At 70.2% G+C, this 56657-nt stretch carries 51 protein-coding genes (2 of these 51 cut by a window edge); 22 read left to right on the top strand and 29 right to left on the bottom strand.

What is annotated here, in order from left to right; genetic code table 11:
- The 3 genes from AA23TX_RS18255 to AA23TX_RS18245 form a co-directional block, all read left to right on the top strand.
- Positions 1 to 6 carry the end of a hydroxymethylglutaryl-CoA lyase gene (locus AA23TX_RS18255; RefSeq protein ID WP_155543703.1) on the top strand. 894 nt of this gene lie to the left of the window's left edge, so the window shows 6 of its 900 coding nt (coding positions 895-900); the start codon falls outside the window, past its left edge; it ends in the stop codon at positions 4 to 6.
- A 601-nt stretch (positions 7 to 607) separates the two neighbouring features.
- Positions 608 to 2038, top strand: coding sequence for a DUF1996 domain-containing protein (locus tag AA23TX_RS18250; protein WP_155543702.1), 1431 nt, complete (start codon positions 608 to 610; stop codon positions 2036 to 2038).
- Positions 2039 to 2109: 71 nt separating this feature from the next.
- Positions 2110 to 2460: an MmcQ/YjbR family DNA-binding protein gene (locus tag AA23TX_RS18245; RefSeq protein WP_155543701.1), complete on the top strand. Its 351-nt coding sequence runs from the start codon at positions 2110 to 2112 to the stop codon at positions 2458 to 2460.
- Here the strand turns inward: AA23TX_RS18245 and AA23TX_RS18240 are convergent.
- Positions 2436 to 3644 carry an MFS transporter gene (locus AA23TX_RS18240; protein WP_230862556.1) on the bottom strand — a complete coding sequence of 403 codons (1209 nt, stop codon included), beginning with the start codon at positions 3642 to 3644 and terminating at the stop codon, positions 2436 to 2438. The two genes, AA23TX_RS18245 and AA23TX_RS18240, sit on opposite strands and share 25 nt — an antisense overlap.
- 75 nt (positions 3645 to 3719) lie before the next feature.
- On the opposite strand from AA23TX_RS18240, the gene AA23TX_RS18235 reads away from it, so the two are divergent.
- Positions 3720 to 4253, top strand: coding sequence for an ArsR/SmtB family transcription factor (locus tag AA23TX_RS18235; RefSeq protein WP_155543699.1), 534 nt, complete (start codon positions 3720 to 3722; stop codon positions 4251 to 4253).
- Positions 4254 to 4306: 53 nt separating this feature from the next.
- A complete protein-coding gene (locus AA23TX_RS18230) occupies positions 4307 to 4666 on the top strand; it encodes a hypothetical protein (RefSeq protein ID WP_155543698.1) in 360 nt (119 codons plus the stop codon).
- Positions 4667 to 4873: 207 nt separating this feature from the next.
- On the opposite strand, the gene AA23TX_RS18225 is transcribed toward AA23TX_RS18230, so the two are convergent.
- The 7 genes from AA23TX_RS18225 to AA23TX_RS18195 all read right to left on the bottom strand — a co-directional run bounded on the left by AA23TX_RS18225 (position 4874) and on the right by AA23TX_RS18195 (position 14395).
- On the bottom strand, positions 4874 to 5632 hold the full coding sequence (locus AA23TX_RS18225; RefSeq protein ID WP_155543697.1) for a hypothetical protein: 759 nt from the start codon (positions 5630 to 5632) through the stop codon (positions 4874 to 4876).
- A gap of 106 nt (positions 5633 to 5738) precedes the next feature.
- Complete coding sequence (locus AA23TX_RS18220; RefSeq protein WP_155543696.1) at positions 5739 to 8885, bottom strand: tetratricopeptide repeat protein; 3147 nt, start codon at positions 8883 to 8885, stop codon at positions 5739 to 5741.
- Between the two features lie 96 nt (positions 8886 to 8981).
- Positions 8982 to 10421, bottom strand: a complete 1440-nt coding sequence (locus AA23TX_RS18215; RefSeq protein ID WP_155543695.1) for a glycoside hydrolase family 3 protein — start codon at positions 10419 to 10421, stop codon at positions 8982 to 8984.
- A gap of 3 nt (positions 10422 to 10424) precedes the next feature.
- Positions 10425 to 11255: a carbohydrate ABC transporter permease gene (locus AA23TX_RS18210; RefSeq protein ID WP_155543694.1), complete on the bottom strand. Its 831-nt coding sequence runs from the start codon at positions 11253 to 11255 to the stop codon at positions 10425 to 10427.
- A complete protein-coding gene (locus tag AA23TX_RS18205; protein ID WP_155543693.1) occupies positions 11252 to 12238 on the bottom strand; it encodes a carbohydrate ABC transporter permease in 987 nt (328 codons plus the stop codon). Before AA23TX_RS18205 ends, AA23TX_RS18210 begins: the two co-directional genes overlap by 4 nt.
- Positions 12235 to 13539, bottom strand: a complete 1305-nt coding sequence (locus AA23TX_RS18200) for a sugar ABC transporter substrate-binding protein (RefSeq protein ID WP_155543692.1) — start codon at positions 13537 to 13539, stop codon at positions 12235 to 12237. Before AA23TX_RS18200 ends, AA23TX_RS18205 begins: the two co-directional genes overlap by 4 nt.
- 301 nt (positions 13540 to 13840) lie before the next feature.
- A complete protein-coding gene (locus AA23TX_RS18195) occupies positions 13841 to 14395 on the bottom strand; it encodes an FHA domain-containing protein (protein ID WP_155543691.1) in 555 nt (184 codons plus the stop codon).
- A gap of 155 nt (positions 14396 to 14550) precedes the next feature.
- Between AA23TX_RS18195 and AA23TX_RS18190 the strand changes: the two genes are divergently transcribed.
- Positions 14551 to 16056: a DUF8426 domain-containing protein gene (locus tag AA23TX_RS18190; protein ID WP_155543690.1), complete on the top strand. Its 1506-nt coding sequence runs from the start codon at positions 14551 to 14553 to the stop codon at positions 16054 to 16056.
- A 4-nt stretch (positions 16057 to 16060) separates the two neighbouring features.
- On the opposite strand, the gene AA23TX_RS18185 is transcribed toward AA23TX_RS18190, so the two are convergent.
- Complete coding sequence (locus AA23TX_RS18185) at positions 16061 to 18154, bottom strand: (Fe-S)-binding protein (protein ID WP_155543689.1); 2094 nt, start codon at positions 18152 to 18154, stop codon at positions 16061 to 16063.
- A gap of 30 nt (positions 18155 to 18184) precedes the next feature.
- Positions 18185 to 18604, bottom strand: a complete 420-nt coding sequence (locus tag AA23TX_RS18180) for a hypothetical protein (RefSeq protein ID WP_155543688.1) — start codon at positions 18602 to 18604, stop codon at positions 18185 to 18187.
- 219 nt (positions 18605 to 18823) lie between these two features.
- On the opposite strand from AA23TX_RS18180, the gene AA23TX_RS18175 reads away from it, so the two are divergent.
- Positions 18824 to 19486, top strand: a complete 663-nt coding sequence (locus tag AA23TX_RS18175) for a nitroreductase family protein (RefSeq protein ID WP_155543687.1) — start codon at positions 18824 to 18826, stop codon at positions 19484 to 19486.
- Positions 19487 to 19493: 7 nt separating this feature from the next.
- Here the strand turns inward: AA23TX_RS18175 and AA23TX_RS18170 are convergent, their stop codons facing one another.
- From AA23TX_RS18170 to AA23TX_RS18160, 3 genes are all read right to left on the bottom strand, one after another.
- A complete protein-coding gene (locus AA23TX_RS18170) occupies positions 19494 to 21596 on the bottom strand; it encodes a putative bifunctional diguanylate cyclase/phosphodiesterase (RefSeq protein WP_155543686.1) in 2103 nt (700 codons plus the stop codon).
- An 88-nt stretch (positions 21597 to 21684) separates the two neighbouring features.
- Positions 21685 to 22776 carry an alpha/beta hydrolase gene (locus AA23TX_RS18165; RefSeq protein WP_155543685.1) on the bottom strand — a complete coding sequence of 364 codons (1092 nt, stop codon included), beginning with the start codon at positions 22774 to 22776 and terminating at the stop codon, positions 21685 to 21687.
- Positions 22777 to 22848: 72 nt separating this feature from the next.
- Positions 22849 to 24177 (bottom strand): cytochrome P450, encoded by a 1329-nt coding sequence (locus AA23TX_RS18160; protein WP_155543684.1) that lies wholly within the window; start codon positions 24175 to 24177, stop codon positions 22849 to 22851.
- A gap of 114 nt (positions 24178 to 24291) precedes the next feature.
- Between AA23TX_RS18160 and AA23TX_RS18155 the strand changes: the two genes are divergently transcribed.
- Positions 24292 to 25107, top strand: coding sequence for an SAM-dependent methyltransferase (locus AA23TX_RS18155; protein ID WP_155543683.1), 816 nt, complete (start codon positions 24292 to 24294; stop codon positions 25105 to 25107).
- Here AA23TX_RS18155 and AA23TX_RS18150 read toward each other — a convergent pair whose 3' ends face one another.
- Complete coding sequence (locus AA23TX_RS18150; protein ID WP_155543682.1) at positions 25108 to 28026, bottom strand: glycoside hydrolase family 3 protein; 2919 nt, start codon at positions 28024 to 28026, stop codon at positions 25108 to 25110.
- A gap of 348 nt (positions 28027 to 28374) precedes the next feature.
- On the opposite strand from AA23TX_RS18150, the gene AA23TX_RS18145 reads away from it, so the two are divergent.
- The 5 genes from AA23TX_RS18145 to AA23TX_RS18125 are packed head-to-tail and all read left to right on the top strand — an operon-like array spanning position 28375 to position 34394.
- Positions 28375 to 29382: a LacI family DNA-binding transcriptional regulator gene (locus tag AA23TX_RS18145; protein WP_155543681.1), complete on the top strand. Its 1008-nt coding sequence runs from the start codon at positions 28375 to 28377 to the stop codon at positions 29380 to 29382.
- A 34-nt stretch (positions 29383 to 29416) separates the two neighbouring features.
- On the top strand, positions 29417 to 30646 hold the full coding sequence (locus AA23TX_RS18140; protein WP_155543680.1) for a sugar ABC transporter substrate-binding protein: 1230 nt from the start codon (positions 29417 to 29419) through the stop codon (positions 30644 to 30646).
- Entirely contained in the window at positions 30643 to 31581 is a 939-nt protein-coding gene (locus tag AA23TX_RS18135; protein WP_155543679.1) for a carbohydrate ABC transporter permease, read from the top strand. The genes AA23TX_RS18140 and AA23TX_RS18135 overlap by 4 nt, the downstream gene beginning before the upstream one ends.
- Positions 31578 to 32381: a carbohydrate ABC transporter permease gene (locus tag AA23TX_RS18130; RefSeq protein WP_155543678.1), complete on the top strand. Its 804-nt coding sequence runs from the start codon at positions 31578 to 31580 to the stop codon at positions 32379 to 32381. Before AA23TX_RS18135 ends, AA23TX_RS18130 begins: the two co-directional genes overlap by 4 nt.
- A 9-nt stretch (positions 32382 to 32390) precedes the next feature.
- Positions 32391 to 34394: a glycoside hydrolase family 31 protein gene (locus tag AA23TX_RS18125; protein ID WP_155543677.1), complete on the top strand. Its 2004-nt coding sequence runs from the start codon at positions 32391 to 32393 to the stop codon at positions 34392 to 34394.
- An 11-nt stretch (positions 34395 to 34405) separates the two neighbouring features.
- Here the strand turns inward: AA23TX_RS18125 and AA23TX_RS18120 are convergent, their stop codons facing one another.
- Positions 34406 to 35353, bottom strand: coding sequence for a pentapeptide repeat-containing protein (locus AA23TX_RS18120; protein WP_155543676.1), 948 nt, complete (start codon positions 35351 to 35353; stop codon positions 34406 to 34408).
- A 53-nt stretch (positions 35354 to 35406) separates the two neighbouring features.
- Between AA23TX_RS18120 and AA23TX_RS18115 the strand changes: the two genes are divergently transcribed.
- Complete coding sequence (locus AA23TX_RS18115; RefSeq protein ID WP_155543675.1) at positions 35407 to 36012, top strand: TetR/AcrR family transcriptional regulator; 606 nt, start codon at positions 35407 to 35409, stop codon at positions 36010 to 36012.
- Positions 36013 to 36033: 21 nt separating this feature from the next.
- Here AA23TX_RS18115 and AA23TX_RS18110 read toward each other — a convergent pair whose 3' ends face one another.
- On the bottom strand, positions 36034 to 36591 hold the full coding sequence (locus AA23TX_RS18110; protein WP_155543674.1) for a YceI family protein: 558 nt from the start codon (positions 36589 to 36591) through the stop codon (positions 36034 to 36036).
- 104 nt (positions 36592 to 36695) lie between these two features.
- Here AA23TX_RS18110 and AA23TX_RS18105 point away from each other — a divergent pair, with 104 nt between their 5' ends.
- The 3 genes from AA23TX_RS18105 to AA23TX_RS18095 are packed head-to-tail and all read left to right on the top strand — an operon-like array spanning position 36696 to position 38969.
- A complete protein-coding gene (locus AA23TX_RS18105) occupies positions 36696 to 37172 on the top strand; it encodes a MarR family winged helix-turn-helix transcriptional regulator (RefSeq protein WP_155543673.1) in 477 nt (158 codons plus the stop codon).
- Between the two features lie 8 nt (positions 37173 to 37180).
- On the top strand, positions 37181 to 38164 hold the full coding sequence (locus tag AA23TX_RS18100) for a glutathione S-transferase family protein (RefSeq protein ID WP_155543672.1): 984 nt from the start codon (positions 37181 to 37183) through the stop codon (positions 38162 to 38164).
- 22 nt (positions 38165 to 38186) lie between these two features.
- Complete coding sequence (locus AA23TX_RS18095; protein ID WP_155543671.1) at positions 38187 to 38969, top strand: SDR family NAD(P)-dependent oxidoreductase; 783 nt, start codon at positions 38187 to 38189, stop codon at positions 38967 to 38969.
- Here the strand turns inward: AA23TX_RS18095 and AA23TX_RS18090 are convergent.
- Positions 38966 to 39889, bottom strand: a complete 924-nt coding sequence (locus AA23TX_RS18090; protein ID WP_155543670.1) for a helix-turn-helix transcriptional regulator — start codon at positions 39887 to 39889, stop codon at positions 38966 to 38968. The genes AA23TX_RS18095 and AA23TX_RS18090 overlap by 4 nt on opposite strands.
- A 61-nt stretch (positions 39890 to 39950) precedes the next feature.
- Here AA23TX_RS18090 and AA23TX_RS18085 point away from each other — a divergent pair, with 61 nt between their 5' ends.
- On the top strand, positions 39951 to 41081 hold the full coding sequence (locus tag AA23TX_RS18085) for an epoxide hydrolase family protein (protein ID WP_155543669.1): 1131 nt from the start codon (positions 39951 to 39953) through the stop codon (positions 41079 to 41081).
- On the opposite strand, the gene AA23TX_RS18080 is transcribed toward AA23TX_RS18085, so the two are convergent.
- Together AA23TX_RS18080 and AA23TX_RS50205 are read right to left on the bottom strand one after the other, a co-directional pair.
- Entirely contained in the window at positions 41078 to 41587 is a 510-nt protein-coding gene (locus AA23TX_RS18080; protein WP_439328759.1) for a TetR/AcrR family transcriptional regulator, read from the bottom strand. The genes AA23TX_RS18085 and AA23TX_RS18080 overlap by 4 nt on opposite strands.
- Entirely contained in the window at positions 41520 to 42173 is a 654-nt protein-coding gene (locus tag AA23TX_RS50205) for a GNAT family N-acetyltransferase (RefSeq protein ID WP_230862555.1), read from the bottom strand. The genes AA23TX_RS18080 and AA23TX_RS50205 overlap by 68 nt, the downstream gene beginning before the upstream one ends.
- Before the next feature lie 256 nt (positions 42174 to 42429).
- Between AA23TX_RS50205 and rox the strand changes: the two genes are divergently transcribed.
- The 3 genes from rox (at position 42430) to AA23TX_RS18060 (ending at position 46715) form a co-directional block, all read left to right on the top strand.
- Positions 42430 to 43857, top strand: coding sequence for a rifampin monooxygenase (gene rox, locus AA23TX_RS18070; RefSeq protein WP_155543667.1), 1428 nt, complete (start codon positions 42430 to 42432; stop codon positions 43855 to 43857).
- A 30-nt stretch (positions 43858 to 43887) separates the two neighbouring features.
- A complete protein-coding gene (gene helR, locus AA23TX_RS18065) occupies positions 43888 to 46044 on the top strand; it encodes an RNA polymerase recycling motor ATPase HelR (protein ID WP_230862554.1) in 2157 nt (718 codons plus the stop codon).
- Positions 46045 to 46115: 71 nt separating this feature from the next.
- Entirely contained in the window at positions 46116 to 46715 is a 600-nt protein-coding gene (locus AA23TX_RS18060; protein ID WP_155543666.1) for a hypothetical protein, read from the top strand.
- Positions 46716 to 46717: 2 nt separating this feature from the next.
- Here AA23TX_RS18060 and AA23TX_RS18055 read toward each other — a convergent pair whose 3' ends face one another.
- The 10 genes from AA23TX_RS18055 to AA23TX_RS18010 all read right to left on the bottom strand — a co-directional run bounded on the left by AA23TX_RS18055 (position 46718) and on the right by AA23TX_RS18010 (position 56219).
- Positions 46718 to 46906, bottom strand: a complete 189-nt coding sequence (locus AA23TX_RS18055) for a hypothetical protein (protein WP_155543665.1) — start codon at positions 46904 to 46906, stop codon at positions 46718 to 46720.
- A 116-nt stretch (positions 46907 to 47022) separates the two neighbouring features.
- Complete coding sequence (gene groL, locus AA23TX_RS18050; protein ID WP_155543664.1) at positions 47023 to 48714, bottom strand: chaperonin GroEL; 1692 nt, start codon at positions 48712 to 48714, stop codon at positions 47023 to 47025.
- 11 nt (positions 48715 to 48725) lie between these two features.
- The gene (locus AA23TX_RS18045; protein ID WP_155543663.1) at positions 48726 to 49751 is read right to left on the bottom strand and encodes an NAD(P)-dependent alcohol dehydrogenase; all 1026 of its coding nucleotides are present in this window, start codon (positions 49749 to 49751) and stop codon (positions 48726 to 48728) included.
- The gene (locus tag AA23TX_RS18040; RefSeq protein WP_155543662.1) at positions 49748 to 50473 is read right to left on the bottom strand and encodes an iron-sulfur cluster assembly protein; all 726 of its coding nucleotides are present in this window, start codon (positions 50471 to 50473) and stop codon (positions 49748 to 49750) included. The genes AA23TX_RS18045 and AA23TX_RS18040 overlap by 4 nt, the downstream gene beginning before the upstream one ends.
- A complete protein-coding gene (locus AA23TX_RS18035) occupies positions 50470 to 51507 on the bottom strand; it encodes an amidohydrolase family protein (RefSeq protein WP_155543661.1) in 1038 nt (345 codons plus the stop codon). The genes AA23TX_RS18040 and AA23TX_RS18035 overlap by 4 nt, the downstream gene beginning before the upstream one ends.
- A 44-nt stretch (positions 51508 to 51551) precedes the next feature.
- Positions 51552 to 51923 (bottom strand): propane 2-monooxygenase effector subunit MimD, encoded by a 372-nt coding sequence (gene mimD, locus AA23TX_RS18030; RefSeq protein ID WP_155543660.1) that lies wholly within the window; start codon positions 51921 to 51923, stop codon positions 51552 to 51554.
- Positions 51920 to 53089: a ferritin family protein gene (locus tag AA23TX_RS18025; protein ID WP_155543659.1), complete on the bottom strand. Its 1170-nt coding sequence runs from the start codon at positions 53087 to 53089 to the stop codon at positions 51920 to 51922. The genes mimD and AA23TX_RS18025 overlap by 4 nt, the downstream gene beginning before the upstream one ends.
- Positions 53090 to 53094: 5 nt before the next feature.
- Positions 53095 to 54135 carry an NADH:ubiquinone reductase (Na(+)-transporting) subunit F gene (locus AA23TX_RS18020; protein ID WP_155543658.1) on the bottom strand — a complete coding sequence of 347 codons (1041 nt, stop codon included), beginning with the start codon at positions 54133 to 54135 and terminating at the stop codon, positions 53095 to 53097.
- A 77-nt stretch (positions 54136 to 54212) separates the two neighbouring features.
- Positions 54213 to 55865 carry a ferritin family protein gene (locus tag AA23TX_RS18015; protein ID WP_155543657.1) on the bottom strand — a complete coding sequence of 551 codons (1653 nt, stop codon included), beginning with the start codon at positions 55863 to 55865 and terminating at the stop codon, positions 54213 to 54215.
- A 105-nt stretch (positions 55866 to 55970) separates the two neighbouring features.
- Positions 55971 to 56219 (bottom strand): hypothetical protein, encoded by a 249-nt coding sequence (locus AA23TX_RS18010; protein ID WP_155543656.1) that lies wholly within the window; start codon positions 56217 to 56219, stop codon positions 55971 to 55973.
- Positions 56220 to 56399: 180 nt separating this feature from the next.
- On the opposite strand from AA23TX_RS18010, the gene AA23TX_RS18005 reads away from it, so the two are divergent.
- Positions 56400 to 56657, top strand: the start of a protein-coding gene (locus AA23TX_RS18005) for a sigma-54-dependent Fis family transcriptional regulator (RefSeq protein ID WP_439328769.1). 1539 nt of this gene lie beyond the right edge of the window; the window shows 258 of its 1797 coding nt (coding positions 1-258); its start codon is at positions 56400 to 56402; the stop codon falls past the right edge of the window.

Here is a 56657-nt window from a genome sequence, read left to right as displayed (position 1 = left end):
CGCTGACTCGATGCTGTGAATGGCAGGTTCCGGTCGCCGAACGGCAGGAATCAGCCATTCACGCCGGGTTCGGCGGTCATTCGCCGAGCAGGCATTCAGCAGGCCTCACCCAGGTATACGGATGCGGGTTCAGGTCGGTTCAAAGTTTTTCGCCACATCTCCGGAAGCTGGACAACGCCCCGGTCAGCGGCCCAGGATGACCGCACCCCCGAGTACGCCGGAGAGGGACACGCGCGGCAGCCCAGCGTGATCCAGGTGCGGTCCGTCGCGCCCGCGTTTTTCGCGTACCCCATTCTTCGTCGATTCCCGGCGCCTTTTCGCGATCACCCGCGACTACGCAAACGGAACCCCGGCCTGACGGTTCGTAATGGGCGTAAATCCCTTCTTGCCCCGTGTCAAACCCCGGTGTAGCTTCCATCACGGAACGATAACCAGCCGGTTGACGGCATGGCCACGGGCAGGTGGCCGCGCACCCATCGATGTCGGGTCGGTGGCCGGTCCGGGAATCGTTCCGTCCCCGCCGACGCACTACCTGGTGAGCACGAGCCTGGGCTCGTCCCGCCAGTGTCGCGCCTTCCCGCCAGCCCGACACCCGGAGGATCCATCCATGTCCCGCACCCAAGGGCGCCATCGCATTTCCCGCAGAACCAAGATCGCGACCGGCGGTATCGCCCTCGCGCTCGCGGTCGGCGGCATCGTCGTCGCGACGACCACCGGCAACACCGGTGAAGCGAGCGCCGACGAGGCGAACCCCGCCTTCTTCGTCGACATCCTCAAGGTGCAGCCGAACCAGTTCGACCCGCGCCCGGTCTACGGCGCGTCGACCGGCACCTTCACCGTCGACTGCGGCCGCAACGAGAACGGCCACTTCAACCCGGACAACTTCATCGCGCAGCCCGGTGTCCGCAACGGCGCCCAGCACCTGCACGACTACGTCGGCAACCTCTCGACGAACGCCGACTCGAACAACAAGAGCCTCGTCAAGGCCGGCACCACCTGCCGCAACGGCGACAAGTCCGCCTACTTCTGGCCGGTCGTGCGCATCGACACCGGCGAGGAGGAGAAGAACGAGCCCGCGAAGAAGCCCGACGGCGACCGCGCGCAGGCCGATCAGGAAGCCAAGACCGTCCAGGTCGCCTGCCCCGACGTCGCGAGCAAGCTCACCGACGTCCCCGACCAGGCCATGGCCGAGGTCGACAGCAACCTCGACCAGATCGACACGCAGACCGACGAGGCCAACCAGCGCATCGCGCAGACGCAGGGCCAGGGCGGCGCGAACTTCGTGCAGAACGCCATCCTGAACCCGCTGAAGGACCGGCGGGCCGCGATCCTCGAGCGGATCGCCACCATCATCGCCCGGTTCGCGCCGAAGCCGAAGGACCTCGGCGGGCTCGCGCCGTGCGCGCCGAAGCCGGGCAAGGACACCGGGACGCCCACTCCGCCGCCGAGCACCACGGCGGGCGGCGCGCTGCCGGGCCAGGACGAGAACAACGAGCTGCCGGGCAACGACGGGAAGATCCTGCGCCCGCAGAAGGTGCAGATCACCTTCCGCGGCAGCCCGGTGGGCAAGGTCGTGGCGATGCCGAAGTTCCTGCGCGTGCTCTACGGCGACGCGAAGGTCTCGACGAACGGGCCGGCCAACGCCCGCGCGAGCTGGACGTGCACCGGGTTCGAGAACCGCGTCACGGACAAGTACCCGATCTGCCCGCAGAACAGCAAGGTCAAGCGAATCCACACGTTCCCGAGCTGCTGGGACGGGAAGAACACGGACAGCACGAACCACCGCACGCACATCGTGTTCCCGGACCAGTTCGGCCAGTGCGCCAAGGGGTTCAAGGCCGTACCGCAGCTGCAGATCTCGCTGACCTACGACATCCCGCACGACATCCAGGTCAAGAAGCAGTACAAAGTGGACGCTTTCCCGCAGGAGAAGCACAACCCGGGTTCCGACCACGACGACTTCGCCAACGTGATGTCGCAGCGGATCATGAACGGCCTGGTCAACTGCGTCAACCGCGGCAAGACCTGCCGGGCCTGACCTTCCCGCTCGCGCAAAGCCGGCGGCGCAGCGTGCACTGCGCCGCCGGCTTGTGCGGTTGAATGACCGGTATGGTCACCGGTGACGAGGTCCGCGCGTTCGCCCTGACGCTCCCCCGCGCCTACGAGGCGTTCGTGCGTGACCGGGCCAAGTTCCGGGTCGGGCAGATCGTGTTCGCCGCGCTCTCCCGGGACGAGACCGAGCTGGGGTTCGGGTATCCCCGCGACCAGCGGGAAGCGCTGGTGACGGGCGAGCCGGACAAGTTCCTGATGCCCGAGCCTTCGGACCTGCGTTACCAGTGGGTCCGCTGCCGCCTGGCGGCGATCGACGCGGAAGAGATGCGCGAGCTGGTGCTGGACGCGTGGCGGATGTGCGTGCCCAAGAAGGTCTGGAACGCCTACGCGGAGACGCACCCGCTCTGATCGAGGGCTTCCTCGGTCACCACGCGGAGCCCGGCCACGACGGCGAACGCCAGCACGGCCATCACCACGAACACCGCCCGCAGCCCGAAGGCCTGGGCGATCACGCCGCCCGCCAGGGCACCGAGCGACTTCGTGCCCCACGCGACGAGCCGGTGGCTGCTGTTGAGCCGCCCGAGCAGGCAGTCGGGCGTGAGCTGCTGGCGCAGCGAGACCATCACGACGTTCGACACCAGGATTCCCACGCCGCCGAGGAAGAAGGCGGCGCCGGCCACGTACGGGTTCGCCGTCACGGCGAGCGCGCCGACGACGATGCCGCCGATCGGCCACGACACCCACAGCGCGCGGACGCGACCCAGCCGGCGTTCGACCGCCTCGGCGATCAGCGATCCGACCAGGCCACCGGCCGCGCTGGTCGCCATCAGCAGCCCGAAGGCGGGTTCGGACAGTCCCATCGCCGATCCCGGGCCCACCGCGTAAAGGACGAGGACCGCGAAGGTCGCTCCGGTGGCGAAGTTGAACGTGCCGGTCATGACGGAAAACGTCCGCAGCACCCGGTGGCGCAGCAGGAAACGCAGGCCCTCGGCGATGTCCGCGCGCAGGGTGGTGGGTTTCTCGCGCGGAACCCGGTACTCGCCGCGCACGAGCAGCAGGACCGCGACGGCCACCGCCCACAGCGCCACCGGCGTGACGAGCGCGGCGACGACCCCCGCCGCGGCCAGCACCCCGGCGAGCGGCGGGCCGGCGAACTCGTTGGCCGTCTGCTCGGCGGCGAACATCCGGCCGTTGGCGCGAGCCAGCTGCGCCCGCCCGACGACCTGCGGGACGATCGACTGCGCCGCGGTGTCGTAGATCGTCTCCGCGCAGCCGACACCGAGGGCGGCCACGTACAGCGCCCAGATCGATCCCCCGCCGAAGACGATCAGCAGCGCGACGCCGCCGAGAAGCCCGCCGCGCACGAAGTTGGCGGCGAGCATCGCGCGGCGGCGGTCGAGCCGGTCGACCAGCGCGCCGGCGGGCAGCGCGAACAGCAGCCACGGCAGGCTGAAGGCGAAGGCGAGCCCGGCGATGAGCGCCGGCTCGCGGGTGTAACCGACCGCGACCAGCGGCAACGCGACCTTGAGGACGCCGTCGGCGAGGCTGGACAGGCCGGCGGCGGACCACAGGCGCCAGAACACGGGGTTCATGAATGGAGGATCGCACATCGATGGGCTTTTCTCCATCGATGTGACCGGATCCCATCGATGGACTACGCTCCGTTCATGACCGAACCCCGCCGGCGGCGCCCGGCGACGCCGGCGGAGGCCAAGGCCCTCGGCCACCCGCTGCGGCTGCGCATCATGCGGATGTGCCTGCTCGAGGAGCTGACGAACAAACAGCTGGCCGACCGCCTCGACCGCGACCCCGGCACGGTCCTGCACCACGTGCGGCAGCTGGTGTCGGCGGGCCTGCTGAAGCCGGCCCCGGTCCGCACCGGCGCCAGTGGCGCGCTGGAGAAGCCGTACAAGGCCGACAACGAGACGTGGTGGCTGGACGGCCCCCTGGCCGGAGCCGACGCCGAGACGCGGTTCGCGCCGATCGAGATCTTCCAGGAGGAGATCCGGGCGGCGGGGCCGGAGTCGGTCGCGGTGCACGAGAAGTTCCTGCTGCACCTGTCCCCCGACGAGATCGAGGAGCTGGACCGCCGGATCCTCGCGGTGCTGGACGAGTACGTGGCGACCGACCACGAGCGCGCCGACCGGCCGGCGGTGGGCGGGATCTTCGTGCTGCACCTGGCCGACCCGAAACGTCGATGAATCTCGACACGGCACCATTTTCCGATTTCATTTGACGGCACCGGAATTGTGCATTGCGGGAATCGATCATCAGACGCTACGGCGGTCAGGTCGCGCGCAGTGTCGAGCTGCTGCGGCAGCACCCGGAGTCGGCGCAGTGCCGCGCGGCCGTCGCCCGGGAACTGCGCGACGCGGGCGCCGACCGCGATCCCCAGCTCGTCGCACTGGCCGAACGGCTGCGCGCGCTCGTCGAAGCGCCCGGCCGGGCCGTGCTCGCCGAAGACCCCGTCGAGCGGGTTGGGGATGATCCGGCAGATGCTGGACGGGCACATCACCCAGGTGCTCGGGGTCCGCGCCCGGCACAGTCCCTGCCGGTCGGCGCGTCCTGCGTGGGCCGGACCCCGAACGGCGACATCGGCGGCGTGGTCGACTGACACCGGGCGGCCCCTGCCCGGGAGAGGTGGGCAGGGGCCGGGCGGCTCGCTCGCCCCCGGCCGGGGATGGTCCCCCGGCCGGGGATGGTGGCCGGGGGTGCGGGGTGCAGCACGCGGATCTCGCCGACGGCAGGGCGACGACCCCGCGCGGTCCGGCGCGGGTCTCGCCACCCCCAGGGCCGGCGAGACCCGCTTCCGGTCACCGCCTCAGTGGTTCACCTTGAACCACGGCTGCGACCAGCCGAGGTAGGTCTGGCCCCACTTGCTCTTGATCTGCGCGATCGTCGTCTCGGTGTAGCTGCCGTAGCCGTTGATGTCGTTCGACAGGAACTTGCCGTCGCCGATCGAGATCATCGTGTGGCCCGCGCCGCTGCTCTTGAAGAACGCGAGCCCGCCGGCCGGGACCTGGTAGTCGCCCGGGTGCTTGTACGAAGCCGGGATCTGGGTCCAGTGGATGTAGGCCGTCTCCGAGCCGGAGGCGGTCCAGCCGTAGTTCTGCGCGTTGATCCGGTCGCACCAGCCCTCGTACGAGTCGAGGTCGTTCGTGTGGACGCGGGTCTTGGCGTAGGCCACGGCCTGCGCGCAGGTCTTCGGGTCGCCGGTGCCCGCGGTGGAGCAGGTCAGCGTCGAGCCCGCGCAGTCGGGCGCGACCCGGCCGTCGGAGCCGGTGTAGACGTAGGCGTCGCTGACGTAGCCGTCGCCGACCTTGTCCCAGATGTCCGACGTGCCGTACTTGCCGTCGACGGTCGACCCGTTGGTCTGGCAGCTGATGGTCACGGCGGTGCCGTCGGCGATGCTGCCGACCGAGCCCGCGGTCGCGCTCGGGCTGGACCGCACGGTCAGCGGCGCGCCCGAGTCGGTGTGCACCGTGCCCGAGGCCGCCAGGGCCGGGGTGGCGCCGGCGAGCACGATCGCCGCGGCGATGCCGGCCACGGCGGCCGCCCGCTTCCCGATCCGAATTCTCATTTGTCCGTCCCTCCGGGATTCGTTGTGGCGACAGCATGGCGAGCGCCGGTACAAGGCCCGTACAAATGCCGGGCCCGCGGTGTACCGGACACCCGGACAGAAGCGGCTATTCGTGCAGTTTCGCCCGCAGGGCGGCCTCGAACTCCGCAAGCTCGGGCACCGCCATGACGGAACCGAGGTCTTCAAGGTCTTCGAGCGCGTCGCGGAAGCGTCCGGCGTCAGGCGCCTTCGCCAATGCGGCCCCGAGCCGGGATCTCGCCTCCGTCACGTCGCCGAGCGCGAGGTGGTAGACCACGAAGTTGAGCAGCATGTTGCCCGTGGTCTCGCCGGCCGCGATCTCGGCAGCTTCGGCGAGCACGGCGGCTGCGAAAAGCTCCTTCGCCGCGTCCGGTCGTCCTTGGGCGTGTGCGAGAAGGCCCAGTTGGTAGTGGTCCCAGGCCCCGGCGCCGAGCTGCACCAACCGCTCGAGATCGGCCTGTGCTTCGACCAGTCGGCCGCATCTGCGGTGAATCTGCCCTCGTCGGTTGAGGGCCAGGGTCAAGGCCGGGGCAATGGCTATCGCCCGCGTGAAGTCGGCCAACGCCTCGTCGTACTGGTTCAAAGACTTCCGGCTCTCGCCCCGGCCGCAGAAGGCGTGAGCGAACGTCGGGTCGATTTCGGCGGCCCGAGTGAAATCGGCCAACGCTTCCTCGTGCCGCCCTGACATGTGCAGGACATTGCCCCGGTCCACCCACCACAGTGCCGCAGCCGGGTCCGTCTCGATTATTCGCGTGAGGTCCGCCAGCGCGTCCTCCGAGCGGTCGAGGTCACACAACACGAAAGCCCGCTGCCGGACCGCCCAGGAATAGTCCGGGGCTATTGCGATCAGCCGGTCGTAGTCGGCGAGCGCGTCGTCGAGCCGCCCGGCCCGATGGTAGGTTTCCGCGCGGTCACGAAGGATCCAGCTCGTTCCCGGGGCGATCTCTAGCGCCCGGGCGTAGTCCGCCAAGGCCTCCTCCCAGCGATGCATGTCCGCGTAGGTGTGCCCCCGCCCCGCGAACACCGCGGGATATTTCGCCTCGATCTCCACCGAGCGCGTGAAGTCCGCCAGCGCGTCCTCGTACCGCTTCATCCGACGATTCGTTTCGCCGCGGTCGGTCAGGGCCCAGGTCGCTTCCGGCTGCAGCTCCAGCACCCGGTTGAAGGCGTCCAGCGCCGCCTCGTAGGACTTCAGCTGGAGGTGAACGCGGCCACACCAAGAGAGAGCAAAGTTGTCGTTCGACCCCAGCTCCAGGACCCGGGTGAAATCGAGGAGGGCTTCCGGGTAGCGAGCCATCTCGTAGAGCGCCTCGCCTCGGGCGCCATGAACCTCCGCCTTGTCCGGCATGAGGTCCAGCGACCGGCTGAGGTCGGCCACGGCCTCTTCGTGTCTTTTCAGCGAGAGCAAAGTCTGTCCGCGGGCACCGATCGGCCAGCCGGCCGCCGGATCCAGCTCGACCGCACGGTCGAGGTCCGCGAGCGACGCCTCGAGCTTTCCCAGCACCTGGTAGAGGATGCCCCGGCTCGTCAGGGCGACGCCGTCTTCAGGCACGTGCTCGAGCGCCTTGGAGAACGCCGTCACGGCATCGGCGAAGTCGGGCTTCCGACGTCGAAGATGGTGGTGGGCGACCTGCAGGTAGGCGCTGTGCCGAGCCTTGACCGACAGGGTGGTCTCAGCGGTGAGGCAGTTCAGCAGAGCGAGCGAGTCCTCTGCCGCACTCAGTCGGGAACCCAGGGCGGCCACCTGTTCCGCGCCGGAGTCCACCCCGGCCTGGGCCACCATGGCGACCCACCGCCCGACCTGGTCGGCTCGCACCGCGATCGTCCTGACGAGCGCGGCCAACGCGTCCGCCGTCGCCGCCGTGGCGCAGATGCGGTGGTAATGCTCCTCCACCGCCAGCGCCTGCCAACCCTCGTCCTGCCAGCCGGACCGGTCGTCGAGGCCGAGTTGCTCCCGCCTGGCCCGGTAGTACTCCGCCAGGACGCCGTGGCGCTCACGCCACTCGACGGACGACCGGCGCCGCACCACGCGGATCATCGTGTCGCGGACCACGTCGTGGTACCGGTAGCCGCTCGCGCGCTCGGCCACGAACGGCAGGCGGCGCAGCCACGCGAAATCCTCGTCCGGCGTGGCCGCGTCGGCGGCCAGCGCGAACACGTCGCGGTCCAGCTGTCTGGGCAGCGCGCCCCGCAACGCCGCTTGTTTCCGCTTCTCGTCCTTCTCCCACTTCAGGAAGCGCTCGACCGCGTTGTCCCCCGGATCGGCCACGCTCGCGGCGCTGTCCGGGCGGGACTCCGCCAGCAGCGCCAGCAGCACCGGCAACCGTCCGGACAGCGCCAGAACGACCTCGACCACCTCGTCCGCCGTGATGCCCCGGGCCGCCAGGAACTCGCGGGCCTCCTCCTCGGTGAACAGCTGGAGCGGGCAGTCGGCGCGGACGCCCAGGTAGTCGCCCCACGCGTGGACGTCCAGTGGGTGCTGGCCCGCGAGCACCAGCACCAGGTTCGGCGGGAGGCTGCCGTAACGGCCGTCGAGCAAGTCCAGCAGCCAACGCTCGAGAAACACCCCGGTGCGTTCGAAGGTGTCGAAGAACAGCACCACCGGTCGTTTCGCCGCCACCTGCCGGAGTTCGGCCACGAAGATCGGGGTCAGCTCTTCGACCGGCGACATCAACAGGCGCACATCATGCTGGTTGCGCAGCTTCACACTGAGGAAAGCACGGAACTTCTCGACCTGGTTCGAGATGGCGTCGCGGTCGAGCTCCTTGGCGAACGACCCGACGACCGGGATGTCTTCCGCGGCGCGCAGGCTGATCCGCACGGCCGACCGGGTCAGCACCGAGGACAACCCTTCCGGAGTGGCCGGGTCCGCGTCGAGCTCGTGCCGCTTTTCGTGGTACAGCTCGGACTTCTTGGCAAACTCCTTGCACGGATCACCCTGCCGGGCGAACGACCGGACGATGCCCGACAGCGCCGACGGGATGTCGAAGACCGACTCGTCGACGTACGCGACGGCGCATCCCGACTCCTGCGCGATCCGCTGGAACTGGTTGATCAGGAACGACTTCCCGACGCCGGCATCGCCGTGCACGCTGAACAGGAACCGGCGGCGCTGGTCCTCCAGCGGGAGCCGGAGGGCTTCTTCGAACCGGCCGATCTCGTGGCGCCGCCCGACGAAGCCGTCGGCCTGCCGCCGCTTGATCAGGTCCTGCAGGGTCAGCCCGCCCGCGTCCAAGGCCCCGCCCTCCCTTCGCCGGCCGGACGTCGACCATAGCAAGACAGGACGACGAAGCCCCGCCGGAAACTCCGGCGGGGCTTCATCGGGGAGAACTCAGGCCAGGTACTCGGCCGCCGCGCGCAGGCTGACGTAGGAGCCGCTGAACGTGTCGATCCGCGGACCGTCGCCGTCCGCGGGGCCCGGCACGCCGGTCTCCACGCGGATGAAGTCCACAGTGGACAATGCGGCCAGCAGCTCGCGCACCCGCGGGTGCCGGTGCGCCTCCCGGGTCACCACGACGACGCTGCGGAAGTCCCGGGCCGCTTCGAGGACCGCCTCGGCGTCGTCCGGCGTCGCGGTGAGCGTCCGCGTGCCCGGCACCAGCTCGGCCAGGTGCGCGCCGAGGCCCCACGGCATCGGGCCGGCCGCGATGGTCGGCTCGGTCTGGACGTCGACGACCAGCGGCGGGCCGTCCAGCCGCACGTCACCCCGGACGCGCAGGGCCTTGCGCGCCGCCTCCAGGCCGAGCCGCCGGTCGACCGGGCCCACCGAAGCCGGGGCCGGGTCGGTGCCCAGCGCCGCCGTCCGCGAAGCCGCCTCCTCGAGCCGTTCGAGGGGCAGCTCCCCCGCCGCGACCGCGGCCACGATCGCCGTGACGCACGCGTCCAGGTGCTCGGCCTCGAACGCCGCGCCACCGAGGCAGAGTGCGTCCGCGCCCGCGGCCAGTGCCCGCACGGCCGAACGGCCGAGGCCGTCGTGCTTGCCGTACGCGCCGGACACCGCCCCCATTTCGAGGGCGTCGGTGATCACGGCACCGGTGAAGCCGAGCTCGCCGCGCAGGACGTCGGTGAGCGCGACGCGGTTGAGCGTCGCGGGCTCCTCGCCCCAGGCTTTCACGACCAGGTGGCCCGACATCACCGAGCGGACGCCGGCGCGGATCGCCGCGGCGAACGGGACCAGCTCGATCTCCCGCAGCTCTTCGACCGTCCGCGGCAGCACCGGCAGCGCGACGTGCGAGTCCTCGGTCGCCGCGCCGTGGCCCGGGAAGTGCTTCGCGCACGCCGCGACGCCGTACTTCTGCAGGCCGGTCACGTAGGCCGCGACGTGCGGCGACGCCTTCGCCGGGTCGGACCCGAACGCCCGGACGCCGATGATCGGGTCCTCGGCCGCCAGGGTCAGGTCCGCGCACGGCGCCAGGTTCAGGGTGACGCCGCAGGCCGCCAGCCGTTCGCCGAGCGCGGCGGCGACCGCCGTGGTCAGCTCCGGGTCGTCGGCCGCGCCCAGGGCCAGCGGCCCCGGCACGAACGACCCGGTGTTCACGTCGAGGCGGGTGACGTCGCCACCCTCCTCGTCGATGCCGACGACGACACCGTCCCGCTCACCGCGCAGCTGGGCGGTGAGCGCGGCGACCTGCTCGTCGTCGACGACGTTGCGGCCGAACAGCACCACCCCGCCCAGTCCCCCGGCGATCCGGCGGCGCAGCCAGCCGGGCGCGGTGGTCCCGGCGAACCCGGGCAGGAGGACGGCCTCGGCGAGCTTCTCGGGAGAAGACAACGGCTACCCCTTCACGGCGCCGGCGGTCGCGCCGGACACCAGCTTGCGTTGCACGAGCAGGAAGAACACCAGCGCCGGGATCGCGTAGATGACCGACGCGGCCATGACACCGCCCCAGTCGGTGGCGAACGCCGTGCGGAACGACGCCAGCCACACCGGCAGCGTCTCCTTCTGCTTGTCCCGGATGAACACCAGCGCGAACAGGTACTCGTTCCACGCGGTGATGAAGCTGAACACCGACGTCGTGACCAGCCCCGGGCCGAGCAGCGGCAGCGTCACCCGGCGGAACGCGCCGGTCTGGCTGCAGCCGTCGATCATCGCGGCCTCTTCCAGCTCGTACGGGATCCCGTTGACGAACCCGTAGAGCATCCAGACCGTGAACGGCAGCGTGGTGGCGAAGTAGATCAGCAGCAGCGACGGCAGCGTGTTGAGCAGCCCGGCGTCCCGCATCAGCAGGAACAGCGGGATGAACAGCGCCGACACCGGGGCCAGCTGCGCCACCATGACCAGCACCAGGAAGCCCTTGCGGCCGGTGAAGCGCAGCCGCGAGAGCGGGATCGCCGCCAGCGTCCCGGCGACCAGCGCGCACAGCACCGACCCGACCGTGACGATCAGGCTGTTCATCAGGTAGGTCGGGAAGTTGTCCTTGGTCAGCGCGGTGGCGAAGTTGCCGAACGAGAACGACGTCGGGATCAGGTCGTACTTGGGCGACAGGATCTCACCGGGCGTCCGCAGCGACGTGACGAACATCCAGTACGTCGGGAACACGATCGCCAGCGCGACGAGCACGCCGACCACCGAGAGCACGATCCGCTGCGACAGCGACTTCTTCACGACAGATCACCTTCCCGGGTCCGGGTGAGCAGCTGGATGTACCGGCCCGTGATGAGCGCGAGCACGATCAGCATCAGCGTCGCGATCGCGGCCGCCGCGCCGAAGTGGTTGCCCGCGATGCCCTTGAGGTAGAGCACGACGGCCAGGGTGGTGCTCTCGCCGTCGGGGCCGCCTTCGCGGATCGCCCAGATCTGGGCGAACGCGTTGAAGTCCCACAGCACCGACAGGAACGTGACCATGGTGGTGATCGGCTTGATGGCGGGCCAGGTGACCGCGCGGAACGTCTGCCACCCGCTGGCGCCGTCGATCCCGGCGGCCTCGTACTGCTCGCGCGAGACGCCGATGATGCCCGCGTACAGCGAGAACGTCACGAACGGCACGGCCTGCCACACGATGAGCAGGCCGATCACCGACAGCGTGCTCGCGCCGCTGGAGAACCACGAGAACCCGATGAAGCTGTGGAACCCGAGCCGGTCGAGGGTCTTGTTGAGGATCCCGTACTGCTCGTCGAAGATCCACTGGAACACGGTGGTCGTCGCGATCACCGGCGTCGCCCAGGCCAGCACCAGCGTCACCTGGACGATGATCCGCACGACCGGGCCGAGGTGGCGCATGAGCACCGCGAGGAGCAGGCCGCCGAGGATGGTGGCGGCCACGATGGCGGCGGTGAAGACCAGGGTCCGGAAGGTGACCGTCCAGAACTCCGGGTCCGAAAGCGTGTTCGTGTAGTTGTCGAACCCGATCCAGACCGTCTTGCCGGAGACGAGCTGGCCGATGTCGAGCTTGCGGAAGCTGATCGCGAGCACCTGGACCAGCGGCCAGGCGAGCAGGACCAGGATCGCGGCGAGCGCGGGGAGCAGCAGCAGGTACGGGAGCACCCGGTCGCCGAACCGGCCCCGCCTGCGCTTCTTGACCCGCGTGTCGCGCGGCGATGCCGGCGGGGTCGCCCCCGCCGGCATCGTCACATTGGCGGTCGCTGTCATCCGCCGATGAGCTTGTTCAGCGCTGCGTTGGCGTCGGCGGTCGCCTGGTCGAGCGTCTTCTTGCCGGTCAGGTACGCGGTCAGCATGTCCTTGACCGGGTTCTGGCCGGACTCCACGTCACCCCACTTCGGGCTGGCCGGCACGGCCTTGCCGTTGGTGGAGGCCTTCGCCATCACGCTGCCCAGCGGGTCCTTGTCCAGGCCGGTGAGGTCGGTCGACGTGCCGGGCACGACGCCGGCGGCGGCGAGCTGGCTCTGGTACTTCGGGCTGGAGAGCAGCTTGATGTACTCCTTGGCAGCGGCCACGTTCTTGCTGTTGGCCGGGATCGCGAGGTTGGAGCCGCCCAGGAACACCGGGGCGCTCTGGCCGGCGGTCTTGCTCGGGATCGCGAACGCGCCGGTCTTGGCGGTCAGGCTCGGGTCCGTCTTGGCCGCGGTCGGCAGCTCCCACGGGAGACCGATCATCATGGCCACCTTGCCGGCGCCGTAGACGGTCGCCTGCTGCGGCTTGGCCTCGTCGGCGTCCTTCGGCGCCTTGGTGCCGGAGGTGTCGACGAGCTTCTTGTAGAAGTCCAGGCCCGCCTTCGCGCCGGCGCTGTCCAGCGTCGCCTTGAAGTTCTTGCCGTCGGGCTGGGCGATGTCGCCACCGTTGTCCCAGATGAAGGACAGCAGCGCGTACCAGTTCTGGCCCGGCATGTACAGGGGCTGGAAGTCGGGGTCGGACCCGAACTTCGTCTTCAGCTTGGTGATCGCGTCGATCCACTCGTCGTTCGACGTCGGCGGCTTGGCGATGCCCGCCTGCTCGAACATGTCCTTGCGGTAGATGACCTCACGGTTGGCCGCGTAGAACGGGACGCCGTAGGTCTTGCCCTCGTAGGTGCCCGAGTCGGCGAGACCCTTCAGCCACTGGGCGCCGTTGAAGCTGTCCTTGTCGGCGGTCAGGTCGGTCAGGACGCCGTCGTCCGCGGCGAAGGCCGCGGTCTGCGTGTTGCCGATCTCGATCACGTCCGGCGGAGCGCCACTCGCCAGCGCGGTGGTCAGCTTCTGCTGGATGCCGTCCCACTGCTGGATTTCGTACTTGACCTTGACGCCGGGGTGCGCGGCTTCGAACTCCTTGTTGAGCGCGTCGGTCAGCGTGGTCGGCGCGGAACCCGTCATCAGCCAGACGGTGACGTCGCCGGTGATCTGCGCGGGAGCACCGCTAGACGAAGCGGCGGTGTCCGTGCCGCTGGAACCCGCGCAGCCCGCGGTCGCGAGGGTGAGTGCGGCGGCGCCCGCCGCCAGCTTGAGCCAGCGTTTCACTCGATGCCGTCCTTTCGATGTCCGGCCGAACCGCGACCGGACTCCCCAAATGGTGTAGACCAATGTTGGGGTTAGAGTGGTACGTACCACAGGCCCTGTCAAGGCGGTTGCCGGAACGTTGTAAACGCACCGGGGAGTCTGACACGGTGTAGCCGGACGGTCACCGGCTTCGCCGTGACCTGCGGGGGAAGTCGTCCGAATAGGAGGGTGTCCGGAACGTTTTTCACCGGTGGCCACGCGGGATTCACCGCACGGCCACCCGGTCGGCGCAACGAAAACCGCCCCGGCTGATCGGGTGCGGTCACGTCCTGCTGCCGTGGACGGCCGACGGCCGCGCCTTCCTCCTGCGGGCCAGGACCACACCGAGCACCGAAACCATCAGGCCCACGACCAGCAGGGCGACCCCGAACTCCGGCCCGGCCCCGAAGTGCCGGAGCAGCCGGGCGGCCCCGAGCCCGAACCCGGCGACGAACAGGACCGGGCCGAGCACGAGCGCGACCGTGCCCGCCCGCCGGGCGGGAACCACGGCGAACACCGGCCGATCGTCACCGGTCGCGCCGACGTCGGTGTAAACGGCGGTGATGGGGCCGAAGGACACCCGGTCGCCGTCGTGCAGGAGCCTGGCTTGCCTCGGCGCCAGGGCCTCTCCGTTGACGAGCGTGCCGGCGCGGGAGCCGGCGTCGGACACCCAGGTGCCGCGGGCGTCCCGCCGGAGCCAGGCGTGCCGCGGGCTGACGCGGTCGGAGTACAGCTTCAGGTCCGCCTCGGGGGCGCGACCGACAAGCCATGAGCCCCGCCGCACGTCCAGCCGCGCGACCGCGCCGCCGAGCGTCTCGATGGTCACTGGGTGTTCCATCGCCCCTCCCCCACGTCCCGATTCCGGACAGAGCACCACGGCGGCGTGAAGATGCGTGGCGAACGGGTGAACCGGGCGGTTGCCGGGCGACGATCATCGCCTCGCGGCCGACTGGGGTGCGTAAGTCAGTTCGGCGCCCAGGAACCGGGAGAACGATGAAGTCAGCTTGGCAAGTCCGCGCGGGCAGGCAAGGCGAGCGCGACCAGGAGTCCCTCGCCGAAGGTCTCGCGATCGTCGGCTGGGGCGGCGTTCCCGCCCTCGGCCGGTTCGACACCCGGGAAGCGCTCAAGGCCGGGCTCCGCGAGTGCTACCCGCAACGGTCCACCTACGTGATCGGCAACTGGGCCGGCCAGCTGTGGCGCTTCTACCGGGAGATGAACGAGGGCGACCTCGTCGTCATGCCGCTCAAGAACGTGCGGCGGTTCGCCATCGGCGAGGTCACCGGGCAGTACCACTACCGCCCCGGCTCGGCCCCGGAGTGCCGGCACGCCCGGCCCGTCCGGTGGCTCCGGACGGACATCGAGCCCGGCGAGTTCGGCCCCGACCTGCGCGGCAGTCTCGGGTCACTGCTCACCGTGTGCCGGCTGAGCCGGCACGAGGCGGCCCGGCGGATCGGGGAAATCGCGGCCGGACGGCCGGACCCGGGCTGGCAGCACGCTTCGGCGAACCTCGACCCCGACGCCACCCAGGCCGACCTGTGGGAAGCCGTCGAGACCGGCGCGGCACCCGTGAAGCTCACCGTCCGGGCGCTGCTGTCCCTGTGGGGCTACCGGCGGCGGACCGCGACCTCCCTGGTGACCGTGCAATCCGAGCTGGCCGAGCACGGGGTCACGACCAAGCCGGCGTTCACCACGGCGCGGATGGACGCGGTCGTCGAGCTGGTCCCGGTCGCCGACGAGCCGGGCGCGGCGGACTCCGAAACGGATCCACCCGGGCTCGAAGCGCTGGACGACCTGCCGGCCAAGTGGGTGGTGCGCGCGGTCCTGCCGGAGGAGCCGTCCATCGAAGCGGTCACGGCCGGGAAGCCGCTCGCCACCGCGGTGACGCTCATGCTGGCCAAGAACTACTCCCAGCTGGCGGTCGTCGACGCGGACGGGTTCCACGTCGGCGCGGTCAGCTGGGAGTCCATCGGCCGGGCCCGGCTGACGAACCCCGAGCCGACGCTGCGGGACGCGACCACCCAGGTCCGGGTCATCGACTTCGACGACGAGCTGTTCGGCCAGATCGACGAGATCTACCGCCGCGGGTACGTCTTCGTCCGGGGAGAAGACCGCCGGAAGCTCATCGGGGTCGTGACGGCCCACGACCTCGCCCGCCAGTTCGGCACCCTCGCCCGGCCGTTCTCGCTCCTGGAAGAGGCCGAGCTGCGGCTGCGGCGGCACACCAAGCGCAGCGTGCCCGAGGACCTGCTCGACAAAGCGGTCCCGAAGTGGGCGAACGGCAACCCGACGTTCGGGAACTACGTCCGGATCTTCGCCGACCGGGCCACCTTCGAGCTGCTCGGCTGGCCGCTCGACCACGAGACCTTCCTCGATCTCCTCACGAAGGCGAAGAACATCCGCAACGAGCTGATGCACTTCTCCGGCGACGAGATCCCGGAGCAGGACCTCGCCGCCATCGAAGGGTTCTGCGCGACGGTCAAGGCCGTCGACCAGTCCTAGCCGGTCAGGGTTTCGGCGCCGGGGCCTTCACCCGCTCCAGCAGCAGCTGCGCCACATCACGCACATCGACGTTCTCCGCCTTCTGCTCGCTCTGCCGCTGCACCAGTCCGTCCGTCAGCATCACCCGGCAGAACGGGCAGCCCGTCACGATCGTCTCCGCGTCGGTCGCGATCGCTTCGTCCACGCGCTCGAGGTTGATGCGCTTGCCGATCTGCTCCTCCATCCACATCCGCGCGCCGCCGGCGCCGCAGCACAGCGCCCGGTCCGCGTGGCGGGGCATCTCCTCCAGCGTCGCGCCCGTCGCGCCCACCAGCTCGCGGGGCGGTGTGTAGACCTTGTTGTGGCGGCCGAGGTAGCACGGGTCGTGGTAGGTCACCTTCGGACCGTCTTCGACGGCCTTGACCGGCGTCAGCTGACCGCCTCGCACGAGCCGGTTCAGCAGCTGCGTGTGGTGGACGACCTCGTAGTGCCCGTCGAGGTCCGGGTACTCGCGGCTCAGCGTGTTCAAGCAGTGCGGGCACGTCGTGACGATCTTGCGCAGCCGCGGCTCGCGGCCCTCGAACACCGCGTTGAGCGTCTCCGCCGTCTGCTGGGCCATCATCTGGAACAGGAACTCGTTGCCCGCGCGCCGCGCCGGGTCGCCCGTGCAGGACTCCTCCTTGCCGAGCACCGTGTACTTCACGCCCGCGATGTGCAGCAGCTCCGCGGTGGCGCGGACGGTCTTGCGGGCGTTGTCGTCGAACGCTCCCGCGCAGCCGACCCAGTAGACGTATTCGACGTCGTCGGCGAGCTCGCCGTCGAACACCGGGACGTCGAAGTCGAGGTCCTTCGTCCAGGCCAGGCGCTCGGAGTTGTTCTGGCCCCAGGGGTTGCCCTTGGTCTCGAGGTTCTTGAACAGCCCGCCCAGCTCGGTCGGGAACGCCGACTCGATCATCACCTGGTAGCGGCGCATGTCCACGATGTGGTCGACGTGCTCGATGTCGACCGGGCACTGCTCGACGCACGCGCCGCAGGTGGTGCACGACCAGAGGACGTCCGGGTCGATGACGCCGTTGTCGGCTTCCGAGCCGACGAGCGGGCGCGCCTCCTCGTGCTCGGTGCCCGCGAGGATGTAGGGCGCCTCCTCGAAGAGGTTGTCGCGCAGGCTCATGATCAGCAGCTTGGGCGACAGCGGCTTCCCGGTGTTCCACGCCGGGCACTGCGACTGGCAGCGGCCGCACTCGGTGCACGTGGCGAAGTCGAGCATGCCCTTCCACGTGAAGTCGCCGATCTTGCCGCGGCCGAACGTGTCGTCCTCGCCCGGGTCCTCGAAGTCGATCGGCTTGCCGCCGGACTCCATCGGCAGCAGCGGGCCGAGCGCGTCCGGCAGCCGCTTGGCCGAAACGTTGATCGGCGCCACGAAGATGTGCAGGTGCTTGGAGTAGAGCACGATCGACAGGAACACCAGCATGACGCCGATGTGCAGCATCAGGCCGACGGTCTCGAGCACCTCGGTCGTCGAGTGGCCGAGCGGCTCGAGGAGGTTCCCCACGCCGAGGGAGACGTACGCCCCGCCGTCGTACGGGAAGTTGCCCGACGCCGAAGAGGCGCCGCGGAAGAAGAACATCGTCCAGACGACGTTGAAGATCATGAAGAGGATCAGCCACGCGCCGCCGGTGTGCGAGCCGTAGAACCGGGATGCGCGGTCCTTGCGCTCGGGGGCGTTGCGGATGCGGATCACCGTGAACACGCCCAGCGACACGGCCACCATGACGGCGATGAAGTCCTGCAGGAAGCCGAGCACCGCCCAGTGGCCGATCCACGGGATCGCGAACTTCTCGTCGAAGAGCGCGCCGTACGCCTCGAGGTACACCGAAGCGAGGATCACGAAGCCCCAGAACGTGAAGAAGTGCGCCAGGCCCGGCACGGACCACTTCAGGAGCTTGCGCTGGCCGAACACTTCGCGCACCTGGGCGAAGACGCGGGCGCCGAGGTCGTCCGACCGCTTGGTGTCGGGCTGGCCGGCCTTGATCAGCCGGTACAGGAAGGCCACGCGCTTGCCGGCGACGGCGAGGCCGACGACCGTCATGAGCAGGCCGAGGATGAGACGAACGAGCACGGGTCCTCCGGTCGTACTTCGAGGATCGGCTCAGTGCGAGCCGGTGTAGTAGCGGCACGCCTTGCACGCGTACCGCATCTTCGCGACCCGCCAGTGTTTCCGGTACAGATCGAGGTCGGCCGACCGGCGGACGCCGAGACGCTGGTAGCGCCCCGGACGGCGGCGGCCGGTTTCGTACTGCTCGGTCGCGCGGCCGAGGTGGGCGCGCCGCAGCACGCACCCCCGCGTCCCGCAGCGACCGAGGGCGCCGCGGCAGAACCGGTGCAGCAGCACCAGTTCCCCGGTGACTTCTTCGACCACGCCGTAGCCGGGGTGATCGCCCCGCCCGGTGAGCCGGACGGGCAGGCCGCAGTACCCGCACTTGAGGGTGCAGGAGAGGCAGCCGGCGATGTGCCTGAGCCGCAGTTCGCGCCGGTCTTCGGAGCCGGGTCCTCGGACGCGCGACGCCATGGGGCCTCCTCCGGCGACTGTGATCGGCACCACTGACTACTGGAGGGTAATGAGGACGTCACTTCGCGCGACAGGACCGAACAGCCTAGTTGCGTTGCGCCATTCAGCGTAAATTCTGAAGGAAGGATCACCTTACTGTCCGTATATCGGACGTCGGTGGGTCGAGAATCGCACGTTCGGCCCTGCTGGCGCGGGGGTGTCCCCCGCCACAATCCGGGCATGACGTATCGCCCCGTCCCGTACCGGCCGGCCCGCGTGCCCGCCGCCCAAGCCGTCGCCGAGGCAGCGGCCCTGCGCGAGCGGATGGAAGCGCGGCGCTCGGTCCGGATGTTCTCCCCCGACCCGGTCCCCGAACGCGCGGTGCTCGACGCGATCGCGGTGGCCTCCACGGCCCCCAGCGGCGCGCACCAGCAGCCGTGGACGTTCGTCCTGGTCTCCGATCCCGCGGTCCGCCGGACTATCCGGGAGGCCGCGGAGGCGGAGGAACGGATCTCCTACGACGGCCGCCTCGGCGACGAGTGGCTCGAGGCGCTGCGGCCGCTGGGAACGGACGCGGTGAAGCCCCACCTCACGGACGCGCCGTACCTGATCGTCGTGTTCCAGCAACGCTTCGCGCTCGACGACGACGGCGGCGTCCACAAGCACTACTACGTCGACGAGTCGGTGGGCATCGCGGTGGGCATGCTGCTGACGGCGCTGCAAGTGGCCGGACTGGCGGCGCTGACGCACACGCCGTCGCCGATGCGATTCCTCGGCGAACTGCTCGGACGGCCCCGCAACGAGAGGGCGTTCGCGGTGATCCCCGTCGGCTACCCGGCCGACGACTGCGTGGTCCCGGACCTGCGACGCAAATCCCTCGACGAAGTACTCGTACGAATCTGAGGAGAACTCAGCAGCCCGGCAAGCCGCCCGGAACCTCCGTGAACAGCGGTCCCGACAGCCGGTCCGCGCCCCGGTCCCGCCACCAGTCGCGCTGGTCCGCGTGGTCGATGCCGGTCACCGCGACCTCCGCGCCGGCCAGGTGGGCCGCCTCGACCAGTGCCGTCAGCGTCCGGTCCACCAGCGGGTGCGTCCGGCGCTCCACGAGCCGGGGCGCCATGCGGACCGTGCGCGCCGGGAACTCGGTCAGGCAGGTCACGTCGCCGAAGCCGTGGATCTCCGCCGCCACGCCGATTTCCGCCAGCACCTTCAGGTTGTCGGCGGCGTCGCCGGAGTCCGCCGGCAGCGTAGCCGACGGGAACCCGGGTCTCAGTCGCTCCGGCGCCAGGCCGGTGGACTCGAGCACGGCGCGGATCTCGCCGACCAGCTCCGGGTCGGCGGCCTGGTGCGCCGTCAGCTCGACCGTCAGCGGCACGCCGACGCCGGCCGCCGCGACCCGCTCGACCGCCGTGCGCAGGAGCCACGTGCCCAGCGGCAGTGCCAGCCCCGTCTCCCCCGCCAGCCGCACGCACGACTCGTGCGGCAGCACGCCTTCGGCCGGGTGGTTCCAGCGCAGCCGCGCCTCGACGCCCCGCACCGAGCCGTCCACCGCGGCGACCAGCGGCCGGTAGCCGACCTCGATCTCGCCGTTCTCCCAGGCGCCCGCCATCGCCGCGGCGAGCCCGAAGTCGTGGCGGTCGCGGCGGTCCAGCTCGCGGTCGAACAGGCCCCACTGGGCCCCGGTCCGCTGTACGCGGCGCAGCGTCAGGTCCGACGCGCGCAGCAGCTCGGCCGGGGTGATGTCGCGCGGCGGCCGATGCACGACGCCGATGCTGGCCGACACCGCGACGCCGTGGTCGCCGTCGACGTAGTCCGGCTCCGCCAGCTCGTGGGTGATCCGGCGGACGAGCGTCAGGACGCCCGGCGTGCCCTCGGTGTTCTGGACGAGCACCCCGAACTCGTCGCCGCCGAGCCGCGCCACGAGGGCCTTCTCGTCCTCGAACACCGCCTTCAGCTTTCCGGCGACCCCGCGCAGCACCTTGTCGCCCAGCTCCTGGCCGAGCCCGCCGGTGATCTGCGAGAAGCCGTCGAGGTCGAGGTGGAAGAGCGTGACGCCCCGCGACGCGTCGGCCTCACGAAGCAGGTTTTCCAGGCGGGTGCTGAAGAACTGCCGGTTCGGCAACGCGGTCAGCACGTCGTGCAGGGCCTGGTGGGACAGGCGCCGCTGCAGCAGCGACACCTCGGTGTCGTCGTCGACGAGGGTGATCAGCTGCCGGGGCGCCCCGACCGCGTCGCGGATCACCGACGCGGCGAAGGTGGCCCACATCGGCTCGCCGTCCCGGCCGACCAGCCGGCGGCCGACGCGCAACCGGTGCAGCCGCCCGGCCACCAGCTCCGCGTAGGCCTCCCGCAGCTGCTCGACTTCGTCCGGGTGAACCAGGTCGAAGAGGGTCATCGCGGCGATTTCGGCCGGGGTCCGCTGGAGCGTCTTGGCGAGCGCCGCGTTGGCGCGCAGCACGCGCCCGTCCAGCTCGGTGAGCGCGATGCCGCTGGCCGAGCCGGCGAACACCTCTTCGAACTGCGCGCGCGTGATGACCTGCTTCTGCCGGGTCTCCTGCTCGACCTTCAGCAGGGCCCGGCTCAGGCCTTCCTGGCGCTTCTGGATGTCTTCGCGCAACGTCTCGCCGTAGCCCGAGCTGAGCGCGCCGAGCACCAGCACGACCCGCTCCGCCAGCCCGTCGACCCGGCGCAGCTCCGGCTCGCGCAGCAGGGCCTTGCCGAGCACCTCCAGGCTGCGGCGCAGGCTGTCCGAGCCGACGCACCGCAGCTCGACGAGCCGCGCGCCGGCGGCCGCGGCTTCCCCGAGCTCCGGCGGGTCGCTCGCGACCGCTTCGAACAGCCGGCCGACCAGGACCGCCAGCTCGCGCTCGATCTCCTCGGGCGTGTGCGGCAGGTAGGCCGTGGTGCTGACCAGGTAGCCCCACTTGCGCGCCAGGGTGGCGAGCCGTCTCGCCGCACGTTCGGCGGACGGCTTCTTCCGCGGGTCGTCACCGCGGGGATAAGGAGCAGTCACCTCAGCCTGTCCTGGGGTCCGGTCAACACACCGATCGGGTAGCCGATATATCTTGGCGCGAAATTGTGTCCGGTGCACGAAACGGCATTCATCCGATCGAGTGATAACCCTGCGGAGCGATCGTCAGGTGATCGCGCAACCACGACCGGGTGGCGTCACGGTAAGCCGCCGCGTTTTCGTGCAACGCAACGGAATGACCGGCACCCGGCAGGACGTACATCGACAGGTTCGACGGGTCGGCGTAATACGGCGCTTCCTGCGCGCGCAGCACCCGCGCGTCCGAACAGTCACGCAGGGCGAGCAGGCCGCAAAAGAGAACGTCCTTTTCCCCCACCACTTGGAAAACCGGTACGGTAATTCCCTTCGTCGCCGGCAACACGATCCCGAACAGCGCGACCGTGCCCATGCCGGGCACCGAAACCTGGTCCTTGGTCGCCTCGTCGGCGGCGATCACGCCCGGGTCGGAATCCCCCGCGGCGTAGAAGAGCCCGGCCCGCGCACCGGGCCTCGTCGTGAAGTACAGCGGGTCGCTGCCGAGGCGGCCGAGCTGACCGTCGAGCAGCGCGGGCTGCAGGCCCAGCGCCGCGCCGATCGCCAGCACCGGCAGCGCGGGCAGGTGCGTGATGCCGGTGAGGACCACGCCGTCGACGTCGCGGTAGGTCGACGCCTCCACCGCGACCACGCCGGACCCGACCGAGTGCCCGACGATGACGACCTTCGCGAACCGCACGCCGCCGACGTGCCCGGCGCGCAGGTGCCCGACCACCTCGTGCGTCGATTCGGCCGCCGCCCAGACCGACAGCGGCAGGCTCAGCGGCCGGCTGCTGCGCCCGGCGCCGAGCTGGTCGGCGGCGAAGGTCGCGTAGCCGTGCGTGGCCATGTCGCGCTGGTAGGAGTAGCGCTCCGGCTGGTACGGCAGGTCCCAGTACGCGCTGTTGTACGTCCCGCCGTGCACGAGCAGCTGGACGGTGTCCGGCGCCTCACCCGCGGGCAGGCACAGCCGGCCGTGCACGGTCGCCGGTGCACCCGGCACCAGCGGCGGCAGGCCCGGGCCGCTGACCGGCAGATCCGTGTCGGTGCACGAGATCGCGGCGGCCTCGGCGGGCATCGCGGCGGTCAGTGAAGCGAGCAGGACTCCGCAGGCGAACAAGGCTGACGTCACCTTGACGGGCAGCTTCACGCCGCACTCCCTCTTGGCTCGGACAGGTGAACGAACTCGGAAACACTACACCCGGTAGCTGACCGGGTACCGTCAGGTCCGCGGCACCACGGTCATCGGCAGCCGGTTCGGCTGCATGGTGGCCTTCAGTTGCGCGCGGACCTTCTTGCCCGGCACCGGAACCAGCCGCCAGCGCGCCCCGATCGTGGCGGCGACGACGCCGATCTCCGTCGGCGCGAACACGTGCCCCGGGCACAGCCGCGCACCCGCGCCGAACGGGATGTACGCGCCCTTCGGCAGTTCCGCGGATTCGCCGGGCGTCCAGCGGTCCGGGTCGAAGCGCTCCGGATCGGGGAACCAGCGCGGGTCACGGTGCAGGGTGTGCTGGCTGACCGCGACCTCGCTGCCCGCCCGGATGGTGACGCCGCCGAGCTCGACGTCTTCGCGGGCGCGGCGCATGAGGATCAGCGGCGGGGTGCGGCGCACGATCTCGTTGACGATCTGGTGCGTGTACACCAGGTCCGGCAGGTCCTCGAACCGCGCGGGCCGGCCGCCGAGCACCTGGTCGACCTCCGCGTGGAACCGCCGTTCGACCTCCGGGTGCTGCCCGAGCTCGTGGAAGAACCAGGCCAGCGCGACGGCGGTGGTCTCGGCGCCGGTGGTGAGGATCGTGATGACCTCGTCGTGCACCTGCCGGTCGGACATGCCCTCGCCGGTGTCCTCGTCGCGGGCCAGCAGCAGCATCGACAGCAGGTCGCCGTGGTCGGCTCCCTGTTCCCGGGCGGCCACCACGGTTTCGCCGATGACGGCACGCAGGCGCGCGGCCGCGGCGTCGAACTTCCGGTTCGGCGGGATCGGCAGCTTCTCCACGAATTTCGGAGAAAAAGCCCGGATCAGCACGTATTTCAGCATGATCGGAATCGAATGCTGGAGTTCCGCCAGTGCCTCGTCGCCGAGCGCGGTCGAGAAAAGCGTCTGGCCGGCGATCGTCAGCACGAGGTCTTGCATCCGCCGGTCGAACTGGACGACTTCGCCCGGCTGCCACGAGCTCGCCAGCTCGTCGGCCAGCTTCGTCATGGTGTTCTCGGCGTACCCCTCGATCCGCGTCCGGCCGAAGGCGGGCATCACCAGGCGGCGCTGGCGGCGGTTGAGCTCGCCGTTCGAGGTGGCCAAGCCGTCGCCGAAGAGCGGGCGCATCTTGTCGAAGACCAGGCCCTTGTCGAACTTGTCGGCGTCGGTGGCGAGCACCCGCCAGGACAGTTCCGGGGTCGTGACCACGTGCACCGGCAACGGACCGAGGCGGAGTTCGACGACATCTCCGTGCGCCGGAAGGGAAGTGAAGAGCTTCAACGGGTTGCGCAGCAGCGCCACCGTGTGCCCGAGCACGGGCAGGCGGCCGGGCACGGGACGCGCGTCGGTCATGTCGCGTCACACTAACGGGACGGTGTGCGCGCCGAGCGCGGGTCCACACGAACGGACGATGGCGCTACAATCCGTCGTCTCGAGCGGGCGTCTTGAGCGAGGGTGGGAGGTCCCGTGACCGGGGAACTGAGCTGGGTACCGCCGGAGATCGACACCACGGTGCCGAACCCGGCGCGGGTGTACGACTTCTGGCTCGACGGCGACCACAACTTCGCCGCCGACCGGGCGCTCGGGGAGCAGATCCTCAAGATCATGCCGGGCGTGCGCGACGCCGCCCGCCTCAACCGCGCGTTCCTGCGCCGCGCGGCCAAGTTCATGGTCGACTCCGGCGTCCGGCAGTTCCTGGACATCGGATCCGGTATCCCGACCGTGGGCAACCTGCACGAGATCGTCCAGCAGGCCGACCCGTCGTGCCGCGTGGTGTACGTCGACCGCGAGCCGGTGGCCGTCGCGCACAGCGAACTGCTGCTGCAGGACAACGAAAACTGCCTGGTGCTGCAGGCCGACCTGCGCGACGTCAACGACATCTTCGCCGGTGCGGGCAAGCTGCTGGACCTGGACCGGCCGGTCGGCGTGTTCATGTTGCTGCTGCTGCACTTCGTGCCGGACTCGTGGGACCCGGCGAGCATCCTGTCCCACTACCGCGACCGGCTGGCCCCGGGCAGTTTCCTGGCCGTGACGCACGTCGCGGCGGACTCCGAGGCGGGGCGCCTCGACGAGGCGGTCGAGGTGTACAAGAGCAACCAGGACCAGCAGAACCAGCCGGTCCCCCGCACGCACGACGAGGTGCTCGCCTTCTTCGACGGCTTCGAGATGGTCGAGCCGGGCGTGGTCGGCTGCGCGATGTGGAAGCCGGAAGGCGCCGGCGACATGTCCGACGACCCGGCGATCAACGCGCTCCCGTACGCCGGGGTCGGCCGGAAACCCTAGTCACCGCAGGGAGAACGCCGCCAGGTTCACCGGCCCGTCGAAGGTCAGGTACACGTCGTGGCGGCCGGTCGCCTTCGCCAGCGGGGCCGTCACCATCGTGTACGCGTACCGATCCCCGGTGGACGACACCGTCGCCGTGCCCAAGACCTGGCCGGTCGGGGAGTCCAGGCGGACCGTCACGCGCGCCGAGTCCACTGTGGACACCGAGGCCGCGAACCGCGACGGGCCGGAGAGCGCGACGTCCCGGTAGGCCAGCCAGCTCCCGGCCGTGGCCGCGACCGATGTCCCGGCGGTCTTCGACGTGTCGGTCAGCGTCGTCCCCGAGTAGTCGTCGAAGTTCTGCGCCGGGGTGGTACGGCTCAGGTCGCGCGGCGGGATCCGCTCCCCCGGAACGAACACCGGCTGCGCCGCGGAGAGGTCGGAAGCGTTGCGGCCCACCGCGAAGTCATAAGTACCCTGCTCGACCGCGGACCGGCCGAGCGAGGCGTTCCACGACGCCAGGTCCGCCACCGGCACGGAGAACTTCACCGAGCGTGTTTCGTGCGGCTTGAGCGTCACGCGGGTGAAGTCCCGCAACCGCTGCACGCCGGCCGCCTTCGAATACAGCTGGACGACGTCGGTCCCGGACCGCGCGCCCGTGTTGGTCACGTCCACACTTACCTGGACCGAAGAGCCGGCGCGGACCGCGTGCACCGAGCCGTACCGGAAGTTCGTGTAGCTCAGCCCGTACCCGAAGGGGTACAACGGCTTCCCGCGGTAGTACTGGTACGTCATCCCGGTCTTCGCGATGTCGTAGTCCAGGATGCTCGGCAGCCCCGCGTCGGACGCGTACCAGGTCTGCGTGAGCCGTCCGGTCGGGTCGTGGTCGCCGAACAGGACGTCGGCGACCGCGTGCCCGGTCTCCTGTCCCGCGTGGCTCGTCCACACGATCCCCGGCACGGACAGCGTGTCCCAGCCGGTCGTCGGGTAGCTGTTCTCCACCACGACGACGGTGTGCGGGTTCGCCTTCTGCACGGCTTCGATCAGCGCCCGTTGCGCCGGTGCCGGCGACGTGCTCGTCCGGTCGTTCGCCTCGCGGCCGTTGATGAACGGCATGCTGCCGACCACGACGACGGCCGTGTCCGCACCCCGCGCCGCCGCGACCGCGTCGGAGACGCCGCTGCGAAGCACGTCGCGGCCGAACTTCGTCGCGTGGGCCGCGTCGGGCGCGGAGATCGTGAGGACCCCGTCGGCGCCGACGACGGCGTAGCGGTTCGGGCCGAACCACGGCTCGGTGACCTCGTTGCCCGCGTACTCGAGCACGTAGCTGCCGTCGGGCTGCGGGTCGAGCTTGAGCTGCTGCTGCACGAACCACCCGGTCGGCTGGTCGACGTCGTTGACCAGGGCGCCACCGGAGTAGCCGAGGAACTTGCCGTTCGCCGCGGCACGCAGGGTGTTCTTGCCCGCGCCCCAGTCGTAGACGTCGAAGGACTCCGCCGTCCCCGCGGTGGTCCCGCCCGCGGTCACCTTGCCGGGCGACGCGGGCGCGGTCAGGTAGCGACCGGTGGCGAGGTCCTTGAGCGCGATCCGGTCGACGCCTTCGGACGACGCCACCGAGGTCCCGAGCCGTTCCGCGATGCCCTGCTTCGGCGTGACGCGGTACGGCATCGCGCCGCTGTACCAGTCTTCGTACAGCGTGTCGGACAGCGGGCCGACGACAGCCACCTTCTTCTTCGCCGGGTCGAGCGGAAGCGCGTTCGCGGTGTTGCGCAGCAGGACGACCTGCTCGTCCGCCACCTTGCGGGCGAGCGCCTGGTGCTCCGGGGAGTTGATGACCGCCGGGGTGATCTTCGCGTAGGGGTTGCGGCCCGGCGGGTCGAACTCGCCGAGCCGGAAGCGCAGCGACAGCAGGTGCCGGTCGGCCTTCTCGACGTCGGCCATGGTCAGCAGCCCGCGGGCCAGCGCTTCCTTCACGGCCTCGACGGTGATCGAGCCGTTCGTGTCGTTGTCGGTGAAGCTGTCGAGCCCGGCCTTGATGGCCGCTGCGTCCGCTTCCGCCTTGGTGGCGTAGTACTTCTCCGAGTTGACGAGGTTGGACGGGGCGCCCGCGTCGCTGACGACGGCGATGTCCTGCGGCGCCCACTTGCGCAGCAGGCCGCCGAGGTCGGGGCTGACGGTGTTCGGCCGCCCGTTGACCAGGTTGTACGACGGCATGACGCCGTTGGCCGCGCCGGCCTGGAGCGGGATCTTGAACGCCTGCTCGTCGTAGTCGTGCAGGATCTTCGGCGGCACGGAGGAGTTGCTGGTGTCGCGGCTGACCTCGTTGTTGTAGGCGAGGTAGTGCTTCAACGTCGGCGCGGCCCGCAGGTACCTCGGGTCGTCGCCCTGGATCCCGCGGCCGTACGCCGTCGCCAGCTCACCTGTGAGGTACGGGTCCTCGGAGTAGCTCTCCTCGTTGCGGCCCCACCGCGGGTCGCGCAGCAGGTTGACCACCGGCGCCCACAGGTTGAGCCCCCACAGCGTCGGGTTGCGCGCGTTGAAGCCACGCGCCTCCTGCCCGACGGCCGCGCCCACCTCCTTCACCAGTGCCGGGTCCCACGTCGACGCCAAGCCGATGGCTTGCGGGAACACGGTGCCGTCGGCCTTGACGACCGCGCCGTTGTTGTCGTAGTCGGTGGACCAGGCGACGCCGTGGAGCGCTTCGGTGCCGGTCTTGAACACGCCGATGCCCAGGCGCGGGATGGCGGGTTCGTACTGGTGCAGCAGCGAGATCTTCTCGTCGGCGGTCAGCCGGGACAGCAGGTCGTCGATCCGCGTGGCGAGGGGCAGCGCCGGGTCGCGGAACGGCATCGGCGGTGCCGCGAGCGCCGGCGCGGGCGCCAGCAGGAGGGTGGCGGCGACCACCGGGACGAGGGCACGGCGGAGCGGGGACTGGCGCACGGACGGCCTCCCGGATTCGTCGAATCGTTTCGACAGTGCGGCGCGGAACATTCGCGTCGAAGGTGAGGATGGGGACGACTATTACAGTCGTGTGAGCACGAGGTCAAGACTTCCTGGGAGCGCGCCCAGGAAGTCCGACGGGCTTCCAGAACTGCGCCTTGAGCTGCGGGAAGATCCCCTATCAGGCGCGTTCGACAGTTTCGACACGACCGTTTGTCGTCGAATGCGAATCGAATATCTTCCGACGGCGAATTCTGCTTGTGTTTCGAGCGGGTGTCCCTTACCTTCGTGCCATCGTCGATGCGCTTCGACAGAGTTCCGCTCCGTCACGTCCCCAGGAGGCCGCCCGTGGTCACGATCAACGACGTCGCCACGGCGGCGGGCGTGGCACCCAGCACGGTGTCGTACGTGATCAGCGGCAAGCGTTCGATCTCACCGAAAACCCGCCGGTTGGTCGAGGAGAGTATCCGCAAGCTCGGGTACCACCCGCACGCCGGGGCCCGCGCGCTCGCCAGCAGCAAGACGAACGTGCTCGCCCTGGTCGTGCCGCTGCGCACGGACCTCAACGTCGCCGTGGTCATGCAGTTCGTCGCCGCGGCGGTCACCGCGGCCCGCGCGCACGACCACGACCTGCTGCTGCTCACCAAGGACGAAGGCCCCGCCGCGCTGCAGCGGGTGGCGTCGTCGGCGATCGCCGACGCGCTGATGGTGATGGACGTCGAAGCCGCCGACCCGCGGGTGCCGATGCTCATCGCGCTCGACCTGCCGGTGGTGCTCATCGGCGTGCCCGACCACCCGGCCGGCCTGAGCTGCGTCGACCTGGACTTCACCGCCGCCGGCTCGGCGTGCGTCGCGCACCTGGCCGAGCTCGGCCACCGCTCGGTCGCGCTGATCGGTCCCTCCCCCGCGGTCTACCGGCGCGGCACGAGCTACGCGACGCGGTTCCTGCGCGGGTTCGACGACGCCGCGAAGAGCCACGGCGTCCGGGCGACGAACCGGCCGTGCGCCCACTCCTACGAAGCCGTGAGCGCCTGCCTCGACGACCTGCTCGCCGCCGACCCGGACCTGACCGGCCTGGTCGTGCACAACGAAGCCGTGCTCCCCGGGCTGCTTTCGGACCTGCGCCACCGCGGCCTGCGGGTGCCCGAAGACATCTCCGTCGTCGCCGTCTGCCCGGACACCATGGCCGAGCAGCACCCCGTCGCGCTCACGACGGTCGCCATCCCGGCCGAAGAGGTCGGGGCCCAGGCCGTCGAAATGACCATGCGCCGCCTCGCCGGCCACACCACTCCGGAGGTCCGGCTCCTCGGACCTCGTCTCACCCGGCGCGACAGCACCGCCGCGCCGCGAGCTTGACCCGGTTCTGCTCCAGCGTCGAAGGAGGATCACCATGTCCCTACCCCGTCGCGCCCTGATCCTGGCCGCGAGCGCCGCGCTCCTGGCCGCCTGCAGCCCCAGCCCCGCCACCCAGTCCACCGGCTCGGGTGCCGCGCCCGCCACCTCCATCACCGAACTCGACTACTACGCCGACGAGCAGGGTTCCGCGGCGTGGCAGAAGATCCTGGACGCCTGCGCGTCCCAGACCGGGATCAAGATCCAGCGCCAGACCGTGCCGACCGCGCAGATGCTGCCGAAGGTCCTGCAGGGCGCCAGTTCGAAGACGCTGCCGGACCTGCTGTTCACCGACAACCCGACGCTGCAGCAGGTCGCCGCGACCGGCGCGCTGACCCCGCTGGACGGCTACGGCATCACCACCGACGGCTACTACCCGAGCATCGTCAAGGCCGGGACCTACCAGAGCAAGGTGTACGGCGTCGCCCCCGGCGTCAACGGCCTCGCGCTGATCTACAACAAGGATCTCCTCACCGCCGCGGGGGTCGAGGCCCCGAAGACCTGGGACGAGCTGAAGGCCGCCGCGGCGAAGCTCACCAAGGACGGCAAGTACGGCCTCGCCTTCTCCGCGATCCCGTCCGAAGAGGGCACCTGGCAGTTCCTCCCGTTCTTCTGGAGCAACGGCGCCGAACTGTCCCGGCTGGACTCCGCGCAGTCCGTGAAAGCGCTTCAATTCGTCACGGACCTGGTGAACGCCGGATCGGCGTCGAAGTCCGTGGTGACGTGGAACCAGAACGACGTCGCCGACCAGTTCGTCGCCGGCAACGCGGCGATGATGATCAACGGGTCCTGGAACCTGGCCCGGCTCGACGAGCAGAAATCCCTGCACTACGGCGTCGTGCCGATCCCGGTGCCGCAGGCGGGCGCCAAGCCGGTGGTCGCGCTCGGCGGCGAGGTCGGCACCGTGCCGGTCACCAGCGGCCCGGCCCAGCAGGCGGCCGGCAAGGTGCTGTCCTGCATCCTCTCCGAGCCGACGATGCTCGAGTGGAGCAAAGCCCACGCCTACATCCCGTCGAAGACGGCCGCCGCGACCAAGTTCGGCGCGGAGCAGCCGGCGATGCAGGCGTTCGTCGACGAGGTCGGCACCGCCCGCTCCCGCACCGCCGAACTCGGCGAGAAGTACCCGAAGGTGTCCCAGGCGCTGGCCGACGCGCTGCAGGCGGCCCTGACCGGGAAGCAGCCCGCCGACCAGGCGTTGAAGGCCGCACAGCAGGCGAGCGGTTCGTGACGCTGGTGGCCCCGGCCGTCGCGGCACCTCCCCGCGCCGGCCGGAAACCCCGGCGGGACAACCGGTTCTCCGCGTGGCTGTTCCTGCTTCCGGCTTTGGCCTACATCGTCGTGTTCTTCGGCTACCCGCTCGCCGCGAACGTCGTGATGAGCACCCAGGACTACACGGTGAAGTCGTTTTACACCGGCGAAGCTCCCTTCGTCGGCTTCGCCAACTACGCCGCCGTCTTCGACAACCCGCTCTTCTCGACGGCGGTCGTCAACACCGTCCTGTTCACCGCCGGCTCGCTCGTCTTCCAGTTCGGCATCGGCCTCGCACTCGCGGTCTTCTTCAGCGGCCGCTTCCTCGGCAGCGCGCTGCTGCGGTCGCTGCTCCTGCTGCCCTGGTTGCTGCCGCTGGTGGTCAGCGGTGCGGTCTGGCGGTGGATGTTCGACGAGGACCACGGCGTGCTGAACGCGGCCCTGCGGCTCGTGGGCCTGGACGCGGTGCCGTGGCTGAGCAGCACCGGCTGGGCACTGCCCGCGGTGATCCTCACCAACATCTGGATCGGCATCCCGTTCAACCTGGTGATCCTGCACGGCGGGCTGCGCGCGATCCCCGCGTCGCTCTACGAAGCCGCGTCGCTGGACGGCGCGGGCCCGTGGCAGCGGTTCCGGCACGTCACCTGGCCGCTGCTGCGGCCGGTCACCGGGATCGTGCTCATGCTCGGGCTGGTCTACACGATCAAGGTGTTCGACGTGATCATGGTCGTCACCGGCGGCGGGCCGGCCAACGCGACCCAGACGCTCACGACGTGGTCCTACCGATTGAGCTTCGGGGACTTCGCGTTCGGGCAGGGCGCCGCCGTCGGCAACGTCCTCATCCTGGTGGCGACGGCGTTCGGGCTGCTGTACCTGCGCTCGGCGAAGGCGACCCTGGCCGAGGCGGCGGCGTGAAAGCCCGGACGGTGTTCGGCGTCCTGATCGTCGCGGTCCTGCTGTTCCCGCTGTACTGGATGGTCAACGCCTCCCTGCAGCCCAGCGGCGCGCTGCTGCGCCCGGACCCGGCGTTCGTGCCCGTCGACGGCACCCTGGACGGTTATCGCAAAGCGTTGTCCTCCCAGGGGCCGCACCTGCTCTCCAGCGTCGTCGTCGCCCTCGGCACCGTGCTCGTGTCGCTGGTGATCGCCGCGCCGGCGTCGTACGCGCTGGCCCAGCTGAAGGTCCGTGGCGGGCCGGTGCTGGTGTTCGTGCTGCTCATCGTGCAGATGATCCCCGGGATCGTGATGGCGAACGCGCTCTACACGGTGTTCGGCAACCTCGGCCTGATCGACAACTACCTCGGACTGGTGCTCGCCGACTCGACCGCGACGATCCCGTTCGCCATCCTCCTGTTGCGGGCGTTCATGATCTCCGTGCCACGGGAGCTCACCGAAGCGTCGCGAGTGGACGGTGCCGGCCACTGGCGGACGTTCCGCTCGATCATCCTCCCGGTCAGCCGCAACGCGCTCGTCACCGCCGGGCTTTTCTCGTTCCTGTTCGCCTGGGCGGACTTCCTCTTCGCCGTCACCCTCACCACCGGGCAGTCGTTCGAGCCCATCACCGTGGGCATCTACCGGTTCGTCGGCAACCAGTCCGCCGACTGGAACGGGATCATGGCCACCGCCGTCCTCGCCGCGGTCCCCGCGGCCGTCCTGCTCGTCGTGGCCCAGCGGTACGTCGTCGCCGGGCTGACCAGCGGCGCCGTCAAAGACTAAGGAGTCCGCGTGATCACGTCCGAAGACGGCCGCACGCTCGAAGTCACCGTGCGGCACGAAGTCCTGCGCGTCGAACCCTGGGGCGAGGGCAGCCTGCGCGTACGCGCCGGCCGGCACCGCATCCTCGACGACGTGCCGGGGGCGCTGCTGCCCGCGAAGCCGTCGGCCGCCACCGCGTCGGTCGACGAGCGGATCGGCAAGGTCGTCAACGGCCCGCTCACCGCGATCGTCGAGATCGCCGACACCGACACCGGGATCGACGCGCAGCTGCGGTTCGTCCGGACCGGCACCGGCGAGGAGCTGCTTTCCGAGCAGCGCGCGCACTTCTGGTGGCCCGGCGCCCGGCTGTTCATGCCGTCGCGCAACGGGTACGGCCGCCTCGAACAGCGGTTCACCGCCTACGACGACGAGCGGGTCTACGGCCTCGGCCAGCACACGCACGGCCGGCTCGACCAGAAGGGCCTCGTACTCGACCTGGTGCAGCGCAACGCCGAGGTGTCGGTACCGTTCCTGCTGTCCAGCCGCGGCTACGGGTTCCTGTGGAACAACCCGGCGGTCGGCCGGGTGGAGCTGGCGGCCAACGGCACCCGCTGGGTCGCCGACGACGCCCGTCAGCTCGACTACTGGGTCACCACCGGCGACGGACCGAAGGAGATCCTCGGCCACTACGCCGACGCGACCGGGTACGCGCCGATGCTGCCGGAGTGGGCAGCCGGGTTCTGGCAGTCGAAGCTGCGGTACCAGACCCAGGACGAGCTCCTTTCCGTGGCGCGCGAGTACCACGCGCGCGGGCTGCCGCTTTCGGTGATCGTGGCGGACTTCTTCCACTGGACGCACCTCGGCGACTGGAAGTTCGACCCGGCGGAGTGGCCCGACCCGGCCGCGATGGTGCGGGAGCTTGCCGACCTGGGCGTCAAGCTGATGGTGTCGGTGTGGCCGTCGGTCAGCCCGCTGTCGTCGAACTACCGCGAGCTGCACGAGCGGGGGCTGCTGGTCGCCGCCGAGAGCGGGGTCCCGGCGCACGCGCCGTGGAAGGACAAGGGGTTCGACGTCGAGATGCCGGTGGCGTTCTACGACGCGACCAACCCGGCGGCGCGGCGGTTCGTCTGGTCGAAGGTCAAGGAGAACTACTACGACCTGGGCGTGCGCGCGTGGTGGCTGGACGGCGACGAGCCGGAGATCCAGCCCGGTCACCCGCACAACCTCGGCTTCCACGCCGGCCCGGGCGCGGAGGTGTTCAACCTGTACCCGCAGGCGAACGCGCAGACGTTCCACGACGGCATCCGCGCCGAGGGCGACGACGAGGTGGTGCTGCTGTCCCGCTCGGCGTGGGCGGGCAGCCAGCGCTTCGGGGCCGCGTTGTGGTCGGGTGACGTCCCGGCGACGTGGGCGTCGCTGCGGACGCAGGTCCGGGCCGGGCTGAACGTGGCGCTGGCCGGGATCCCGTGGTGGACCACGGACATCGGCGGCTTCCACGGCGGCGACCCGTCGTCGCCCGCCTACCGGGAACTGATGGTCCGGTGGTTCCAGTACGGCGTGTTCTGCCCCCTGTTCCGCCTGCACGGCTTCCGCGACCCGCGGCCGCCGTTCGGCCCTTCGATGACGGGCGGGCCCAACGAAGCCTGGTCCTACGGTCCGGATGCGCTGACGGCGATCACGGCGGCGCTGCGGCTGCGGGAGCGGCTGCGGCCGTACCTGATGGCCCAGATGCGGGTGGCGCACGAGCAGGGCGTCCCCCCGATGCGGCCGCTGTTCGTCGACTTCCCCGCGGACGCGGCGGCGTGGGACGTGACCGACGAGTTCCTGCTGGGGCCGGATGTGCTGGTGGCGCCGGTGCTCTCGCCCGGGCTGACCGCACGGCGCGTGTACCTGCCCACCGGAGCCGTGTGGACGGACGCGGTGACCGGCTCGCGCCACGAAGGCGGAGTCACCATCGAGGCGCCGGCACCGGCCGACCGCATCCCGGTCTTCCTGCGGGACGACGCTGACGTGCCGATCACCGGTCGTGAGTGAGAAACAGCGTTCTAACCCTGTTTCCCACTCACGACCTCGGCCCACAGGCCCGGCTTGAGCGGCCGTGGCGGACCGGGCGACCAGCCCGTCGGCCACTGCCGGACCGCGTACACGTCCGTGCGGGCGTGGGCGCGGGGGAACCGGAACCGGTCGGCCGTCGCTCCCGTGAAGTCGGCGTGCCCGCCGAACCGGGCGCCGCCGAAGAAGGCGTCCGCCGCGAACCGTGCGCCGCGGAACGTCGTGCGTCCCGCGAAACCGGCACCCGCGAACGAGACGTCGTCGGCGAACACCACCTCCGAGAAGTCCGTGCGGGCCGAAAACCGGGCTTCGTCGAACCACATCGCGCGGCCCGCGGTCGCCCGCGTGAACTCCGCGCTTCCGGTGAAGGTCGCGTTCTCGAAGTCCGCGCCGACGCCGAACCGCGCGCCCCTGAACCAGGCGTGGCGGGCGAAGCACGCCTCCTCGAAGCACGCCAGGCCGGTGAAGACCACCCCGTCGAAGCGGGCGTCGCCGACGAAACGCACGCTGCGGAACACGACGTCGAGGAGCTCGCACCCGCGCAGGTCCACGTCGTGCAGGACGACGTGCTCGGCGCGCAGGTACATCCCGGGCCAGAAGCGCGGCGAGTCCCGCCGCAGGTGCGGGAGCAGGAGGCGCCACAGCTCGGCCTGCCACGCCGGCTGGTCGTGCCAGCGGTAGCGGAGCTGGGCGGCGATCTCGTCGACGCAGTCCTGGCGCCGCACGGGGTCGGCGTCGGCCCGCCCGGCGAGGTCGGCCAGCGCGGCCAGCCGGACGGAGTACTCGTCGGCCAGCAGCCGCGCGGTGACCTCGGGCTCCGGCGGCGCCGCCGGCGTGAGCACCTGGACCGGCGGGCTCCGGCGGAGGATCAGCCACGCCGTGACCGCGCCGGACACCGCACCGATGAGCGCGAGGACCGCGAAGGGCGTGACCGTGGACATGCCGGGATTGTCCCGTCTCGCCCCGTTTCGCGACAACGGATTAAAGTGGACCTGTGAGTCCAAAGCTGACCCCGAAGGGCGCCGCGACGCGGCAGCGGATCATCGAAGGCGCCGCGGCGGAGATCCGCGAGCGCGGCGTCGCCGTCACGACGCTCGACGACGTCCGGACGCGGACGCGCACCAGCAAGAGCCAGCTCTTCCACTACTTCCCCGACGGCAAGGAAGAGCTCCTGCTGGCGGTGGCGCAGTTCGAAGCCGGCCAGGTGATGGCGGCCCAGCAGCCGCAGCTCGGCGAGCTGACATCGTGGGCGGCGTGGAAGCGCTGGCGCGACACGGTCGTCTCGCACTACCGCGAGCGGGGTCAGTACTGCCCGCTCAACGTCCTGATCTCCCAGCTCGGCCGCGCGACGCCGGGAGCGCAGGCGGTGGTGAGCGAGCTGCTGCGCGCCTGGCAGGACGAGCTCGAGGCGGGTATCCGCCGGATGCAGGACGCGGGTGAGGTGAGCCCGCGCCTGAACTCCGGACGCACCGCGGCCGCCCTGCTGGCGGGACTGCAGGGCGGCGTGGTGGTGATGCTGTCGACCGGCGGCATCGAGCACCTGGAAGCGGCGCTCGACGTCGGGATCGAAAACCTGCGGGCGAGCGGGAACCGGAGCTGAGCCCGGTTCCCGCTCCCGGGATCAGGCGTTCTTGATCGCCGAGATCTCGAACTCGAGGGTGACCTTGTCGCTGACCAGGACACCGCCGGTCTCGAGGGCGGCGTTCCAGGTGATGCCGTAGTCCTTGCGGCTGATCGTGGTCGAGCCCTCGAAGCCGATCCGGTCGTTGCCGAACGGGTCCTTGGCGGAGCCCTCGAACTCGAACGGAATCGTGACCGAACGGGTGACGTCCTTGATCGTCAGGTCGCCGGTGACGTCGAAGGACGTGTCGCCGGTCTGCTTGATCTCGGTCGTGGTGAAGGTGATGGTGGGGTACTCGTCCATCGACAGGAAGTCGTTGCTCTTCAGGTGCCCGTCGCGGTCCGCGTTGCGGGTGTCGATGCTGTGTGCCTGGATGGTGACCTGGGCGGAGGACTTCTCCGGGGCGTCACCGTCGATCGTCGCGGTTCCGGTGAACTCGTTGAAGCTGCCGCGGACCTTGGTCACCATGGCGTGCCGGGCGACGAACCCGATCCGCGAGTGGGCGGCGTCCAGGGTGTACTCACCGGTCAGCTGGGGGTAGGTGGTCGCGCTGGTCATGCTGGCTTCTCTCCTCCGTGTGGTCCCCCAGGTGATTGAGGGTTCAACAACACTGTACTCACATTTACTGGTTGCGCAAGCAAGCTTTCGCTAGACTCGCCGATATGGGTGAACCGTACGCGCTCGATCCCGACGAAGCCCCGTTCTGGCGGTCGCTGATGCGCATCACGACCGCGCTGCCGCGGGCGCTCGAGGACCAGTTCCTCCCCGAGACGGGCCTCGCGATCACCGACTACGGCGTGCTGGTCGCGCTGTCCGAAGCGCCGGACCACCTGCTCCGCATCTCGGCGCTGGCCGCGACCACCGGGCTGTCGCTGAGCCGGATCAGCCGGGTCGTCGACGACCTCACCCGCCGCGGCCTGGTCGAGAAGCGCAAGTGCGCCGAGGACGGGCGCGCGTCCAACGCCGTGCTGACCGACGCCGGATTGACCAGACTGGAGGCGGCCTACCCGGGCCACCTCGCCCGGGCGCGGGCTTCGGTGTTCGACCACCTGAGCGCCGAGGACATCCGCACGGCCGGGCCGGTGCTGGCCCGGCTGGCCGCGGCGCTCGACGCCGCTCCCCCGACCGACGACTGCTGAAGGACGCGATGAGCGACAAGGGCGAGTACCAGCGGGATCTGAACTACATCCCGGACCGCATCACTGCCGACGGCCGCGACGGCTGGCCGGTCGAGCCCGGCCGCTACCGGTTGATCGTCGCCCGTGCCTGCCCGTGGGCCAACCGCGCGGTGATCGTGCGGCGCCTGCTCGGCCTCGAGCCGGTGCTGTCCATGGGCATCGCCGGGCCGGTGCACGACGAGCGGAGCTGGAGCTTCGACCTCGACCCGGACGGGCGCGACCCGGTGCTCGGCATCGAGCGGCTGCAGGAGGCGTTCTTCAAGCGCGACCCGGACTACCCGCGCGGCATCACCGTGCCGGCGTTCGTCGACGTCCCGAGCGGCCAGGTCGTCACGAACGACTTCGCGCAGATGACGCTGGACATGTCCACCGAGTGGACCGCGTACCACCGCGCCGGCGCGCCCGAGCTGTACCCGGAGAAGCTGCGGGACGAGATCGACGACGTCGCGCAGAAGGTCTTCACCGACGTCAACAACGCGGTCTACCAGTGCGGTTTCGCCCGTTCCCAGGAGGCGTACGACCACTCGTACACCAAGCTGTTCTCGCGCCTGGACTGGCTGTCGGAGCGGCTCGCGGACCAGCGTTACCTGGTCGGCGACACGATCACGGAGGCCGACGTCCGGCTGTTCACCACGCTCGTCCGGTTCGACGCGGTCTACCACGGCCACTTCAAGTGCAACCGGCAGAAGCTCACCGAGCTGCCGGTGCTGTGGGCGTACACGCGCGATCTGTTCCAGACGCCCGGGTTCGGCGACACGATCGACTTCCCGCAGATCAAGGAGCACTACTACGTGGTGCACAAGAACGTGAACCCGAGCGGGATCGTGCCGCTGGGGCCGGACGTGTCCGGCTGGCTGACGCCGCACGACCGCGAGCAGCTGGGCGGCCGGCCCTTCGGCGACGGCACCCCGCCGGGCCCGCCCGTGGAGTCCGAAAGGGTGCCCGCGCTCTAGGTTCCGGGCTACGGTGATCGCCATGGAACGCCTGCGCGATCGCCGGATCCTGGTCACCGGTGCCGGCTCCGGCATCGGCCGGGCCACCACCTTCCGCCTGATGGACGAGGGGGCGTGGGTCATCGGCACCGACGTCTCCGAAGAGGGGCTGATCGAGACCCAGAAAGCCGCGCCGCGCGGAGGCTTGACGACGTACGTCATGGACGTGGCCGACGAGGAGTCGGTGGCGTTCGGGGTGAGGTCGGCGGTCGACGCGCTCGGCGGCCTCGACGTGGTGGTCAACGCGGCGGGCATCCTGCTGGCGTCGCACACGCACGAGACGTCCCTGGAGCTGTGGAACCGGGTGCTGGCGGTCAACCTGACCGGCACGTTCCTGGTGACGCGGGCGGCCCTGCCGTCGCTGCTCGAGTCGGAGAACGGCGTGGTGGTCAACTTCAGCTCGACGTCGGCGTCGTTCGCCCACCCGTACATGGCGGCGTACTGCGCGAGCAAGGGCGGCATCCAGGCGTTCACGCATTCGCTGGCCCTGGAGTACAGCAAGCAGGGCCTGCGCGCGGTGAGCATCGCCCCGGGCAGCGTGAAGAGCGGCATCACGGACTCGGCTTTGAGCTGGCTGCCGCAGAACATCGACGTGTCGCTGTTCGCGCGGTTGCTCCCGATCCTCCCGACGGACCACACGACCGAGGTGGGCAACCCGGTGGCGGACCCGGAGACGGTGGCGGGCGTGGTGGCGATGCTGGCCTCGGACGACGGCAGGTTCATCACGGGCACGGAAATCCGCATCGACGGCGGCACGCACACCTAAGTCGCGGCGGCATACCTCGCGGAGAGCACCCCAAGCCGTTCGGCCAGTTCCGGTGGCGACTCCACCTCGAACGCCACATCCAGCATCCCCACCACGAACGCCACGATGTCGTACGAATCGGACGCCAGCTCCAGCCGGCACGTCCGCGCATCGATCGCCGTCACCTCTCCCTCGACGCGCCCCGCCACCTCCGAAGCCGGGGCGTGGACGCGGAGAGAGCAGCGCAACGGCCACATCTCGCGGCCCATCGTCCGGGTCAGGTAAGCCGTCAGGTCGCCGTCGGGCGGGTCGCGGTGGGTGAACCTCGGGCCGTTCGGGGTGCGCAACGACACTCGGTCCGCGCGGAACGTGCGCCAGTCGTCGCGGGCGGTGTCCCAGCCGACCAGGTACCAGCGCCGGCCCCACGACACCAGCCGATGGGGCTCCACCGCGCGGCGGGACACGCTGCCGGCATGGTCCACGTAGTCGAAGCGCAGCGTCTCCGCCGCGCGAATCGCCGCCGACACCGCCGTCAAGACCGCCGGGTCCACCACCGGCCCGCGCGACGGCAGGGCCAGCATGCTCGCCTCCAACGCCGCGACGCGGTTCCGCAGCCGCGACGGCAGCACGCGCGACAGCTTGCTCGACGCCCGCAGCGACGCCTCACCCGAACCGGACGTGTGCAGGGCGATCGTCACCGCCACGGCTTCGTCGTCGTCCAGGAGCAGCGGCGGCAGCTCGGCGCCCGCGCCCAGGCGGTAGCCACCCACCGGGCCCAGCACCGCGTGCACCGGGTAGCCCAGCTCGCGCAGGCGGTCGACGTCCCGCCGCACGGTCCGGGTCGTGACGTCCAACCGTGAAGCCAGCTCCGTGCCCGACCAGTCGCGGTGCATCTGCAGCAGGGCCAGCAACCGCAGCAGCCGGCCGGAGGTTTCGCGCATGGTCCGATCTTCCCAGACGTCTAGGACCGAAACTGTCCTACACACGCGCCAGGCTGAGCGCATGGATCCCTTCCGCATCGACGTGCCGCAGGCCGACCTCGACGAACTGCACCACCGGCTCGCCCGCACCCGCTGGCCGGGCGAGCTGCCCGGCGCCGGCTGGGACTACGGCGTCAGCGAGCCTCACCTGCGCGAACTCGTCGAGTACTGGCAAACCGGCTTCGACTGGCGCGCCCAGGAGGCGCGGCTCAACGCGGTCCCGCAGTTCACGACCACGATCGACGGCCAGCGCGTGCACTTCCTGCACGTCCGCTCCCCCGAACCGGACGCGACGCCGCTGATCCTGACCCACGGCTGGCCGAGCACGGTCGCCGACTTCCTCGGCGTCCTCGGCCCGCTCACCGACCCGCGCGCCCACGGTGGCGACCCGGCGGACGCGTTCCACGTCGTCGCGCCGTCGGTGCCCGGCTTCGCCTTCTCCGGGCCGACGAACGACCGCGGCTGGAACACCCGCCGGACGGCCCGGGCGTGGGCCGAGCTGATGCGGCGGCTCGGCTACGAGCGCTACGGCGCCCAGGGCGGCGACTTCGGCAGCATCGTCTCGCCCGAGCTGGGCCGGACGGCGCCCGAGTCGGTGCTCGGCGTGCACGTCAACGCCGTCGCCAACGCCGGTGTCCCGACCGCGCCCGGCGACCTCGAGCGACTGTCCGAAGAGGACGCGAAGCGGGCGCGGGAGAACGAAGCGTGGTGGTACGGCCATTCCGGCTACGCCACCCAGATGGCCACCCGGCCGCAGACGCTCGCCTACGCGCTCAACGACTCCCCCGCCGGGCAGCTCGCGTGGAACCTGGAGTGGTTCGTGGACTGGGACCCGACCGCGACGAACCAGACGCCGGTGGACCGCGACGCGATCCTGACGAACGTGACGACCTTCTGGCTCACCGGTACCGCGGGCTCGGCCGCGCGCCTCTACCTGGAGGCGGGCCAGGACGGCTGGGGCGAACGGCCGGAACCGTCGGGCGTGCCGACGGCGGTGGCGAACTTCCGCGGCGACCACGCGATCCGCGGCCTGGCCGCGCTGTCGAACACCATCACGCGCTGGACGGAGTACGACACCGGCGGCCACTTCGCCTCGCTGCAGGCACCCGAAGCCCTCATCACCGACATCCGGGAGTTCTTCCGCGACCTCTAGTCCACAGTGGACACGGCACCGTCGAGCAACGGCCGCAGCTCCGCGACCACCGTGTCCAGGGGTGCGACGTCCTGGTGCGCCCGGGCCAGGACGATCGCGCCCTCCAAGGCGCTCAGCATGAGCACGGCCAGCGACGCGCTGCGGGCCACGGGCACGCCGTACTCCTCGAGGGTGGCCGCGACCGGACGCTGCCAGCCGTCGAACGCCTTGCCGACCGCTTCCCGCAGATCGTCGCTGGTGGCCGCCACGTCGGCGACCGTCGCGACCAGTGGGCAGCCCGCGTCGTAGCCCTGCGCCGTGAACTCGTCGCGCCACTGCCCGGCCATCGCCGCGAAGAGCTTGCCCGGCGTCGGATCCTCGATCTTCGCCGCGACGCGCGCGACGCGCCGGGCCGCGTAGCCGCCGGCCCACGTGACCGCTTCGGCGATCAGCTGGTCCTTACCGCCCGGGAAGTAGTGCTGCAGGGACCCCCGCGGCGCTTCGGCGTGCGCGACCACGTCCCGCATGCCGGTGGCCCCGACTCCGTGGATCCGCACCAGCTGCGCGGCACTGAGCACCATCCGCTCGCGCGGCGTCCTCGTCATCGCCTGCCTCCTTCATGACGTCTGTCATGGTAGCCCAGTCCGGCACGACCAGCGCGAAGTCCCGCTCGCCGCGTTCGTAGGCCGGCACCGGCCGGAAACCCTGGCGCAGCAACAGCGCTTCGGCACCCGCGTTGCCCGCCCACACGGTGCCGCGCACCGTCCAGCCCGGGAACCGCCCCGAAGCCCAGAGCCACCGCGCCAGCGCGCTCCCGATCCCCTGCCGCTGCCAGGGATCGGCGACGAGGATCCCGATCTCGGCCTCCCCCGGGGACACCGCGACGAAGTTGAGCAGTCCCACCGGAAGGCCGCCGCGAGTGGCGAGCAGGGCGGGCGCCCCGGCGAGCAGGAACCGGCCGTACCGCCGGAAGACCTCGCCCGGCTCGGCCGGCCCGCCCATCATGAAGCGCCGCCGGAGGCTGTCCGGCGAGCACGCCGCGACGAGCGCGGCCACGCACTCCCGGTCCGCCGGGCGGTCCCCCAGCTCCCGGACTTCTATGACAGCTGTCATAACTCCATGACAACATACTGCGGCGCGAACCACACTATGACGGCCGTCATAGTTCGACCGGACGACACGATTCTGCGACCATGCGCACGAGCGATGAACTGGGAAGACGTCCCGGAACCGGCGGGAGGAACAACCACTCCCCTCCGTAATCAATGTATAGCGCACCCCTGGGCTTGCGGCAAGACCCCCGTAGTGCCGCACAATTCTCGGCCGTAGCCACAACCTGCGCAAACGCGGGGATTTCAAGGGGGTCTTTTTGACTGACGTGATCATCGCCGGCGGCGGGCCGACCGGCGCGATGCTGGCGGCCGAACTCCGGCTGCACGGCGTCGACGTGCTCGTGCTGGAACGGGACGCGGAGCCGACGAAGGTCGTCCGCGCGCTCGGCCTGCACGCGCGCAGCATCGAGGTGATGGACCAGCGGGGGCTGCTGGAGCGGTTCCTCGAACTGGGCACGAAGTACCCGGTCGGGGGTTTCTTCGCCGGAATCGCGAAACCGTCGCCGGAGAAGCTGGACACCGCGCACGGCTACACGCTCGGCATCCACCAGCCGGTCATCGACCGCCTGCTGACCGAGCACGCGATCGAAGCCGGCGCCGAAATCCGGCGCGGTGCCGAGGTGACCGGCCTGGAGCAGGACGACGACGGCGTGACGGTCGAGCTGGCCGACGGCACGACCGAACGCGCGCGCTACCTCGTCGGCTGCGACGGCGGCCGCAGCACGGTGCGCAAGCTGCTCGGCGTCGGGTTCCCCGGCGAGCCCAGCCGGATCGAGACGCTGCTGGGCGAGGTGGAGGTGGGCGTCTCGCGGGAGGAGATCGACACCGCCAACATCGAGGTCCGCAAGACCCAGAAGCGGTTCGGCTTCATGCCCGTGGAAGGCGGGACCTACCGCGTCGGTGTCCCGGCCGAAGGGGTCGCCGAGGACCGCCGGACCGCGCCGACGCTGGACGAGCTCAAGGAGCAGCTGCGCAAGACGGCCGGGACCGACTTCGGCGTGCACTCGCCGCGCTGGCTGTCGCGGTTCGGGGACGCCACCCGGCAGGCCGAGCACTACCGGGTGGGCCGGGTCTTCCTGGCGGGCGACGCGGCGCACGTCCACCCGCCGACCGGCGGGCAGGGCCTCAACCTCGGCGTCCAGGACGCGTTCAACCTGGGCTGGAAGCTCGCCGCCGCGGTCGACGGCTGGGCGCCGGACGGGCTGCTGGACAGCTACGAGGCCGAGCGGCACCCGGTCGCCGAGGACGTGCTGAACAACACCCGCGCGCAGATGGAGCTGATGCAGCTCGAACCGGGGCCGCAGGCGGCGCGCCGGATCATCGCCGAGCTGATGGAGTTCGACGAGGTCAACCGGTACCTCACCGAGAAGATCATCGCGATCGGGATCCGCTACGACTTCGGCGAGGGCCATCCCCTGCTCGGACGGCGCCTGCGCGACGTCGAGCTCAAGCAGGGGCACCTCTACGGGCTGCTGCACGCGGGGCGCGGCCTGCTGCTCGACCAGACCGGCTCGCTTTCGCCGGAGGGCTGGGAAGACCGGGTCGACCACGTCGTCGACGTCAGTGAGGAGCTGGACGTGCCCGCGGTGCTGTTGCGCCCGGACGGGCACGTCGTCTGGGCCGGGGAAGACGGCGCGGACCTGTCCGGCGCGCTGCGGAAGTGGTTCGGCGCGCCCACCGCCTGAAACGCCGTCGTCCGAAACGAAGAGGGAAATTTGTCTCAGGGGTACGAAGAAGAACTGCGGTCCGAACGCGACCACGTCGCCGAGCTGTACGCGCGGCTCGACTCCGAGCGCGCGCGGGTGAAGGGCGAGTACGAGGCGGCGCTCGGCGGCAAGGGGGTGGGCGCCATGGAACGGGACGTCGGCGTGCGCTCGCTGGGCCGGCAGGTGAAGCGGCTCGACGTCGTCGACAACGGGCTCTGCTTCGGACGGCTGGACGCCGTCTCGGGCGAGCGGTCCTACATCGGCCGGATCGGGCTGTTCGACGAGGAGGACGAATACCGGCCGGTGCTGCTCGACTGGCGTGCGCCGGCGGCCCGCCCGTTCTACACCGCCACCGGCGCGCACCCGGAGGACATGCGCCGGCGGCGGCAGTTCCACACGCGCGGGCGGCGGGTGCTCGGGTTCACCGACGAGGACCTCGGGCGGCCGGGCGGTGACGCGCAGGGGGACGCGGCGCTGCTCGCGGCCGTCAACGCGCCGCGCGGCGAGGGGATGCGCGACATCGTCGCGACCATCCAGGCCGAGCAGGACGAGATCATCCGGCTCGACCACCCCGGCGTGCTGGTCATCGAAGGCGGGCCGGGCACCGGGAAGACGGTCGTGGCGCTGCACCGCGTCGCATACCTGCTGTACACGCAGCGGGAGCGGATGGAACGCCACGGCGCGCTGGTCGTCGGGCCGAACCCGGCGTTCCTGGACCACATCGGGCGCGTCCTGCCCTCGCTGGGCGAGACCGACGTCGTGTTCACGACCACCGGCGACCTCGTGCCCGGCCTGCACGTCACCGCCGAGGACACCCCGGAAGCCGCGCGGCTCAAGGGGTCGCTGAAGATCCTCGACGTGCTGAAGGCGGCCGTCGCGGACCGCCAGCGGCTGCCGGCCGAGCCGGTGCCGATCGCGCTGAAGGACGTCACCGTGCGGATCGACGCCGAGACCGCGGAGTGGGCGAGGCAGGAGGCGCGCGACAGCGGGCTGCCGCACAACGAGGCGCGCGCGGTGTTCACCGAGATCGTCACGTACGTGCTCACCGAGCGGGCGCTCGGCCGGATCGGCAAGGGCTGGCTGAACCGGGACGACCGCGACGAGTGGGAAAGCATGCGGAAGGGGCTGATCGAGGACCTCGCGGGCGACGAGCGGTTCACCACCACGCTCGACGAACTCTGGCCGATCCTGACGCCGGAAGCCCTGCTTTCGTCGTTCTACTCGTCCGCGCCGGCGGATTCGGGGTTGTTCCGGGCCCGGGGTGACGCGTGGACGGTGTCGGACGTGCCCCTGCTGGACGAGCTGGTCGACCTGCTGGGCCGCGACAAGACGGCCGAGAAGGCGGCGGAGAAAGCGGCCGCGCGGGCGCGGAAGGCCGAAGCCGAGTACGCCGAGGGCGTCTTCCAGTCGATGAAGCTGGACCGGGAGGAGATGGACGAGGACGTCATGCTGTCCGCCGAGAACCTCCTCTACGCCGAGGACCTGGCGGACAGGTTCGTCGAGGCCGACACGCGCACGCTGGTCGAGCGCGCCTCGGCGGACCGGGACTGGACCTACCGGCACGTCGTCGTCGACGAGGCCCAGGAACTGTCCGAAATGGACTGGCGGGTGCTGATGCGGCGGTGCCCCGGGCGGTCGTTCACGGTGGTGGGCGACCTCGCCCAGCGCCGCTCGGCGGCCGGGGCCCGGGAGTGGGGCGCGATGCTGGCGCCGTACGTCGCCGACCGCTGGGCCTACCGGTCGCTGACGGTCAACTACCGCACCCCGGCGGAGATCATGACGGTCGCGGCGTCGGTACTGGCCGGCTTCGCGCCGGACGTCAAGCCGCCCGACTCGGTGCGCGCGTGCGGCGTCCTGCCTTGGTCGAGGCAGGTCGGCGAGGACGAAAGGGCGGCGGCGATCGAGGAGTTCGTCCGGGACGAGGCCGGGAAGGAAGGCACCAGCATCGTGATCGGGCCGCCCGGGGTGTCGGGCGCGGTGCCGGCGGCGGAGACGAAGGGACTCGAGTTCGACGCCGTCCTCGTGGTGGAGCCGGCGGCGATCCTCGCCGACAGCGCGGCGGACCTCTACGTGGCGCTCACCCGCGCCACGCAGCGGCTCGGCGTCCTGCACGAGGGCCCGTTGCCGGCCGAGCTGACCGGGCTCGCGGAGGTCGTCCGCAGCTAGGCGCGGTTCGCCGGTGGGGAGCGCGGGTACGTTGCCGACGCCCGCGCTCCCCCACCGCGAAAGGCGTCCCGATGCAGCTCTACGCCGAACGGCCGATCCGCCGCACCGCCCAGCTCGTCAGCGACCTGCTCGCCCTGCTGCTCGTGATCTTCGCGGTCTGGCTGGGGACGTCGGTGTACGACCAGGTGCTGAAGCTGCGGGCGCCGGGCGACGGGCTCGTCGACGCCGGGACAGGGCTGCGCGGGACGTTCGACTCGGCGGCGAGCTCCGCGGGCGGCATCCCCCTCATCGGCGACAAGCTGGCGAACGCGCTGCACGGCGGGTCGGACGTCGGGACCAAGCTCGTCGACTCCGGGCGGTGGCAGATCGAGGCGGTGGAGAACCTGGCGTGGTGGATGGCGGCGATCATCATCGCGCTGCCGGTGCTGACGCTGGTGGTGACGTGGTTGCCGCTGCGCTGGAAGTTCACCCGCCGGGCGTCCGCGGCAGCACGGTTGCGCGCGATGGGCGACGAGGGTCTGGACGTCCTCGCCCTGCGGGCGCTGGCGACCCAGCCGTTGCGACGCCTGGCGTCGCTGGGCGAGGTGGCCACCGGCTGGCGGGAGCGGGACCGCGACGTGATCGAGAAGCTGGCCGGCCGCGAGCTGGCGGCCCACGGCCTGGTGAGCTGACGTCAGCGCGGGCCTTGGCGCCGGCCCACCGAACGGCCGATGAAGAACCCCAGCAGCAGCCCCACCACCAGCCCGATCGCGATGAAGAAGATCACCGTCGCCGCGGCGATCTTGCCCACCGTGCCGAGGAAGCCCTTCGCCTCGAGCTCGGTCACCGTCGCCAGGGTCTGGGCCATCACGTAGTGCGTCATGATCACCAGCCTGGCACCGAAGCCCGGCCCCCGCAGCACGGAAGAGGTCCCCTCACCCGCGCTCAGGACGCGGGCGAGGGGACCTCCGATCTCCGTGGGCTGGAGCGGACGAAGGCTCAGCCGACGGAGGGGCCCATCCCGAGGGACTGCGGGGTGCTCGCGTCGGGCGAGGGCTGGTGCAGGCCCTCGTCCAGGGGGCCGAACTCGGTCATCAGGGCCGCGCTGCCGCCCCACGGGGTCTGCTCCTCGGCGATCAGCGAGTTCGTCGTCAACAGCAGGCCCGCCACCGACGCCCCGTTCTGGATCGCCGAGCGGCAGACCCGTAGCGGGTCGACGACGCCCATCGCCACCATGTCGCCGTAGCGGTCGTGCAGCGCGTCGAAGCCCTCGTCGTCACCCAGCTCGCGGGTGCGCGCGACGATCTCGTGCGCCGGGTGACCCGCGTTGTGGGCGATGAGAAACGCCGGTTCGGCCAGCGCGCGCCGCACGATCTCGACGCCGATCGCCTGATCACCCGAGAGGCCCAGGTTCTCCAAGGCCTTCTCGGCGTGCAGCAGCGCTGCTCCCCCGCCCGCCACGATCCCCTCGGCCATCGCCGCCCGGGTCGCCGACAGGGCGTCCTCGACCCGGTGCTGCAGCTCCTTCAGCTCGGCCGGCGTGGCCGCGCCGACCCGCACGACCGCGACCTTGCCGGTCAGGGCGCCGATCCGCTCGGTCAGCACGTCTTCGTCGACGCCGAACTGCGCGCGCTCCAGCTCCGCCCGCAGCTGCCCGACCCGGAACTCGACGGCGTCGGACGTGCCGGCGCCGCCGACGATGGTCGTGTTGTTCTCGGTGACCCGGACCTGCTTGGCCCGGCCGAGGTGCTCCAGCGTCATCGTCTCCATGCTGAAGCCGGACGTCTTCGACAGCACCGCGCCGCCGACGATCGCCGCGAGGTCCTCCAGCTTGTGCAGCCGCCGGTCGCCGAAGCCGGGCGCGCGCACGGCCACCGACTGGAACGTGCCGTTGACGTGGTTGTGCACCAGCATCGACAGCGCCGTGCCCTCGATCGACTCCGCGATCACGACCAGCGGCCGCGGGGCCCGCATCACCTTGTCCAGCAACGGCATGAGCTGCTGCACCTTGGTGATCTTCTCCGCGGACATGAGGATGTACGGGTCGTCGAGCACCGCCTCCAGCCGGCCCGGGTCGGTGACCAGGTACGGCGAGAGGTAGCCGTTGTCGAACTCGAAGCCCTCGACGAAGTCGACGCTCATCCCGATCGACGGCGACTCCTCGACCGTCACCACGCCGCCGTCGCCGACGGTGTGCAGGGCCTTCGCGATGACGGCACCGACCGTGTCGTCGTCGTTGGCGGAGATCGCCGCGACCCGCGCGTAGTCCTGTTCGGACACCACCGGGTGCGCCTGCTTCTCCAGGTGCGCCACCAGCAGCCCGACGGCGTGGTCGATGCCGCGCTTGACGAGCACCGGGTTGCCGCCGCCCGCGATGGCCCGCATGCCTTCGTGGACGATCGCCTGAGCCAGGACGGTGGCCGTGGTGGTGCCGTCGCCGACGACGTCGTTGGTCTTGATCGCCGCTTCCTTGACCAGCTGCGCGCCCATGTTCTCGAACTGGTTCTTCAGGTGGATCTCGCGGGCGATGGTGACGCCGTCGTTGGTGACCACCGGCGAGCCGGTGATCTTCTCGATGATCACGTTGCGGCCCTTGGGGCCCAACGTGGACTTGACCGCTTCGGCCAGCTTGTCCACGCCCGCGAGAAGCAGGTCGCGGGCGTCCGAGCCGAACCGCAGTTCCTTCGCCATGTTTCCTGCTCCTAGGGTGTGAGGATGGCCCGACCGCGCACGCGTCCGGCATCGAGGTCGGCCAGTGCGTCGAGAGCCGCGTCCAGCGGGTACTTCCTCGTGTGGAGCGTGACCTTCCCGGCCTGCGCGAGCACCATCAGCTCCACCAGGTCGTTGTAGGTGCCGACCAGGTTGCCGACGATGTTGCGCTCGGTGGAGATGAGGTCGATGGTCGGGATGTCGATGTTGCTGCCGTAGCCGATCACGAAATGCGACCCGGCGCGCCGGGTCATCGCGAACGCGTCCTGCTGGGCACCCTGCTCGGCGACGAAGTCGAGCACGACCTCCGCGCCGTTACCGTCGGTCAGGTCGAGCACGGCGTCGACCTGCTTGCCGTCGCCCAGCACCGTCTCGTCGGCGCCCAGTTCGGCCGCCAGCTTCAGCGCGTCGGCGTTGCGGTCCACCACGATCACGCGGGTCGCGGTGAGCGCCTTGAGTGACTGGATGCCGATGTGCCCGAGGCCGCCCGCGCCGTTGACGACGCAGGTGGTACCCGGGTACAGCTGCGGAACGGCCTTGCGCACCGCGTGGTAGGCGGTGATGCCCGCGTCGGCCAGTGCGGCGACGTCCTCCGGTTGCGTCGCCGGGTCGAGCTTGATGCACGCCCGCGCCGACGTCAGCAGGTACTCGGCCATCCCGCCGTCGGAGTCGATGCCCGGGAAGCTCCCGTTCGGGCAGTGCATGTCATCACCCGCGCGGCAGGCGTGGCACAGCCCGCACGTCGGCGTCGGGTGCAGGATGACCGTGTCCCCGACCTCCACATTGGACACCGCCGGGCCCACTTCGTGCACCCAGCCGGCGTTCTCGTGGCCGATCGTGTACGGCAGCGCGACGCCGGACTTCTCGGCCCACTGCTCTTCGATGATGTGCAGGTCGGTGCGGCACACGCCGGCGCCGCCGATCTTGACCACGACGTCGAAGGGCCCGGTGGCACGCGGCTCCGGTACCTCTTCGATCACCGGTTGCTGGTGGTACTTCTGCAGCCGCACGGCCTTCATCCCGTGCCCTCCTCATCCGAAGTCAGCGAATACCTGGCGCGCAGCATGCCGCGGCAGACGCCCGAGTTGACCTCCATGCTCGTGCGGGTCAGCCGCGCGAAAGCGAGGTGGCGCTTCGCGTCGGCGGGAGCCACCGGCGCCCCGGTGGCCGGGTCGAGCAGCAGCGGGTCGCCGTCCTCGGCGGGCAGGCCCAGCTCACGGCGCCGGGCGCGCAGCCGCTCGACGTCCGGCCCGGGCGGGACCTCGCCGAGCGTCAGCGACGCCGGGTCGAGCCCGGTGCCGGCCAGGGTCCGGCAGACGCGGTCGGTGCCGGCCAGCACGGCCTTGCGCACGAAGTCGTAGCGCAGGCTGTCCAGCTCGTCGACGGCCTCGCCCTCGAACGACGCGACGAAACCCCGGCGCGCCGCCACCCCGCGGTTGATGACGTCCGAGGCGAAGTGGTCGTCGAGCCGGATGTCGAGCCCGGTCAGGCCCGGCACCCCGGCGACGGCGTCGTAAGCGTCCGCGACCATCAGGAACGCGAAGTTGGGCGCGCAGAAGTAGGTCGGCAGCCGCAGCCGGATGACGGCGTGGCCCGCCGCGCTCACCTCGCAGCGGGCCACGAAACCCAGGTCGGTGAGGGGTTCGTCCAGTTCGGGATCCCGGACGGTGCCGAGGGCCGACCACACCGCCGCGTGGTCGGCGTGGTCGGCGCGGACGACCCGATCGTCGAGTGCCGTCATGAGTTCGGCACGCCGACGGGCTCGACCGTCTCCGGGTCCTTGAGCCGCAGCTCGGCCGGCACGTCGATGTCGTACAGCCGGGCGGCGTTCAGCCCGAGGATCTTCTTCTTCTGGTCGACCGTCAGCGGCGCGAAGTCCGACAGCTCGTCGTCACCCGGCATGTTCCAGTCGACGAAGCCCTCGACCTGCCACTTGGGCTCCCAGATGGCGTAGTCGGCGCCGAAGATCAGCTTGTCCTCGCCGATCCAGAACATCAGCTCGCCCATGACCTTGGCGAAGAACTTCGGGCGGGCGTGCATCAGGCCGCCGACCACGACGGCCAGCCCCGCGTAGACGTTGCGCTCCTGGGTGGCCATGAAGCAGAAGTCCTCGATGCGCGGCAGGCCGACGTGCTCGACGATGAAGTTGAGGCCTTGAAAGTTCGTCGCGACGTGGTCCACATCGGACACGTCGAAGGCGTCCTTGTCGAGCGGCCAGATGGTCGGGCCCTTGTGGATGTGGACGTTCTTGACCCCGAGTTCCTCACACTTCTCGAGGTACCGGGCCGCTTCCGGGTCCTTGAGGCTCCAGCCGCGGGAGTCGCCCCGCCACTCGGCGGTGTAGAGCTTGACGCCCTTGCAGCCGTACCGCTTGACCCGCTCCTCGAACGCCTTCATGCCCTCGTCGCCTTCACGCGGGTCGAAGGTGGTGTTCACGAGGAACTTGCCGGGGTGCTTCGCGGCCAGCGCGCCGTCGGCTTCGGTGGTGTTGAAGCCGTTCTTGTACCACTGCCGCAGGTTCGTCGGCTGGAAGATGGCCGTGTCGACGTGCCCGACCTCGAACAGGTCGTGCATCATCAGTTCTTCGGAGTACTTCTGGAACCGGTCGATCGGCCAGTGCGTCTCCTTCGGGCCGAGGCCCTGGTAGGCGTGGAAGCACTCGATCCAGCCCTTGGCGTATTCCTCCTGCCCCTTGACCCAGTTGTCCGGGCTCGCGTCCCAGAAGTGGGTGTGGGCGTCCACCACGAAATACTTTTCGCCGTCTTTTTCGTACATCGGTGATCCTTCCTGAGCGGATCGAGTGCTTCCTGCTGTGGTTCCTACTTGATGACCTTGAGATCGAAGTCGAGGTATTCGGCCGCGTCCTCGGGGTTGGCGAACATGATCGTGCGGTCGTCCTCGTGGATCATCCGCCCGTAGTGGGTGGACATGCTCTCCTCGAACTCGGCCGCGTTGAACCAGCCCTCTTCCTCGCCGGCGGCCTCGTCGACCTCGGCGTAGATCAGGTCCGTCCGGCCCTGCGCGTCCACCCGGATCATCGACGGCAGCGGCGTCACGGTCACGTTGTCCTTCGTGGACATGACCTCGGCGATGATCGCGCCGACCTGGTTGTTCATCAGGGTGAAGCCGCACATGTTGGACGCGGTGTTGTTCGTCTTGTACGGGCTTTCCGCGGTCTTGAAGACAGTCACTGGCCCAGCTCCTCCGGTGCTTTGAGACCCAATTCGGACAGGATTCCGGCGAACCGGCTCTTCGCCCGGTCGAGACCGTCCTCGAACCGGATGGGCTTGGCGTCGGGCTGCGACCACAGCGGCTGCAGGGCGCGGGCGGCGGCGATGCTCTTCGGCACCCAGTCCTCCAGCCACTTCTGCAGCAGCGCCTGGTTGTGCCCGGCGAACTCCTTGTCGTTGATCAGCAGGTGGAACATCGCCTTCGTGTAGCGGAGATCGCGCTCGGAGAAGTCGAACTCCTCGGCGCCGATCAGCGTCGGCGTGACGAAGTCGCCGTTCGCGGGCGCGGCCTGCTGCACCAGGTTGCTGCGGAACAGTTCGCCGACGAGGGGCTCGAAGACGATGTTCGCGGCGAAGATCGCCTCGCACCAGTCCCAGATCCCGGTCAGCTGCTCGGCGGTCTCCCGCACGCCCTGCCACGCCGGGTCCTCGGCCCAGGTCGTCAGGTGGGCGCTGCCGTCGAAGCCGTCGATCTCTTCGGTGAGCGTCAGGTTGTACAGCGCCAGGTCTTGCGCCGCGCGGATCCGGTGCATGCTGTTCACCGAGATCGCGTTGTTGTGCATGTTCGTCGGCGCGCGCCGGTTGGCGTTGGCGAACAAGTACAAGCCGAGGCCGTGGTCGACGTGCATCCACGCGCCGACGTGCTTGGCGACGAAGTCGACCCAGTTCGGGTTCCACTGCTCGAACGCCTTGGCCTGGCGCGCGGCGTCGATGTTCTGGTTGAGCTGGCGCACGACGTTCGCGTTGTAGCGGTAGAGGGTGAGCTCCCACTCCTCGTTGGGGTCGCGGAACTCGTGCCAGCCGTGGGCGGGCCAGTCGTAGCCCTTGCCGCCGGAGCCGGGGCCGCGCTCGGGCACCGGCCGGTCGGAACCCCACGCCTTCAGCGCGGTCCACTCGAGCGGGTAGCCGGCCTTGCCGTCGGCGAAGGCGTAGAGCCAGCCCTGGGACAGGTAGTGCCGCGGGTCGGGCTGGACCTCGACGGTGACGTCTTCGTAGTGGCTCTGCTTACGCTTGGCCGGGGTGAAGTAGTTGTACCGGCGGGCGTCGGAGTCCGGGAAGACCTTGGCGCCCGCTTCGGCGTCGGTGAACGTCGGCTTCGGCACACTGCGTTCGGAGGTGGCTGTCATGGGTTTTACCCTTCGCCCGTGGTGGTGAACTTGTCGTAGAAGACGCGCTTGTCGGCGACGCCGAGCGCGGGCAGCAGTTCCAGCGCGGCTTCCACCATCGGCGGCGGACCGCAGACGTAGGCGTCGGCTCCGGTCAGGTCGTGGCCGGCCCGGCGCAGGACGTCGGTGATCAGGCCGGTCTCGCCGTCCCAGGCGTCGTCACCCGGTTCGGAAAGCGCTGGGACGTAACGGAAGTTCGGCAGTTTCTCCTCGAGCTCCCGCAGTTCGGCGTGGAAGCAGAGGTCCGCCTCGCGGCGGGCGCCGTAGTAGTAGGTCGCCTTCCGGTCGATGCCGCGCTCGGCCATGGAGCGCAGCAGCGACAGGATCGGCGCCATCCCGGCGCCGCCGCCGACGAAGACCAGGTCCTTGCCCGGGTTGTCCCGGAGGGTGAACACCCCGAACGGGCCGGTCACCCGGAGCCGGTCGCCGACCGCGACGTCGGTGTCGAGGAACCGGGAGAACAGCCCGTCGGGGTAGATCTTGATGACGAACTCCAGGAGCCCGTCGCGCGCCGAGGTGTTGGCCATGGAGAACGACCGCGTCTCCTCGGTGCCCGGGATCGCGAAGTCCAGGTACTGCCCGGGGAAGAACTTCAGCGCCTGCTCCGGATCGGTGAGCCGGACGGCGAGGTGCCGCAGGTCGTGCGTGACGTGGTCGTTGGCGACGACCTCGACTTCCGCTTCCTGGATCGGCAGCCCCGACTGGATCATCTCCTCGTCGTAGTTGAGCAGCTCGATCGTCAGGTCTTCGTAGGCGTGGGCCCGGCACAGCAGCGTGAAACCCTCCTCCTTTTCGTAGTCGGGGAGCGCGAAGGTCGAATAGCGGTCGTGTTCGACGTCTTCGCCGTCGAGGATGAACGACTTGCAGGCCGCGCACTGCCCTTCCTTGCAGCCGTGCATGAGCATGACGCCCTGCTCGGCGGCGGCGCGCAGGATCGTGGTGTCCTCGGCGACGTCGATCTCGATCCCGACCGGTTCGAACCGGACGCGGTGCTTTTCCGCTGTCATCCCAGCCCCGTCTCGGTGCGGGGTCGTGAGTGAGAAACAGTGTTAGAACACTGTTTCTCACTCACGACCGGTTCGTGTCAGGCCTGCTGCGGCGCCGGGCGCCCGGCCGGGCCCTGGCGGTTGTAGTCGGCCACGAACGCGGCGCGTTCGGCGTCGGTCATCTGGTTCAGCAGCACGTTCGGCGACTGCACCTCGGGCATCCGGCGCAGGTGGTCGAGCGTCCACATCTTCTTCGGGTCGAGGTCCAGGTGCGGCTGCGCGACCATGGTCTTGCCGTCGTCGCGCACGAAGCCCATGTCGGAGACGACGTCGGCCCAGTTCCAGCCGTGGTAGAGCGTCTCCCACTCGCGGGCGCCGACCAGCTGGCCCATGTTCGGGGTGTTGCGGCCCTGGTAGGTGGGCCGGAACGCCTCGGCGTCGGTCCAGCGGCACGTCTCCGAGCAGTACGTGCGGTGCTGGCCGTCGACCTCGTCGACCACCATGTCCTCACGGATGAGGCACGGCACCATGCACGTCCAGCACCGGTGCGGGTACACGTAGTTCACGTCTTCGGCGACGATCGGGTGGTGCCCGTTCGGCGTCGCGAGGCGGCTGTAGTTCTCCCACCAGGCGCCGTACTTGTCGTACCAGCCCGGGTACTTGTACTCGAACCACTCGAAGTCCTCGTCCGTCATCGGGTCGATGCGCCAGTAGTTGGCGAGCCACCCGGTGGCGAAGAACTGCGCGACCTCGTGCACGTAGCCCTTGTTCCAGATCCGGTTCCACGCCTCTTCGATGAGGTCGTGCGGGATCACGAGCCCGTACTTCTCGAGCGGGACCAGGTACGAGCGGTAGTAGTCGTCGTAGATCCAGCGGCGCCACATCTCCGCGTAGCTCTCGCGGTCCTTGCGGCGGTCCTTGGTGCCGTACTCGATGAACGTGCCGATCGCGGCGTCGACGACGGCGTGGTTGTTCCACCACGCGTACCGCAGGTCGCGTTCGAGCAGCTGGTGGTTGCTCTCGTCCGACAACGCCATCAGCAGCGTCGCGTAGCCGTTGCTGATGTGGCGCGACTCGTCGGACTGCACCGAGTGGAACACCGTGGGCAGCAGGTAGTCGCCGTTGGCGGCGGCTTCCGCGGGCATGGCGACGAAGAGGGTGTTCGTGAACGCCGTCTCCGCCACGATCGTGAGGTAGATGCTCGCCGCGGTGATGGCGTCACCGGTGATGAAGCCTTCGGCGAACTGGCGGCCGATGGTGCCGCAGTAGTCGTTCTGGAAGTTGCGCAGGCTCGAGTTGAAGCCCGCCGGGTCGATGTAGTTCTGCATGTACAGGCGCTTGAGGTTCTGCTGGATCGTCGAGTGCCGGACCTCGTCGATCATCTGGATCGCCTGGCCGTTGTGCAGCTCCGGGTTGGGCACCGTGCGGAACAGCAGCGGCATCGCCCGCGCGGCCGAGATCTCCGGCAGCGGGATGATCGACAGGAACAGCTTCTGCCATTCCAGCCAGCGTTCCTGGACCTGACGGAACATGTTGCCGCGGATCGCGCCGTCTTCGGCGCCGTAGACCCGGTGGTCCTTTTCCTCCTGCATCGGGAAGTACGAGCGGAGGACCTGCTTCAACGGGTCCTTCTTCTTGGCCTTCTGGAACGTGTAGTCGGTCCCGTAGTGCGAAACCGGGGTGTGGTACGCCGGCTCCCACGACAGTTCCTGGATCTTCTGGTGGGCTTTCGCCACACTCTGGCGACTCATGGAGACTCCTTGTCCGTCGCTCGCCGTCGGGGCGGACGTCCTGCGTTCACCATTCAAGGGGCGGCCACGAGTGACGCGGGTCTCAATCTGAGACAGAACCGCTGCTCAGGGCGTTTCGTCCGCGTCGAACATCCGGGCGCGCAGCTCGGCGAGCTCGCTGTGGACGCCCGTGCGCACGCGCGCGTCCCCTTCGACGGTCGGGGTGATCCCGAGCGCGCGCAGCAGCGCCGCGGCCGGGTCACCGGGATGGCCCTCGCCGCCGAACGTCGGGTGCAGTCCCTGTTCCGCCAGATGCGTGAAAACCAGGTTGACGATCGTCCACGGGTTGTACGTCTCCGCGGCCTCGGCGGTCATGGGCACTCCTCCTGGTCAGCGGTCTCTTCCGGGTCCATCGGACCGCTGCCCGCCCGCCCCGGCCGTCTCAATTTGAGACACCGCGCGGCGCGAGCCGGATCTAGGCTGAACGGGCGGCACAACGGGTGTGCCCGCACCCACGTGGGCCGCGGGGAAAGCTGTGGAGGTCACGTGGAAGAGATGGTGCCCGGCACGCTGCTCGCCGACGACGAGCTGGCCCGTACCCGGGTCCGTTTCCTCACCTCCGAACCGGTGCCGCCCGGCACGGTCCGGCAGACGATCCTCGCCTCGTGGCGGCGTTCGCAGGAGTTCCGCGTCGACGCCGACCGGATCGACCCCCTCTTCCAGGGCGACCAGAACCTCGACATCCCGCTGATGCGCGGCGCGGAACCGGTGCTGCACAAGCTGGGCGAGCAGTTCGAGGGCCAGCCGATCAGC

Source organism: Amycolatopsis camponoti (assembly GCF_902497555.1).
GTDB classification, from domain to species: Bacteria; Actinomycetota; Actinomycetes; order Mycobacteriales; family Pseudonocardiaceae; genus Amycolatopsis; species Amycolatopsis camponoti.
Note: the sequence above shows the minus strand (reverse complement) of the source record. Positions and strands in the feature narration are given on the sequence as shown.

What these genes read in the sequence shown, in the direction of transcription:
- AA23TX_RS18095 (WP_155543671.1), top strand. Translation starts at nt 38,187, where the DNA reads ATGGAACGCCTGCGCGATCGCCGGATCCTGGTCACCGGTGCCGGCTCC.
- AA23TX_RS18025 (WP_155543659.1), bottom strand. Translation starts at nt 53,089, where the DNA reads ATGACAGCCACCTCCGAACGCAGTGTGCCGAAGCCGACGTTCACCGAC.
- AA23TX_RS18060 (WP_155543666.1), top strand. Translation starts at nt 46,116, where the DNA reads ATGCAGCTCTACGCCGAACGGCCGATCCGCCGCACCGCCCAGCTCGTC.
- AA23TX_RS18105 (WP_155543673.1), top strand. Translation starts at nt 36,696, where the DNA reads ATGGGTGAACCGTACGCGCTCGATCCCGACGAAGCCCCGTTCTGGCGG.
- AA23TX_RS18175 (WP_155543687.1), top strand. Translation starts at nt 18,824, where the DNA reads ATGACGTATCGCCCCGTCCCGTACCGGCCGGCCCGCGTGCCCGCCGCC.
- AA23TX_RS18110 (WP_155543674.1), bottom strand. Translation starts at nt 36,591, where the DNA reads ATGACCAGCGCGACCACCTACCCCCAGCTGACCGGTGAGTACACCCTG.
- AA23TX_RS18140 (WP_155543680.1), top strand. Translation starts at nt 29,417, where the DNA reads ATGTCCCTACCCCGTCGCGCCCTGATCCTGGCCGCGAGCGCCGCGCTC.
- AA23TX_RS18055 (WP_155543665.1), bottom strand. Translation starts at nt 46,906, where the DNA reads ATGACGCACTACGTGATGGCCCAGACCCTGGCGACGGTGACCGAGCTC.
- AA23TX_RS18010 (WP_155543656.1), bottom strand. Translation starts at nt 56,219, where the DNA reads ATGACCGCCGAGGCCGCGGAGACGTACAACCCGTGGACGATCGTCAAC.
- AA23TX_RS18040 (WP_155543662.1), bottom strand. Translation starts at nt 50,473, where the DNA reads ATGACGGCACTCGACGATCGGGTCGTCCGCGCCGACCACGCCGACCAC.
- AA23TX_RS18180 (WP_155543688.1), bottom strand. Translation starts at nt 18,604, where the DNA reads ATGGCGTCGCGCGTCCGAGGACCCGGCTCCGAAGACCGGCGCGAACTG.
- AA23TX_RS18090 (WP_155543670.1), bottom strand. Translation starts at nt 39,889, where the DNA reads ATGCGCGAAACCTCCGGCCGGCTGCTGCGGTTGCTGGCCCTGCTGCAG.
- AA23TX_RS18235 (WP_155543699.1), top strand. Translation starts at nt 3,720, where the DNA reads ATGACCGAACCCCGCCGGCGGCGCCCGGCGACGCCGGCGGAGGCCAAG.
- AA23TX_RS18020 (WP_155543658.1), bottom strand. Translation starts at nt 54,135, where the DNA reads ATGACAGCGGAAAAGCACCGCGTCCGGTTCGAACCGGTCGGGATCGAG.
- AA23TX_RS18160 (WP_155543684.1), bottom strand. Translation starts at nt 24,177, where the DNA reads ATGACCGACGCGCGTCCCGTGCCCGGCCGCCTGCCCGTGCTCGGGCAC.
- AA23TX_RS18045 (WP_155543663.1), bottom strand. Translation starts at nt 49,751, where the DNA reads ATGAAGGCCGTGCGGCTGCAGAAGTACCACCAGCAACCGGTGATCGAA.
- AA23TX_RS18250 (WP_155543702.1), top strand. Translation starts at nt 608, where the DNA reads ATGTCCCGCACCCAAGGGCGCCATCGCATTTCCCGCAGAACCAAGATC.
- AA23TX_RS18100 (WP_155543672.1), top strand. Translation starts at nt 37,181, where the DNA reads ATGAGCGACAAGGGCGAGTACCAGCGGGATCTGAACTACATCCCGGAC.
- AA23TX_RS18015 (WP_155543657.1), bottom strand. Translation starts at nt 55,865, where the DNA reads ATGAGTCGCCAGAGTGTGGCGAAAGCCCACCAGAAGATCCAGGAACTG.
- AA23TX_RS50205 (WP_230862555.1), bottom strand. Translation starts at nt 42,173, where the DNA reads ATGACAGCTGTCATAGAAGTCCGGGAGCTGGGGGACCGCCCGGCGGAC.
- AA23TX_RS18120 (WP_155543676.1), bottom strand. Translation starts at nt 35,353, where the DNA reads ATGTCCACGGTCACGCCCTTCGCGGTCCTCGCGCTCATCGGTGCGGTG.
- AA23TX_RS18245 (WP_155543701.1), top strand. Translation starts at nt 2,110, where the DNA reads ATGGTCACCGGTGACGAGGTCCGCGCGTTCGCCCTGACGCTCCCCCGC.
- AA23TX_RS18240 (WP_230862556.1), bottom strand. Translation starts at nt 3,644, where the DNA reads ATGAACCCCGTGTTCTGGCGCCTGTGGTCCGCCGCCGGCCTGTCCAGC.
- groL (WP_155543664.1), bottom strand. Translation starts at nt 48,714, where the DNA reads ATGGCGAAGGAACTGCGGTTCGGCTCGGACGCCCGCGACCTGCTTCTC.
- AA23TX_RS18205 (WP_155543693.1), bottom strand. Translation starts at nt 12,238, where the DNA reads ATGACAGCGACCGCCAATGTGACGATGCCGGCGGGGGCGACCCCGCCG.
- AA23TX_RS18085 (WP_155543669.1), top strand. Translation starts at nt 39,951, where the DNA reads ATGGATCCCTTCCGCATCGACGTGCCGCAGGCCGACCTCGACGAACTG.
- AA23TX_RS18195 (WP_155543691.1), bottom strand. Translation starts at nt 14,395, where the DNA reads ATGGAACACCCAGTGACCATCGAGACGCTCGGCGGCGCGGTCGCGCGG.
- AA23TX_RS18035 (WP_155543661.1), bottom strand. Translation starts at nt 51,507, where the DNA reads ATGTACGAAAAAGACGGCGAAAAGTATTTCGTGGTGGACGCCCACACC.
- AA23TX_RS18190 (WP_155543690.1), top strand. Translation starts at nt 14,551, where the DNA reads ATGAAGTCAGCTTGGCAAGTCCGCGCGGGCAGGCAAGGCGAGCGCGAC.
- AA23TX_RS18080 (WP_439328759.1), bottom strand. Translation starts at nt 41,587, where the DNA reads ATGCGGGACGTGGTCGCGCACGCCGAAGCGCCGCGGGGGTCCCTGCAG.
- AA23TX_RS18225 (WP_155543697.1), bottom strand. Translation starts at nt 5,632, where the DNA reads ATGAGAATTCGGATCGGGAAGCGGGCGGCCGCCGTGGCCGGCATCGCC.